General features: G+C 38.7%; 61 protein-coding genes and 1 tRNA gene. 54 read left to right on the top strand and 8 right to left on the bottom strand.

All coding sequences use genetic code 11. The features are described 5' to 3' along the window. From IGI49_RS25250 to IGI49_RS25215, 8 genes are all read left to right on the top strand, one after another. The coding region (locus tag IGI49_RS25250) for a hypothetical protein (protein WP_429969612.1) at positions 1-348 on the top strand (348 nt) is incomplete at its 5' end. Between the two features lie 5 nt (positions 349-353). After that, positions 354-911 (top strand): Gp15 family bacteriophage protein, encoded by a 558-nt coding sequence (locus IGI49_RS25245; RefSeq protein WP_429966156.1) that lies wholly within the window; start codon positions 354-356, stop codon positions 909-911. Beyond that, positions 904-3,939 carry a tape measure protein gene (locus IGI49_RS25240; protein ID WP_429966155.1) on the top strand — a complete coding sequence of 1,012 codons (3,036 nt, stop codon included), beginning with the start codon at positions 904-906 and terminating at the stop codon, positions 3,937-3,939. Before IGI49_RS25245 ends, IGI49_RS25240 begins: the two co-directional genes overlap by 8 nt. Beyond that, complete coding sequence (locus IGI49_RS25235; RefSeq protein WP_429966154.1) at positions 3,939-6,026, top strand: distal tail protein Dit; 2,088 nt, start codon at positions 3,939-3,941, stop codon at positions 6,024-6,026. Before IGI49_RS25240 ends, IGI49_RS25235 begins: the two co-directional genes overlap by 1 nt. A gap of 10 nt (positions 6,027-6,036) precedes the next feature. Continuing rightward, on the top strand, positions 6,037-8,931 hold the full coding sequence (locus tag IGI49_RS25230) for a phage tail spike protein (protein WP_429966153.1): 2,895 nt from the start codon (positions 6,037-6,039) through the stop codon (positions 8,929-8,931). Positions 8,932-8,990: 59 nt separating this feature from the next. Beyond that, positions 8,991-9,341 carry a hypothetical protein gene (locus IGI49_RS25225; RefSeq protein WP_429963695.1) on the top strand — a complete coding sequence of 117 codons (351 nt, stop codon included), beginning with the start codon at positions 8,991-8,993 and terminating at the stop codon, positions 9,339-9,341. Then, the gene (locus tag IGI49_RS25220) at positions 9,338-9,604 is read left to right on the top strand and encodes a phage holin family protein (RefSeq protein WP_429963694.1); all 267 of its coding nucleotides are present in this window, start codon (positions 9,338-9,340) and stop codon (positions 9,602-9,604) included. The genes IGI49_RS25225 and IGI49_RS25220 overlap by 4 nt, the downstream gene beginning before the upstream one ends. Next, a complete protein-coding gene (locus IGI49_RS25215) occupies positions 9,601-10,710 on the top strand; it encodes a GH25 family lysozyme (protein ID WP_429963693.1) in 1,110 nt (369 codons plus the stop codon). The genes IGI49_RS25220 and IGI49_RS25215 overlap by 4 nt, the downstream gene beginning before the upstream one ends. Positions 10,711-11,197: 487 nt before the next feature. Here the strand turns inward: IGI49_RS25215 and IGI49_RS25210 are convergent, their stop codons facing one another. From IGI49_RS25210 to IGI49_RS25185, 6 genes are all read right to left on the bottom strand, one after another. After that, the gene (locus tag IGI49_RS25210; protein WP_207703755.1) at positions 11,198-11,365 is read right to left on the bottom strand and encodes a hypothetical protein; all 168 of its coding nucleotides are present in this window, start codon (positions 11,363-11,365) and stop codon (positions 11,198-11,200) included. A gap of 11 nt (positions 11,366-11,376) precedes the next feature. After that, positions 11,377-12,432 carry a protein kinase family protein gene (locus IGI49_RS25205; protein ID WP_207703756.1) on the bottom strand — a complete coding sequence of 352 codons (1,056 nt, stop codon included), beginning with the start codon at positions 12,430-12,432 and terminating at the stop codon, positions 11,377-11,379. Then, the gene (locus IGI49_RS25200) at positions 12,422-12,901 is read right to left on the bottom strand and encodes a hypothetical protein (RefSeq protein WP_207703757.1); all 480 of its coding nucleotides are present in this window, start codon (positions 12,899-12,901) and stop codon (positions 12,422-12,424) included. The genes IGI49_RS25205 and IGI49_RS25200 overlap by 11 nt, the downstream gene beginning before the upstream one ends. A 524-nt stretch (positions 12,902-13,425) precedes the next feature. After that, positions 13,426-14,562 carry a tyrosine-type recombinase/integrase gene (locus tag IGI49_RS25195; RefSeq protein WP_429966198.1) on the bottom strand — a complete coding sequence of 379 codons (1,137 nt, stop codon included), beginning with the start codon at positions 14,560-14,562 and terminating at the stop codon, positions 13,426-13,428. A 102-nt stretch (positions 14,563-14,664) separates the two neighbouring features. Next, positions 14,665-15,255: a DUF4352 domain-containing protein gene (locus IGI49_RS25190; protein WP_429966197.1), complete on the bottom strand. Its 591-nt coding sequence runs from the start codon at positions 15,253-15,255 to the stop codon at positions 14,665-14,667. Between the two features lie 194 nt (positions 15,256-15,449). After that, positions 15,450-16,193 carry an XRE family transcriptional regulator gene (locus IGI49_RS25185; protein ID WP_429966196.1) on the bottom strand — a complete coding sequence of 248 codons (744 nt, stop codon included), beginning with the start codon at positions 16,191-16,193 and terminating at the stop codon, positions 15,450-15,452. Positions 16,194-16,385: 192 nt separating this feature from the next. Here IGI49_RS25185 and IGI49_RS25180 point away from each other — a divergent pair, with 192 nt between their 5' ends. From IGI49_RS25180 to IGI49_RS25170, 3 genes are read left to right on the top strand one after another with little or no spacing between them, the layout of a single operon-like run. Further along, on the top strand, positions 16,386-16,598 hold the full coding sequence (locus IGI49_RS25180; protein ID WP_429966195.1) for a helix-turn-helix domain-containing protein: 213 nt from the start codon (positions 16,386-16,388) through the stop codon (positions 16,596-16,598). A 49-nt stretch (positions 16,599-16,647) separates the two neighbouring features. Next, positions 16,648-17,409, top strand: a complete 762-nt coding sequence (locus IGI49_RS25175) for a phage antirepressor (protein WP_429966194.1) — start codon at positions 16,648-16,650, stop codon at positions 17,407-17,409. Between the two features lie 11 nt (positions 17,410-17,420). Next, positions 17,421-17,573 carry a hypothetical protein gene (locus tag IGI49_RS25170; protein WP_429966193.1) on the top strand — a complete coding sequence of 51 codons (153 nt, stop codon included), beginning with the start codon at positions 17,421-17,423 and terminating at the stop codon, positions 17,571-17,573. Here IGI49_RS25170 and IGI49_RS25165 read toward each other — a convergent pair. Further along, complete coding sequence (locus tag IGI49_RS25165) at positions 17,570-17,794, bottom strand: DUF2188 domain-containing protein (protein WP_429966192.1); 225 nt, start codon at positions 17,792-17,794, stop codon at positions 17,570-17,572. The genes IGI49_RS25170 and IGI49_RS25165 overlap by 4 nt on opposite strands. A 58-nt stretch (positions 17,795-17,852) precedes the next feature. Here IGI49_RS25165 and IGI49_RS25160 point away from each other — a divergent pair, with 58 nt between their 5' ends. Then, positions 17,853-18,188 (top strand): MarR family transcriptional regulator, encoded by a 336-nt coding sequence (locus IGI49_RS25160; RefSeq protein ID WP_429966191.1) that lies wholly within the window; start codon positions 17,853-17,855, stop codon positions 18,186-18,188. A gap of 136 nt (positions 18,189-18,324) precedes the next feature. Here the strand turns inward: IGI49_RS25160 and IGI49_RS25155 are convergent, their stop codons facing one another. Next, entirely contained in the window at positions 18,325-18,849 is a 525-nt protein-coding gene (locus IGI49_RS25155; RefSeq protein WP_429963738.1) for a hypothetical protein, read from the bottom strand. 154 nt (positions 18,850-19,003) lie between these two features. Between IGI49_RS25155 and IGI49_RS25150 the strand changes: the two genes are divergently transcribed. The 42 genes from IGI49_RS25150 (at position 19,004) to IGI49_RS24945 (ending at position 42,780) form a co-directional block, all read left to right on the top strand. Further along, on the top strand, positions 19,004-19,204 hold the full coding sequence (locus tag IGI49_RS25150) for a hypothetical protein (protein WP_429966190.1): 201 nt from the start codon (positions 19,004-19,006) through the stop codon (positions 19,202-19,204). A gap of 263 nt (positions 19,205-19,467) precedes the next feature. After that, positions 19,468-20,250, top strand: a complete 783-nt coding sequence (locus IGI49_RS25145) for a PD-(D/E)XK nuclease-like domain-containing protein (RefSeq protein WP_429966188.1) — start codon at positions 19,468-19,470, stop codon at positions 20,248-20,250. 11 nt (positions 20,251-20,261) lie between these two features. Beyond that, positions 20,262-21,242: an AAA family ATPase gene (locus IGI49_RS25140; protein ID WP_429966187.1), complete on the top strand. Its 981-nt coding sequence runs from the start codon at positions 20,262-20,264 to the stop codon at positions 21,240-21,242. A 47-nt stretch (positions 21,243-21,289) separates the two neighbouring features. Beyond that, complete coding sequence (locus IGI49_RS25135) at positions 21,290-21,988, top strand: putative HNHc nuclease (protein WP_429966186.1); 699 nt, start codon at positions 21,290-21,292, stop codon at positions 21,986-21,988. Between the two features lie 71 nt (positions 21,989-22,059). After that, positions 22,060-22,845 (top strand): helix-turn-helix domain-containing protein, encoded by a 786-nt coding sequence (locus tag IGI49_RS25130; protein ID WP_429966185.1) that lies wholly within the window; start codon positions 22,060-22,062, stop codon positions 22,843-22,845. Beyond that, positions 22,832-23,122, top strand: coding sequence for a hypothetical protein (locus IGI49_RS25125; RefSeq protein ID WP_429966184.1), 291 nt, complete (start codon positions 22,832-22,834; stop codon positions 23,120-23,122). The genes IGI49_RS25130 and IGI49_RS25125 overlap by 14 nt, the downstream gene beginning before the upstream one ends. Positions 23,123-23,182: 60 nt before the next feature. Then, a complete protein-coding gene (locus IGI49_RS25120; protein ID WP_429966183.1) occupies positions 23,183-23,704 on the top strand; it encodes an HNH endonuclease in 522 nt (173 codons plus the stop codon). Continuing rightward, positions 23,701-24,162: a single-stranded DNA-binding protein gene (gene ssb / locus IGI49_RS25115; RefSeq protein WP_429966182.1), complete on the top strand. Its 462-nt coding sequence runs from the start codon at positions 23,701-23,703 to the stop codon at positions 24,160-24,162. The genes IGI49_RS25120 and ssb overlap by 4 nt, the downstream gene beginning before the upstream one ends. Before the next feature lie 29 nt (positions 24,163-24,191). Continuing rightward, positions 24,192-24,485 (top strand): hypothetical protein, encoded by a 294-nt coding sequence (locus tag IGI49_RS25110; RefSeq protein WP_207702696.1) that lies wholly within the window; start codon positions 24,192-24,194, stop codon positions 24,483-24,485. After that, positions 24,482-24,763, top strand: a complete 282-nt coding sequence (locus tag IGI49_RS25105) for a LexA family protein (RefSeq protein WP_429966181.1) — start codon at positions 24,482-24,484, stop codon at positions 24,761-24,763. Before IGI49_RS25110 ends, IGI49_RS25105 begins: the two co-directional genes overlap by 4 nt. Before the next feature lie 53 nt (positions 24,764-24,816). Further along, complete coding sequence (locus IGI49_RS25100; RefSeq protein ID WP_429966180.1) at positions 24,817-25,149, top strand: hypothetical protein; 333 nt, start codon at positions 24,817-24,819, stop codon at positions 25,147-25,149. A gap of 45 nt (positions 25,150-25,194) precedes the next feature. Then, positions 25,195-25,359, top strand: a complete 165-nt coding sequence (locus tag IGI49_RS25095) for a hypothetical protein (RefSeq protein WP_429966179.1) — start codon at positions 25,195-25,197, stop codon at positions 25,357-25,359. A 45-nt stretch (positions 25,360-25,404) separates the two neighbouring features. Then, positions 25,405-25,623, top strand: coding sequence for a hypothetical protein (locus IGI49_RS25090; RefSeq protein ID WP_429966178.1), 219 nt, complete (start codon positions 25,405-25,407; stop codon positions 25,621-25,623). A 45-nt stretch (positions 25,624-25,668) separates the two neighbouring features. Then, positions 25,669-26,166: a hypothetical protein gene (locus tag IGI49_RS25085; RefSeq protein ID WP_429966177.1), complete on the top strand. Its 498-nt coding sequence runs from the start codon at positions 25,669-25,671 to the stop codon at positions 26,164-26,166. A 25-nt stretch (positions 26,167-26,191) separates the two neighbouring features. Beyond that, positions 26,192-26,455 carry a hypothetical protein gene (locus tag IGI49_RS25080; protein WP_429966176.1) on the top strand — a complete coding sequence of 88 codons (264 nt, stop codon included), beginning with the start codon at positions 26,192-26,194 and terminating at the stop codon, positions 26,453-26,455. 24 nt (positions 26,456-26,479) lie between these two features. Further along, positions 26,480-27,754, top strand: coding sequence for a DNA cytosine methyltransferase (locus IGI49_RS25075; protein ID WP_429966175.1), 1,275 nt, complete (start codon positions 26,480-26,482; stop codon positions 27,752-27,754). Positions 27,755-27,787: 33 nt separating this feature from the next. After that, positions 27,788-28,369: a hypothetical protein gene (locus IGI49_RS25070; protein WP_429966174.1), complete on the top strand. Its 582-nt coding sequence runs from the start codon at positions 27,788-27,790 to the stop codon at positions 28,367-28,369. After that, the gene (locus IGI49_RS25065) at positions 28,362-28,880 is read left to right on the top strand and encodes a DUF1642 domain-containing protein (RefSeq protein WP_429966173.1); all 519 of its coding nucleotides are present in this window, start codon (positions 28,362-28,364) and stop codon (positions 28,878-28,880) included. The genes IGI49_RS25070 and IGI49_RS25065 overlap by 8 nt, the downstream gene beginning before the upstream one ends. A gap of 171 nt (positions 28,881-29,051) precedes the next feature. Beyond that, entirely contained in the window at positions 29,052-29,381 is a 330-nt protein-coding gene (locus IGI49_RS25060; protein ID WP_429966172.1) for a hypothetical protein, read from the top strand. Further along, entirely contained in the window at positions 29,378-29,719 is a 342-nt protein-coding gene (locus IGI49_RS25055) for a hypothetical protein (protein ID WP_429966171.1), read from the top strand. The genes IGI49_RS25060 and IGI49_RS25055 overlap by 4 nt, the downstream gene beginning before the upstream one ends. Next, a complete protein-coding gene (locus IGI49_RS25050) occupies positions 29,703-30,125 on the top strand; it encodes a YopX family protein (protein WP_429966170.1) in 423 nt (140 codons plus the stop codon). Before IGI49_RS25055 ends, IGI49_RS25050 begins: the two co-directional genes overlap by 17 nt. Continuing rightward, a complete protein-coding gene (locus IGI49_RS25045; protein WP_429966169.1) occupies positions 30,122-30,313 on the top strand; it encodes a hypothetical protein in 192 nt (63 codons plus the stop codon). Before IGI49_RS25050 ends, IGI49_RS25045 begins: the two co-directional genes overlap by 4 nt. Next, the gene (locus IGI49_RS25040) at positions 30,310-30,438 is read left to right on the top strand and encodes a hypothetical protein (protein ID WP_429966168.1); all 129 of its coding nucleotides are present in this window, start codon (positions 30,310-30,312) and stop codon (positions 30,436-30,438) included. The genes IGI49_RS25045 and IGI49_RS25040 overlap by 4 nt, the downstream gene beginning before the upstream one ends. A gap of 23 nt (positions 30,439-30,461) precedes the next feature. After that, the gene (locus tag IGI49_RS25035; protein ID WP_429966167.1) at positions 30,462-30,638 is read left to right on the top strand and encodes a hypothetical protein; all 177 of its coding nucleotides are present in this window, start codon (positions 30,462-30,464) and stop codon (positions 30,636-30,638) included. 39 nt (positions 30,639-30,677) lie between these two features. Further along, positions 30,678-31,124 carry a hypothetical protein gene (locus tag IGI49_RS25030; protein WP_429963717.1) on the top strand — a complete coding sequence of 149 codons (447 nt, stop codon included), beginning with the start codon at positions 30,678-30,680 and terminating at the stop codon, positions 31,122-31,124. 11 nt (positions 31,125-31,135) lie between these two features. Beyond that, positions 31,136-31,438 (top strand): hypothetical protein, encoded by a 303-nt coding sequence (locus IGI49_RS25025; protein ID WP_429963716.1) that lies wholly within the window; start codon positions 31,136-31,138, stop codon positions 31,436-31,438. A 38-nt stretch (positions 31,439-31,476) separates the two neighbouring features. After that, complete coding sequence (locus IGI49_RS25020; RefSeq protein WP_429966166.1) at positions 31,477-32,052, top strand: hypothetical protein; 576 nt, start codon at positions 31,477-31,479, stop codon at positions 32,050-32,052. Between the two features lie 430 nt (positions 32,053-32,482). Then, positions 32,483-32,557: transfer RNA gene (locus tag IGI49_RS25015), tRNA-Ile, on the top strand. Between the two features lie 416 nt (positions 32,558-32,973). Continuing rightward, positions 32,974-33,795, top strand: a complete 822-nt coding sequence (locus tag IGI49_RS25010; protein WP_429966165.1) for a toll/interleukin-1 receptor domain-containing protein — start codon at positions 32,974-32,976, stop codon at positions 33,793-33,795. Between the two features lie 54 nt (positions 33,796-33,849). Continuing rightward, on the top strand, positions 33,850-34,593 hold the full coding sequence (locus IGI49_RS25005; protein WP_429966164.1) for a terminase small subunit: 744 nt from the start codon (positions 33,850-33,852) through the stop codon (positions 34,591-34,593). Further along, complete coding sequence (locus tag IGI49_RS25000; protein WP_429966163.1) at positions 34,586-35,929, top strand: PBSX family phage terminase large subunit; 1,344 nt, start codon at positions 34,586-34,588, stop codon at positions 35,927-35,929. Before IGI49_RS25005 ends, IGI49_RS25000 begins: the two co-directional genes overlap by 8 nt. Positions 35,930-35,989: 60 nt before the next feature. Continuing rightward, positions 35,990-37,474 (top strand): phage portal protein, encoded by a 1,485-nt coding sequence (locus IGI49_RS24995; protein WP_429966162.1) that lies wholly within the window; start codon positions 35,990-35,992, stop codon positions 37,472-37,474. Further along, positions 37,474-38,628, top strand: a complete 1,155-nt coding sequence (locus tag IGI49_RS24990; protein ID WP_207702677.1) for a phage minor capsid protein — start codon at positions 37,474-37,476, stop codon at positions 38,626-38,628. Before IGI49_RS24995 ends, IGI49_RS24990 begins: the two co-directional genes overlap by 1 nt. Before the next feature lie 11 nt (positions 38,629-38,639). Beyond that, a complete protein-coding gene (locus IGI49_RS24985; protein WP_207702676.1) occupies positions 38,640-38,900 on the top strand; it encodes a hypothetical protein in 261 nt (86 codons plus the stop codon). Between the two features lie 12 nt (positions 38,901-38,912). Then, positions 38,913-39,140, top strand: coding sequence for a hypothetical protein (locus IGI49_RS24980; RefSeq protein ID WP_207702675.1), 228 nt, complete (start codon positions 38,913-38,915; stop codon positions 39,138-39,140). Between the two features lie 95 nt (positions 39,141-39,235). Next, on the top strand, positions 39,236-39,829 hold the full coding sequence (locus IGI49_RS24975) for a phage scaffolding protein (RefSeq protein ID WP_429966161.1): 594 nt from the start codon (positions 39,236-39,238) through the stop codon (positions 39,827-39,829). 3 nt (positions 39,830-39,832) lie between these two features. Further along, positions 39,833-40,834: a major capsid protein gene (locus IGI49_RS24970; protein ID WP_207702673.1), complete on the top strand. Its 1,002-nt coding sequence runs from the start codon at positions 39,833-39,835 to the stop codon at positions 40,832-40,834. Between the two features lie 39 nt (positions 40,835-40,873). Next, positions 40,874-41,269, top strand: coding sequence for a hypothetical protein (locus tag IGI49_RS24965; RefSeq protein WP_429966160.1), 396 nt, complete (start codon positions 40,874-40,876; stop codon positions 41,267-41,269). Continuing rightward, the gene (locus IGI49_RS24960) at positions 41,263-41,604 is read left to right on the top strand and encodes a putative minor capsid protein (RefSeq protein WP_429966159.1); all 342 of its coding nucleotides are present in this window, start codon (positions 41,263-41,265) and stop codon (positions 41,602-41,604) included. Before IGI49_RS24965 ends, IGI49_RS24960 begins: the two co-directional genes overlap by 7 nt. Further along, a complete protein-coding gene (locus tag IGI49_RS24955; RefSeq protein WP_429966158.1) occupies positions 41,604-41,930 on the top strand; it encodes a minor capsid protein in 327 nt (108 codons plus the stop codon). The genes IGI49_RS24960 and IGI49_RS24955 overlap by 1 nt, the downstream gene beginning before the upstream one ends. Continuing rightward, on the top strand, positions 41,930-42,313 hold the full coding sequence (locus IGI49_RS24950) for a minor capsid protein (protein WP_207702669.1): 384 nt from the start codon (positions 41,930-41,932) through the stop codon (positions 42,311-42,313). The genes IGI49_RS24955 and IGI49_RS24950 overlap by 1 nt, the downstream gene beginning before the upstream one ends. 11 nt (positions 42,314-42,324) lie before the next feature. Further along, positions 42,325-42,780 (top strand): phage tail tube protein, encoded by a 456-nt coding sequence (locus tag IGI49_RS24945; protein WP_207702668.1) that lies wholly within the window; start codon positions 42,325-42,327, stop codon positions 42,778-42,780. Positions 42,781-42,932 lie beyond the last annotated feature (152 nt).

Raw genomic sequence — 42,932 nt, 5'->3', positions numbered from 1 at the left:
TTGGGAGGGCATGAATTCTTTTTCGATTGTTCAACGGAGCATATTAAGGAGTATGAGGAGAAGTTTGCTGCTGTTGGGCCTAAGTTGGAAAAGTTAAAGCAAGGCGACGATACAATCGAAGACTACAAGAAAGCTTTAACAATCGGATATGATGCAATGCTAGGAGAGGGCACGTTTGAAAAACTCTATGACGGTGTGCCTGATGTAGTAGCATGGATCAACGCGTTTTACACGTTGGCTGAAGGAATCGCTGAGAAGGTTTCTGAGTTCCAAAAAGAACAAAGTAGTAAATCCGACGAATTGAAAAAACAGTATTTGAAAAAGAAGAAAAAGAAAAGTAAGAGGTGATTGATATGCGGTTAAATGATCCGCTGGTCACTTCTATTTTCTTTCATGATCGAGAGTACGCTATTGATTTATCTTTTGACAATGTCTTGGACGTTTTCGATGTGTTATCTAGTGACATGTTGCTGGGAGACAAGATTGACACAGTAATTGCTTTACTATTTGGCGAAATAGCTTTAGAACCTTCCTTAAAAGCCGATTTATGGCTCTTCGTAAGAGATAAATACATTTTGCTAGGTAATAGTACCGAGCCCGAGGTAGATGAATTAGGTAATCCTATGCCAGTAGTACAAGGGAAGCAAAGCTTAGATATTCAACAAGACGCAAAGTACATATACGCGTCTTTCCGACAGATAGGGATCAATCTATTCGAAGAACAGGGGAAATTAACTTGGGCAGAGTTTCAAGCCCTTCTCGAAAGTCTACCTGAAGACACAATCATTCAGAGGATTATTCAAATTAGAAACTGGACTCCTCAAAAGGGTGATTCTGCAGAATACAGGAAAAAAATGAGAGATTTAAAACGAAAATTCGCTTTAGATGGAGAGGAGGAAACGGATGGCTGATGGAGTAGTATCTATTGATGTTAAGGTTGATGGGAAGAATGTTTCTTCTCTCAATAAGGACCTTGACGATTTAGAAGGAAAGTCAAGTAAAGCTAGTAGAGGGATAAAAGACATGGTAGCAGCAATGGGGCTTGTAAAAGTCGCCAGTGCTGCTTTTAATGTTTTAAAGAATTCTGTGAGTGGTGCTATTGATCGGTTTGATATATTACAAAAGTATCCTAAAGTTATGGAATCATTAGGCTTTAGTACTGATGATGTAAATAAATCGATGGATTCTTTAAAAGATGGTATCGATGGGCTCCCAACCAAACTACAGGATGTTGTATCCACAACTCAAAGAATGGCAGCAATAACAGGTGACTTAGACACCGCAACTGATGCAACGTTGGCTTTAAACAATGCCTTTTTGGCCAGTGGTGCGTCTACTGATGATGCTTCTAGAGGTATGCAACAGTATATTCAAATGCTCTCATCAGGTAAAGTTGATGGGGAAGCTTGGAATACCTTGATGGAAACAATGCCAACCTCTCTCACCAAAGTTGCGAATGCTATGGGTTTCATGGGCAAAAGTGCAATGCAAGACTTAAAAGCTGCTATTCAAGACGGGTCCGTTTCATTTGAGGATTTACAAAATAAATTTATCGAACTAGGTACTGGGTCTGGTGAACTTGCCAAGTTGGCCAAAGTTAATAGTGAAGGGATTAGGACTTCTTTTACTAACCTTAAAAACTCGGTCACAAATAATCTAGCTAACATTCTAGATAAAATAAACCAAATAACACAACAAGTCACTGGCGATACTATTGCCGGACACATAAATAAATTAAAAGGAATTATTAATAGTGCTGGAAAATCAATAGTCAACTCAATGGATAGTATTGTACCGATAGCAGAAAAGGTAATACAGGTATTTGGGATTTTAACAAAAAGCCTTGATTTTAACATTCTAAGCAAGAGTATTGAGATGTTAAAAAGCGGATTTGCAAGTCTAAGCAATAATGGAGATATCCAGAGAATTGGTCAAGATTTCCAGTTTCTGATTTTCAAGATGACCGATATAGTTAAAGATTTATATGGAAAAGTGAAGCCTTCCATATCTAGTATCATTGATACTTTCAAGACTATGATCGGTTATCTTATGCCTACAATTTCCAATCTTTCAGGCGTTATAACCACCGCAGCTGTCGGTATTGCTCAAGTATTCAGAGAAACATTGCCGATAGCTATAGATATTTTTAAAGGGGTATTCTCAGGGCTTGTAAGTTTTATTGGTCCCTTACTTGTTGATTTATCAGCTAAGTTGTTAGATTTTACCGTAACATTCACTCAAGCCTTTCTAGATAAGGTTATACCAGCTCTTCAAAAATTTGGCGAATGGATCAAGAATAATCAATCAACAGTAGAATCTTTGGGTGCGGTTGTAGTGGCACTGGCTGCAGGGTTTGCTGCTTTTAAAGTTGTTACAACTGTAATTGCTTTGTTCAACGGTCTGAAAAAAGCTGTTTTAGCAGTAAAAGCCGCTTTTGTCGCAATGAAAGTTGCTATGTTAGCTAATCCTATTGGATTAATAATTGCGGCAGTTACAGCCCTTGTAGCAGGGATTATATATCTTTGGAAAACTAATGAAGGCTTTAGAGACGCAGTTATCAACATTTGGAATAAGATCAAGGAAGCATTTCTCACTGCAAAAGAAGTCATAGTGACCGCATGGGAATCAATTGGAGATTTCTTCTCTGGTATTTGGGAAAGCATTGTCGGTGGAGTAGATGGAGCAGTAACAGGCATACAGGAAAAATGGACAGCCTTCAAAGAATGGTTCTCGTTATTCTGGGAAGGGGTCAAGACGTTTGTTAGTGAAACATGGCAACTCTTAGTGAATGCAATTCTAATGATCGTAGCACCGTTTATCGGTATTCTCATGATGAACTGGCAACTACTAAAATCTGGCATGGATGAAATCTGGGCAGGTATACAGATGGTTGCTCAGGGAGCTTGGGAACTGATCAAGAATATTATACTAGGTCCTGTCTTATTAGTATTGGACTTAGTGACAGGTAACTTTGATCAAATGGGTAGCCATTTATCCCAAATTTGGGAAAATATCAAAGGCGCAGCCTCTACAATTTGGGAAGGAATAAAATCGATTTTTTCTGGAATTGTCAGTGCGATAGTTGACTTTGCACAGGGGCATTTTGAGAATCTGAAAAATATTCTATCAAATATTTGGAATAGTATAAAGGCAACTGCAGGCTCTATATGGCAAAGCATAAAGAATACTGTAACTAACTTGATTAGTACATTGGTATCTACCGCTCAGAATATTTGGAATGGTTTTAAGAATACATTGTCGTCAATCATACGTGGTATTCAATCGACAATGACATCAGTATGGAACTCTATAAAGTCATCTGTCATTAGTATTATTAATGGATTGGTTTCTGGTGCGCAGCAAGCTTGGAATAATATGACTCAGGCGGTTTCGAATGCGGTAAATCGTGTTAAAAGCTTGTTTAATTCTTTACGCAATATTAACTTGCTTGATATTGGTAGAAATATTATTCAAGGTTTGATCAATGGTGTAACTGGTGGATTAAATAGTCTATGGAACACAATTTCGAATATAGGTAATGGGATCAGGAATACAATAGCAAATGTGTTAAGCATTCACTCTCCTTCTCGTGTGATGAGAGATGAGATCGGAAAGTATATCCCACAAGGAATTGCGGTTGGTATTGAAGCAGACGCAGATACTGCTTACAACGCTATTCGGAGCCTTGGCGATGGGATTTCTAAGTCAATTAGCCCTGAAATGGCTTTAGGTACTAGCAGAATGGGCTTAGCGACAACTGGTAGCCAGATAATCAATAATAGCTATATTACTAAAAAATCTAGTGCGAACCGTGTTTATGAGCTCCACACGACAGTAGATTTAGACGGCAGAGAAGTTGGCCGTAGTGTAGCTGTATACTCTGAGAAAGAACTTAACAGAAGAAACACAATCAAAAACGTTTTGGCAGGTGAAACATAATGGCAGAGTTTAACGTATATTTCAATGGTGAGAAGTTGCCTATCCGAGTGTTAGGCGGTTTCACACGCGGCCCGATGGTCGGAGAGTACGAAAACAAGACAATAGACATATCAGACATGGACGGAACCGAGGTAATCTCTTCACGTATTAAGGAGGGGGTTATTGAGGTTCCGTTTGTTATTCAAGGAGACTTGCACACAGCGCATGATGAAATGATGCGGATTCTGAACGTGGACGAACCCAAGAAGCTGCAATTTTCCGATCAGATGGATAGGTTCTACTTAGCCATTCCGCAAGGAAAGCCGGACGCCGAGGAACTCGTGCAGTGGTTTGAGAAAGGTTCTATCTCGTTCCTAGTGCCGTCTGGTGTCGCCTACGCCGAAGAGGAAACGATTGTGACTAATGACCGAGAGGTCGTGACTGAGACGTTAAATTTTGTCGGTAAAATTTCAGGAAGCCATGTTGAAAAACCACATTGGATGAGTGTTATGCATGCGGGTGATACTCCAGAACCAAATGCTTTCAGAAATGAATTTATTCAATCTAGGTATGATTCTGTTAGTAGATTGGATGGAAAAACAATGTCTTCTTTATCCTCAGTTGGTACGGCTAACCAATTTCCTGCAACGTTGATTAAATGGAATATAATTGAAGATTTTGATAGGCGATATTCGAATGTTTTTGATTACTATGATGCTACGGACCTGTCCAACAAAATAAGAGTAATGAAGAAAATTATCACGGGATGCAATTATAGTGTTTGGGGTCGAGGAGTTATTCCAGGAGGAAACAAACTGAATACCGCTTATTGGTTAGATGATAAGGCATACTCTATTCAGCGACCTTCAAACACAACGAATGAAATAAAAGAAATTTCATACCCACTAGATCAAGCAAATTCTGGCAGAGCAATAGATAATCAAGGGTTTGTTAATGTAATAGTTTATCCAGATCCTTCAAGTGAAGAAATAGGATCAGCATTGTATATTGATTTTGTAAATTTTGAGTATACCGTTGAACTTCCACGTAAGAATACGTTAATTATCAACAATGAGGGCACGCATAAAACAGCACCTGAATTTTCTTTCGAATTTGAAGAAGATAACGGCTATATTGGGGTTGTTCACCAGGATGGCATTATCCAATATGGATCACCTAGTGAAGTAGACGGTGTGACAAAGCAGAAATCAGTAGTGTTGCTACAAGATCGTTTTGACAATAATAAAGGCTGGGAAATCAACAGCACTAAAGCGGTGACTATGTTACCAATGACAGCAAATGGAACTGTGAAGTGGGACCCGATCCAAAGCTTTGTATATCCGACTGATTTTGGAACGGGAGATGGATGGCATGGCGTAACACTCACGCAAGCATTATCACAAGAGGCGGACAACTTCACATTAGAGTCCTTATCAAGGATACAGGATATTTGGGCCGAAAAAGCTGGACGCTTGGAGTTCACTATTTCCGCTGCTGATGGTACACCCTTGTTTTCAATGCAGTTTAGAGATGATTCAGTATCTTCTTCTCAGAATCAATTTTGGGCGTATGTAGGCAACCAGGAAGTTGATCGAGACACTTCGACTTGGCGATGGCGATGGTGGCTAGGTAGCCTAACAGTACGCAAAGCTGGCAACTTGTGGGAGTGGACCATTCAAAACGGCCAAAACAAATGGACTAGGCAATACTTAGATGGTGGGTACACAGTCTCTAACAAGAAGGCAGCACGTATTACAATCGCTTTTGCTGCCTTCGGAGACAAGAAACCAATTGCTTGGGAAGATGTTGCTAAAAATAAAAGCGGCATGGGATGGTCAGAATTACGCTTCGTCAAGGACAACGTTGATTTTTGGGTAGACTTGCCGAACAAGATGAAAGCAGGCGACACAGTGGAAATTAGGAACACTGAGGGTAAGATATACAAGTACTGGCAGAACCAGGAACCTATACAAGACATGTTAGACGCTGACATAGGCAATAACTATTTCTTGCTGCCTGTTGGTGAAAGTGAAGTTCAGTTCCACTTTTCGGATTACATGAGTGAGCCGCCGCTGATCACCGCAAAATATAGGAAGACATATAGATAGGAGGCAAAAGATGCAGTTAATTATAATTGATCGTCAAAGCAAACAAGTACTAGATGTTTTGAGCAATGAAGCGCCTTTTGCTACTCCATTCGATGATTCTTTCAGCGGTGGCGGACTAACAGACAGTTTAGAAACAGGTATGGCCACATACTCTTTTGAAGTGCTGAAGAAGTATGCAGCCGCTGATAATCTAGTTAAGGGGAATGAGATAGCCTTCCGTGACAAGAAGGGTCAAGATAGATTATTCCAGATCCTGATTGTTGAATCGGAGCATGATAAAAAAGTTATTCATTGTGTAGATACAAATCTAACTTTAAATAATACAATTGTACGACCTTATGAAGCTGAAAAAGATTACCGAATAGCCGACTACATTAACCGTTTCTTGCCTAGCAAGAGCGGTTTTTATATTGGGATTAATGAAATACCTCATCTATCAAGAAAATTAGTGTGGGAAGGACATGAGACGGTAACAAAGCGTTTGCGGTCTGTAGCTACACAGTTTGATAATGCTTATATCGGCTTTCGTGTTGTGATGCAAGGGTCACAGGTTGCTGCTCGTTTTATCGACATCTATAAGAGACGTGGGAAAAGTATTGGGACCACCTTAGAGTATTCTAAAGAAGTCAATAATATTTATAAAACGGAAGACTTATCAGAGCTTGCGACAGCTTTAATTGGTATCGGTGGTATGAAAGAAGGCTCAGAGGATCAGGAGAGCATAACTTTTAAAGACAGACATTATCAATCAGCTGATAATCGGTTTGTAAGCCCAGCGGGTGATGATCGAGTGTACGATCTAATCATGGGACCTTATTGGAAAGAAAACAAACCGGGGATGCAGACCTATGAGGGGTATATTGAACGAGTATTTGAGTATGATACTCAAAGCCCGCAGGAGCTTTTTAATCGCGCAGTAAATCGACTGGCTGAACTGTCGCAGGGAGCGAATACTTATGAGGTAGATGTAGCGTTACTTGATGATGATATAGCTTTAGGCGATACAGTCCGAATTGTCGATCATGACTATCAGCCGGAACTCTTTTTAGAAGCGGATGTTTTAGAACTCACGCAGCACTTGTCGAATAAGGGAAGAAACACAGCAGTATTTGGCAACTTCATTGAGAAAGAGTCTAAGATTGATGCAGCGCTGCGAATGGCTCAGGAAGCCATGAAACAAACGCAACTGCAGGCTCTTTACGAATGGCGGGCCTATGCCGATGATGATCAAGGGAACGGCTTTACTCACCGATACAGTGAAAATAAGGAATACATGGCGATTCTGTTCGTTAGAAACAAGCCTGTACCTTCAGACGATCCAGCGGATTATCTTGGTCATTGGACAAAAATCCGTGGTAGCAATGGAATTGATGGTGATGATGGCAAGACTTATTATCCTTGGGTAGTCTTTGCTGACGATGCAAATGGTAAAAATATTAGTTTAGACGGAAATGGGAAACCTTATGTTGGCATTGGAAATGGTACAAATCCAGTTCCTTCTATAAATCCAGCTGATTACAAATTTCAATTACGCTATGATCAAGAACTGTATAAGCAAGTTCAAGATCAGATTGATAGTGTACCTGTTGTAACAGTTGGAACGATCAGACCGAAGAATCCTAAACATGGGGATCAATTCTGGCAACAAGACTCAGAGGGGGCATTAACCGGATACTTCAAGTATGTGGTTAAGGATGGTATAGGAACCTGGGAACCCCAAATGGTTGATCAGGCCATGCTGAATATCTACGAGTTGAATGCTGTTAATATCAACGGTTCCGTGATAAACGGTTCAAAGTTTACAAGTGAGTTCACTGGTACAGATGATTACGGTCGTCCTATCAACGGAGTGTTATCAATTGATGGAGGAGTTATCAAGTCTGATTATCTTTATCCAAACGAGCCGGGGCGTACAGGATTAATGCGACTGTCTCATGAAGGGTTAGCGAGTGTTGTTTCCAGAGACGGACAAGGAACCGCAAACGCCGGTTTCAACCTAAACACTGTTGCGATGAGAATTTATTCCGATCAATACGACGTTAATTTGTCGAAAACTAATCTGTCTTTAGTAGATAGTATCGCTTTGCGTGAAGCTACGTTAGCGTACGACAAATTAACATTGTTAGATAAAGCTGGAAAAAAATACTTTAAAGGGGGCTTTGAAGGAATATCAGTTGAGCAACGGTTAGGTATAAGCCTTACAAAAATGACCGTTCCCAATGGTGGCGGTCTAGCAAGTATACAGGCGTGGGAAATCTTGTCCGCTGGATTCGATAATTACGATAACCCTAGTACAGCTTGGATGGATATTAAAGCGAAGGTAAATTTCCAAATGAACTGGTTAAACAACATCAATGTGCTGAATTTGGGGAATGGGAATTCTTCAGTATCCTCTACAGGTAGTCGCATCTATGTTACAAATGATAATCATTTGGTTGTTGGTGGGAACTGGGGAACATACTTATCAGCATTTAATAGCGGCAGCCCTGTAGCGGTTCTCCATGCAGCCTGGGACGGTATAAAGGCTTTTAAGGATTTAAACATGAATGGTTGGAAGATCACCAATCAATCGGATATTCGCCTAAAGACAAATATAACTAAATCAGAAATTGACCCAATCAAGGAGTTTGAACAGATTGAATTTTACGATTTTGAATGGGACCCTAAACACCCTAGAAATGAAGGGAAGGATAAAGATAGGCAATACGGGATTATTGCACAATATGTGCCTTTCTTAAGTCAACATTCCTCCATTGAGAAGGATAATTACTTAGTTATTGATCAAATGAAAATGCTGAATCTAACAGCGCATGCAGTTAAAGAATTGATTGAAAATAATAAATCCTTAGAATCACGAATTGTTGCTTTAGAAGAAAAAATGAAAAAGCTGCTAGGAACTGAATAGGGATAGAGCAACAGAGTAGGGATTTCGATCTCTACTCTATTTTTGAGAGTAGGTGAAGTATGGAGTTTTTTGACAAATTGCTAGAGATCAACAGCTTTCTTATGGCTCTTGGGTTGGGAGGTATTTATGCATGCATCCATAAAATCTACAAGGCTGTTAAGGGAAACAAGGATCAAACAGAACAACGTTTCAAGAGTCTTGAGTATGCGAATGTGGCGATACTGCATGACAAGATTTATAAGCAGTGTTCTGGTTATTTAGAAGAAGGGTGGGTATCAATTGATGATTTAGAAAACTTAGAATATTTATGGCGAGGTTACCACCAATTAGGCGGTAACGGCACAGGAGAAACATTGTACAAAAAGGTTCTTGATTTACCGAATATACCACCGAAGGAGGAAAGAAAATGAACTTTGCAGAATATTTAATGCCGCTAGCTATGGCAGGATGTCTAGTACTCGGATATTGTTTGAAACAATTTAAACGGATCAATATCAATGACTACATTCCAACAATTTTAGCTGTTGTTGGCGCGTTAATTGCTGGAGGTGTAAAAGGGTTCTCGATTGAGTCAATTATTATTGGTGCAATCAGTGGACTAGCTTCTACCGGATTACACCAAGCGTTTACACGATTTATTGAGGGATTAAGTGGAAAAGGAGGAAATGAATGAAAAAGAAAAGTATCGTATTGAGCCTATTATTGGCTCTTTTTTTGTTGCCAAATTTTCAAGTGGAAGTAAATGCTGCTAAAGGTGATCAAGGTGTTGATTGGGCTATTTATCAAGGAGCAAATGGCCAATTTGGCTATGCCCATGATAAATTTGCAATCTCTCAAATCGGTGGTTACAATGCCGGAGGGCTTTACAATCAATGGACTTACGAAAGCCAAGTAAATTCAGTGTTAGCACAAGGAAAACGAGCACATACTTATATCTGGTATGATACCTGGGGAAATATGAGTATTGCAAAAACTACAATGGATTACTTTTTACCCAAGGTAAAAACTCCACGGGGTAGCATCGTAGCTCTTGATTTTGAACATGGAGCTAGTTCGAACAAGCAAGCAAATACGGATACAATCCTCTATGGGATGCGGAGAATTCGAGACGCTGGTTATACTCCTATGTATTACAGTTACAAACCATTTACTTTAGCCAATGTATATTATCAACAAATTCTAGCAGAGTTCCCTGATTCATTATGGATGGCAGCATATCCAAGCTACAATGTAACTCCAAGCCCTGTATGGTCGGTATTTCCAAGCATGGACGGAGTAGCAATCTATCAATTTACATCCACATACGTTGGAGGTGGATTAGATGGAAATGTCGATTTGACAGGAATTACTGACAACGGGTATACGACTCTACCCGATCCCAACCCTTCTGAGGTTACGGATGTTTATCGAGCTGGGCAAAACTATTCAGTGATGGAGGTCGGAAACGATAAAGGTCATTTGGATGGGTTCGGTGCGGTAAATGGAAAGATCAAGGCGGAAGGATGGAGCACACGTACTAAGAAATATCAGTATGCATTCATTCTAGACCGAACGACTGGTAAAGAACTGAAGCGAATCAAATTGAAAGATTTGCCAAGAGCCGATGCAGCAAAAGTATACAACAGGAATGATGTTGCTGGATTTAGCGTGGAGCTGGATCAAAAAGATGTTGAAGGACATTCGATCATTGTAATGATTCGCAGCACCAACGATCCTGTAGGCGATGTTAAGGGCGGGTTCAATGATATTACTGAAACTCGCTGGTATTTAGACATTTAAATGAAGTGAAATCTCATCTAATCGGGTGGAAGGAACATATCATTTGAGTTAATTAATTGTATATTTTATAATGTTTTATAGGTATCACTCAATTAACATAAATGTGCCAAGATATTTATAGACAAAGCGGCTGAGATCAGACATTTGGGGAAGTGTGCTGATGGGAAAAGCCGCTCTGTTTGGATATCAAAAAAATCAATGTTTACTTTAAAATTAATTATATTATAATAGTTTAAAGACTATTTCAATAGAAGTAGTTTCTTTTCTATCTAGGGCAACTGTTTGGGAAGGCAGTTGTCTTTTTTGCTGTTACTTTTATTTAATTAGAGTTGAACAAAAAGTAACAACTATTCAGGTGAGGATGCAACTGATTTAGTAAAATGTAAAAAAACCCACCCAAATATGGGTGAGGTATACATAGTCTTACTTTATTAAAATAAGAAAAATCTCTTTTAAAAATCTTTATTGAATTTCATACTTATCAATACTATTTTCCTTTAACGACAATTGAATACTTATGGTTAACAGTCACGAGTTTAGTTTGCTTAAGAATAGCATCGATCTCTTTTTTACTGTAGTTTTTTGTCTTATGATCATCCATTGATTTGTTTGAAGATTGACCGCTTCGTGTTAAAGAAGGCATTGGTTTTAACATTTTAACCACTCCTATAAATATTTTTTAATGGCACCCAAAGCGTCTTTTTGGCTTTCAAAACTTTTGTTCAATGTAGAAATTTTTTGTGAATTTCCGCTTATCTTATTCTGTTTGAATGCAACTACTTCATTAGTAAACTCATCCATCTCTATATTTATTATAGCTGTTTCAGTAACTTTTTTCCACTCAAGATGGTTATTGTTCTTATTTTTTCTAAAGCCCACATCTAACATCTGGTCTAATTTAGCAATATCGTTCATCACTTCTATGATTGAACTGTAGAGTACGGTATCTCTCATTAAACACTTATTTATTATACGTTGAAGTTGTTTAGGAATATGAGGTAAAAATTGATTCTTAGGAAAAGTTTTATTCAAGATTTTCGTTTGCAAATCGTACTGGCTCGATATACTATTAATACTTTCTTCATAATAGAAATTATTGAACATGCGATATAAAGTTAGCCCGACTTGATAAATATCATCTTGAAAAGATACCAATCCTGTCTCTAATAATGTCGGAGAAATATTAGCAGAATAAATTGATTTTTCTTGAGGCACACAATCATCATCTGGCAATTTACAACTTTGACCAAAGTCGGTAAGAATTGCTCTATCTGAATCATCGATAATTATGTTGCTTGGTTTAATATCTAGATGGAGTATTTTTAGTACATGAGCATGAGCAAGTCCGCTCAAAAAGTCTAGACAATAACCTATTAATTGAATGTTACTTTCATAATCGTTAGCCATTTTGTTTAATGATCCCCGTTGGTAATATGGTAAAGCCATATAAATATATTCTTCATCCTGAGTAGCATATTGGATTGGCATAATATTTCTATGTCCCGACATCGTTAATACCTTTGTTTCTTCAAAAATATCTTTAGTTGACATTCTTAAATTAGTTTTACTGATTTTCTTAATAAGAAAATCTTTGTCCATTTGGGGGTCGCGACCAAGAAAGACAGTCGAATTCTTTCCTTCTGTATCCGAAGAAAGATCCTTTATCTTTTCAATTTGTAGCTTTGTGTCAATTAAATTCCTAATCTCAAACCTATTTTCCATTATTATCACCTCTAATGCACATAGCTACTAATATGCTTTCTTTTTGGTTGACAGAAAGACTATTCCAGTATTCTAAGTGTATATCATCAGGTGATGATACTGAAACATTAGCGCATAAATCTTTCAATTGTTTGAAATCATCTAAATGTAGAGCACTTTTGATTTGCGATTTAATAAACGTTTTGTACCCCTCGATTTTGCAATCACACATCAATTCTTGTATTACGCCTTCGATGTTAACTCTATCTAAGTTTATATTGTTAGCTTGAGGCTCTATAACTCTTAAACCTATATACGAGATACCATTTTCTTTGATTATCGATAACAAATTAGATCTTATATAAGACAACCTTCTAGGCATGTCTAAATATACTGGAACCATAAGTTTATCAGGAAAGAAATCTCCGTTATCTTTAATTATCGTATAATTAATAATTCTGGGTTCAACTCTTAAACCAACTACATTCACACTTAATACCCTCTTTTTTTGAATATATTTTACCACAAATACATTTCAATAAAAAAGGTTTATTCTAAAAAATTGTTTGAAAATAGGTCAAGAAACTTTGAAATTACTCCTTTGACATTTACACAATATGCATCAAGGTGTATAATTAATTCACCTTTCAATATCTTACGTATCACTTTCCAACAGCCCACTTCTAACGAGGTGGGCATTTTTGTGCTATACTACCAGTGGAGAGTATTCACAACTCCGTTGTTATCTACGTGGCCACTTCCTAACTTGGCGGGGAGTGGCCTATTTTGCTTGTTTTTGAATACCATTTGAATACCCTTTTTAGCATATCAATGTGTTTTAAGTTCCATTATAAAATATAAAAAACGCTGATACAAAGCGGTTTTTCTCAAGTATTCTTTAGAGGTAAGTGGCTGGTGTGGATAAGAACTATCCATATTATTTGTTGGAAAACATTGGTATACCAGTATTTTTATAGAGCAGTTAACAAAATGAATACCCCTTTGAATACCCGATTAAGATTCCAAGTATTTTTGGAAATTTATTGCAACATCTTTTTCTGCTGCTTTAGTGACGTGGGTGTAAATATTTAAAGTGGTGGAAATGTCACTATGACCTAAGCGTTCCTGAACTTGTTTCAGCGTAGCACCGGATTCGAATAACAAAGATGCATGAGTATGTCTAAAGCCATGTGGTGTAATAGAATAATCAGGGTACTTATTCAACTTCTTTGATAAATAGTAGTGATATAAAATTTCATTTTTCTCTGAACTAAAGATTAATTGCTGAGTGTCCGACTTCACAGGTATACCTCGCGTTAGTAACATTTTTCTTTGTTCGAGTTTCCATTTTCTGAGTAAACTTATCGTGTTTTTATCCAATGACAATATTCGTTCGGAGTTAGTTGTTTTGGTCGTACTTATATATCTTTCTTTGCTCAAATTCGCAACGCTCTTATTTATTGATAACGAATCTGAAGTAAAGTCTAGATCGCTCCAAGATAATGCGAACAACTCGCTTTTCCTTAAACCTGTATATGCTAAAACGTGAAACATAGTATATACTTGAGAGGATTCATTTTCTTTGATCAACGTAAGAAAATCTTTCAATTGCTGCTTGTCTAAAAAATTCTGTTCTTCTTTTGTTTTCACAGTTCGTTGTTTTTTTGGCATGATAATTCGGCTCATTGGATCATCAAGTAGCAAACCATGGTTAATGGCAAACTTGAATACCTTAGAAGTATAAGACTTTAGGTGGGCGGGATTGGCATAGTTTTCATTCCATTGGTTAACAACTTTTTGACAATGAGCAGGAGATATTTTACCGATCTTCATTGAACCAAACGCAGGAAGAATTTGAAAATCGAAATACCGCGCCACTCTTTCTGAGGAAGTAGATTTAACCGTATTTACATATTGCGCAAACCATAGTTCATACACATCCTTATAGGTGCTAAAGTCTTGCTTTGTAAATCCAACATCTTCAATTTCTAGTTGTAATTTTGCAAGCGCTAGTTTTGCTTCTTTTTGCGTTCTGAATCCACGCCTGGTTGTCCGTTTCTTTTTACCCGTCAACGGATCAACGCCTAAATATGCGTTAAACTGGTAGGCGATCGATCCGTCTTTTTTTGTGTATTTTTTTATTGTAGCCATATCCATAATCTCCTTTCTGTGTTAAACTAAGGCACGTCAAATAAACACTTATTTGCTGTGCAACCACTCAAACTTTGGTCGGGGAGGGTGGTTGTTTTTGGTTTATTTCAAGTTAATGTCGACAGTTTCATCATTCCAGAAATTGGATTTGTATTGGAGTTTAAGACTTGTAGCCTCTGTCGGTGCGCTGCCTACCAAGTTTCCAGATACTGAGGCGCCTGGGTCAAGTTCACCACTGTTTAATGTGTCAACACCTTCCATATAAGAAGTTAATGATGTAGAATTGCCATCAGCGTTTAAACTATAATCAAAAGGGTTGTATGACTGCTTGTTGTCAGTATTATTCGTTATAGTAATATTTACCACCACAAATTGCTTGCCATCATCAGGTTTGATGTACTCAGAACCTTGGCTGTAATCAACTTTATTAACTTTGATTTCATACCCTTTATAGCTAACAACGTCTCCTACACTAAATGTTTGGTCTAATGTATTATCGTCATTAGAAGAAGTTGAATCAGCTTCAGGCACTTTCTTTGTCGAAGGTTCATCACTACCACCACCTAAAGCACCACCGATAATCGCCACGAAAAGTACTACTACTATCCAAAACCATATTTTTTTGTAAAAAGGCTTCTTCTCCTTCATAATATACGTTTTACCATCATTGTCTGTAATCTTTTTCTTTGACATACAATTCACTCCTGTTTTTTGATATAATTATTTTAAGATCCTTGGGGGAAAGGATTGAAGCCCATGTTTGACAGCATGGGCGTTTTTACTTTTTCTTTTGGAGTTTACGAAAGAAATCTATAATAGGATTTTTCTTTACAATTAAAACGGTACCCATTAAAGCAACTATTAGAACTTTCAAGATTGATTTCAAATTACTTCACCACCTCTCCAACAACCTTCACAGTGTCATCCTCTGTAACAAGCATATCTTCGTACTTGTTGTTCAAGGAAACTAAATACATTCCGTTTTCAGTCACTCGAATTTTTTTGAGATAAGATAACCCATTTACCCGGATCACGTATATCTTGTCTGTAGAAAGGTTAGAACGCTCTCCTTCAGGGATTTCTTTACAATAAACTATATCTCCGTCCTTGTATTCAGGTTCCATTGAATCTCCAGAAGCTATATATACCCAATCGAAATTGATTGGAGCGTCAGAAGGGATGTCTATAATATCCCATTCATGAGTGCTCTCGTCAGAAATGTCTTCGTAATAGTTCGATACCCCTAACCCAGCACCCAACACGCCTCTTTTTTCTGCGGTTCTCTGTGTTCTATATTTCCGTTTTTGTTCCAAGTCAATGATTTTGTTTTGCTCCCTTAATTGAGTTTCAGCAAAGTTGTATACTTTTTTCTGTCTAAGTGGCTCTAGTTTGTTGTAGATAGCGGAAATAGAAGAGAAAGAGATATTTTGATTTAATCCTAGTAAATAATCAGAGCTAACGCCAAATAGTTCTGCCAACTTTTTCAGGTCTTTACCTTTAGGGAAATTGTCATCACTTTCCCATTTTGAGACTGTTGTATAAGTTTTCATGCCTAAATATTCAGATAGTTCTGTTTGCGTCATATTTTTCTTTTCTCTTAATCCGCGTATACGAGCACCAATAGTTTTCATGTCACACCTCCTTTGATAAGAATATTATATCATGATATGATTTTAAATCAAGTGCATTTAAGAAGTTTCTTTGCTCATTTACCTAAATATCTAGTGATAAAAAAATATGTGACTATAAATCATATATTTTTGTTGACTATGATTTTAAATCATGTTATAGTTTGGTTAAACAAAAGGGGAGGAGGTATTTGCATGGTGGGAATTGCTGAGCTAAGAGCTAGAAAAGGAAAAATGTCACAACGTGAATTAGCTGAGAAACTTGGAACTACTCAAACGTCTATTAGCAATTGGGAAAAAGATCCCTTATCCATGAACGCTAGCAATATCGTTAAAATGGCTATGTTTTTTGGTGTATCAAGCGATGATATTTTAGGTATTGAGAAAAAAGAAAAGACACCTGTCTAATTTTTTTTGAGTTTAATATGATTATAAATCATAGTAAGAGGAGGAAAAAATGAACACGCAGAAGTTCGAAAACAATCTATTCAAATTAGAGGTCAAAACAGAAAACGGCGAATCGTTGTTTGATGTTGAGACGGTAGCAAGAAGTTTAGGCTTGACTGAAACCAAAAACGGTAAAGAATATGTAATCTGGAAAAGAGTCAATAAGTACCTTGAAAAATATCTTTCGACACAAGTGTCGAAAAACGACTTCATCAGCGAACCAATGGTTTACAAACTAGCATTCAAAGCAAACAACGCTTTAGCTGAAAAATTCCAGGATTGGTTAGCAACAGAAGTCTTGCCACAAATCAGAAAGCATGGAATGTACGCTGCAGATGAACTGCTAGATAATCCAGATTTACTGATTGAAGTAGCCACCAAGCTGAAAGAAGAAAAAACACTACGTTTGATTGCTGAGCAGCGAGTAAATGAATTGCAGCCAAAGGCGGATTACTACGACCGAATTCTAAACAACAAAGGATTGGTAACCGTTAGTACGATTGCCAAGAACTACGGCATGAGCGCTGTAACGTTTAATAGGTTGCTACATGAATTAGGAATCCAATTCAATCAAAGTGGCACATGGCTGTTGTATAGCAAGTTCCAGGACAAAGGATACACGCATATCGAACCATTCGATTATGAAGATAAAAACGGCAATTCGCAAGTGAAGACGCGCATGAAATGGACGCAAAAAGGGCACATCTTCTTATATGAAACATTGAAGAAAAACAATTACTTGCCAATGATTGAACAGGAACGAGTTAGCTAGGAGGTGGCGACATGAAAGAAGAAAAAATTGAAATTCTCAACGAAGAGCAGTACACGAAATTAATTGTAGAAACGAATGATGGAAAAAAAGTAGCAGAAGTCACATTGACAGATGCAACTCCTGCTGACGGGTACAGAATTAGGCTAACACCTCAATATGATTAACCCTTTGGTGGATGCGGATCGTTTCCATGACTATCACGACTTTGAATTTTTCCATCTCGTCCGTGAATAAATAATTCTGAACCCTGATTTTTAGAAATCTCTCTAGCAATTTTTGTTGCTTTGGCTTTTGTATCAGTATGTGCAGTTGCTTTAGAGTTTCCGGCGCCTTTAACATTCCAACCACCTTTGGAATTAGGCACGACATGTTGATTTTTACCCATATTATTATCACCTCACTTTCTATAGTGAGTGTACCAAAAAACTTAGGAGGTGGCACTAATGCCAATGATGGAAGTGACAGAGCACGAAGAAATGATTTTATACGGTCTGCGATCAATGATCGCTAAAAACAATGACGAACAACTAAAAGCAGTTGAAAACACCTATTTCGCTAAGTCTAAACAATCAATCTTTACTACTAGCGAACTTGCTGCTAAGTGGGGATGCTCTAAAAAGCATGTTCAAACAGTACTAAAAGATGGCGGCGTAAAACCTGTAGGCAAACGTGGTCATGAGCATGAATACGACGGATCAGCAACTCAGTTAGCAAAAGAAGAATACGACGCTAAAGTACTATACAATCGCCGAATCTCAGGCAAGCTGAGGGCTATGTAAAGGAGGGATAAGATGTCACTTAAAGATTGGATACTTTTATTTGGAACAGTAATTGTTTTAATGATTTCCATTCCAGTTATAGTAAATAACCATAAAAGACTTAAAAAAATGGAAAAGAAAAAGTAGCTCAAATGAACTACTTCATTGCTTTAATAATAGCTTGTGCAGACTGCTTTATAGCAGTTGCCTCTTTCGTATCGGTGCTTTTTTTTGATGTGTTCCACAATAAATGTGAATGCATATCAGTCTTAATTGAAGATGTTTCTTTGTATATTTTACCCTGTAGATCTGAGTATGTGATGGTTACATCAACCGTTTCTTTGTACTTAGGATCCATAAACGATGTTAATTTTTGTCCTGGAGCTAATGTTCCATTTATTAATGAGTTCATGTTGAATTTCTTATTACTAGAATCTAGTTCTCTACTAAAAGATAAATCAAGTATTTTAGCCGACGTTACTCCGAAATTCTTGATTACAAAGTACTTTGAAAAAGAAGAGATCTCTATTGTTTCAACATAAATTGACAAGTAAGGTCTGTTAGCATCTCTAATACTCTCTTCAGTCATTTTAATGGACTTCCGCGTTTGAAGAATTGCAACTACAGAAACGATTAGAGAAGTGATGATTGCGAATAATTGAATTAGGTCAGTAATTTCCATAAAGCACCCCTATCTTTTAATTCAAAAAGTTTGTTTCTGATATCAGTATTATACCAAAAATTGAGAGTAAATGATAAATCGAAAAATAGTATTTCGTCTTATGCATATCGAACAATAGATGAAATAATCCAAGACTTAGTAAGGAGTATGGAAAATGCGCAGTGATTTCTACTATGTAATAAAGGTGCCTGCATCAGTTGCAAATGATATAGCTAGGCGTAGATCGAAAAAAACGATGCTGACAGGAGCAATGACAGCGACCTTTCTATTAGGGCAATGGCAAGCAGGAGCAGCCTTGTTTGCTATGTTAATTGTGGCGAATTTAGTTCAGAAAAATAAAGCAGATAGGAGGTAGTTGTTTGTTGACCAGAAAAGAAGCGTTGCGCTACGGGAAAATATGTGCGGATCGTTGGTGGAGACACAACAAGTCCACAATCTTAGCCAAGCAACATATAGAAGTAATGAAAAAAGCGACTTCCACCGCCAAGTAGTAAGTCGCACGTACAAAAATATTTGAGGTGATTATACCATGTTTGACTATGATGCTGCAATGGCTGATCCAGAGAACCCTGTCTTCATTAATGTGAGCATGCCAGAGGAAATAGAGGAGAAAAATAAATGATTTTAACAGAAGAGAATTATTACTTAAAGCGCTGGGAATATCTATCAGCGTCACAATACAAAGCTTTCACATCATGTGAAGCAAAAGCAATGGCAGAACTTACAGGAGAAGTTCCACCAGAAAATACAGAAGCCTTTCTTGTTGGGAATTATGTCCATACTGCATTCGAAAGTGAAGAAGCGCATGAAGAGTTTAAAAAAGAGAATGAAGCAGCAATGTTAACCAAACAAGGGAAGCTACGAGCTAACTTTATTGTTGCGGAGAATATGGTTCAACGTTTAAAAGAAGATGCTTTCTTTAATGATTTATACCAAGGAGAAAAAGAAGTGATCGTTACCGGAGAACTGTTTGGCGAAGAATGGAAAGGAAAAATAGATTGTTTAAATGTGGAGCAAGGTTATTTCGTGGATATAAAAACGACTGCTGATATCCATAAAAAGTTTTGGTCGGAATCGCGTCGAGTGTGGACACCATTTGTTGAATGCTTTGGATATTACGAGCAAATGGCAGTATATAAATTTTTACTGGAACAGAAATATCAGAAAGCTTTTACTCCATACATTATCGCTGTCAGCAAACAAACTCCTTGTGATATTGAGGCGATAGAGATTAGGGAAGAACTGCTGATTGTTGCTCTTAATGGAGTTAAGGAAAAGATTAAACGTGTCATGGCAGTAAAAAATGGTGAGGAACGACCTTTTATGTGTGGCAAATGCGATTACTGTCGCGGGCACAAAGCTTTAAGTGGGTTTGTGTCATCTGAAGAACTCATTGATTAGGAGGATGACAAATGGAAGTTAAAAAGGCTAAGCGGGAAAAATTAAAAGTCCCGATTATGATAACAGGCGCTAGTGGTAGTGGCAAAACAATTTCTGCGCTTCTTATTGCAAAAGGAATCGTTGAAAAAATGTTTCCTGATATGTCAGATGAGGAACAGTGGGGAAAAGTTGGTGTGATCGATACGGAACACAAGCGAGCTTTACTTTATGCGGGAGCAACAGTGGCAGATGTATTTATCGGTGAATTTCTTCATCTCGATTTCGAATCCCCGTTTACTGTCAGCAATTATATAAAAGCCTTCAACTTAATGAAAGAGTCGGGTGTTGAAGTAATCGTTGTTGACTCAATCTCCCACGCATGGAGCGGTGAAGGTGGGATTTTAGAGCAGGTAGAAAGTATTACAGAAGGTAATTCTGCTAAAAGCATGGGAGCATGGAACAAAGTAAAGCCTTTGGAAAAGGAATTTTTGAAACTGGTAACCGGCAACAGTGTGTATGTAATTGCTACCTCTCGAAGCAAGCAAGCCTATGATTTCGATAAGGGAGAAAATGGCAAAACAAAAATTGTGAAGATGGGATTAAAGCCAGATCAAAAGGATGCACTTGAATATGAATTTGCTATTGCCTTAAGAATGGACCAAGATCACATAGCCGAATCAACAAAAGACAATTCCAATATGTTTGATGCTCCTTTCAGAGTCACTACCGAGGTTGGACATAAGATTTTTGATTGGTCTGATCAAGGAATTGACCTAGAAAAACAAAGAAGAGATTTGATACTGGAAATTGTGGGAATATCTGAAGAATCCCCTAGCAAAAAACAAGTATACGAAGCCATGATGAGCAAAACGAATGGTCGCAAACTTGATGATCTACCTATTAAGAGCCTTAAAAACTTGAAAGCTATGCTTGAAAAGGTAGAAGATGCTGAGCCTTCTGAAACAGAACAAGGAGAACTATTTGACTCCAAGAAGCCGCCAGAGAAGAAGTGATGTAGATGTTTCATTTATGCAAAATTGTAAGCCATGAAGGTAATCGAATGACTATCGAGTTTGAGGAAGAAATCAACGCGGAGTACCTGAAAATGTTAGCCAGAGGCAAGGATAATCTAGTCAAAGTAAAGCCTATAGATAACGAACCCCTCTCAGCTAAACAAAATGCTCTCTCTCACGTTTTAATCAGGGACATAGCAAATTGGTGGGTAGACGATCCAGAACATGTAGAAAACATCCTGAAGTATGATTACGAGTACGATCAAGATGAAGCTTTTAGTCACGAGCTTGCGACGATGGACGAGGGGAACATTTGGATAACAAAACTAATTCAGTTTGTTCTTAAAGAAGGCGTAGAGCTGAATAAAAGGTATTCATATTTACTAGAACAAAATAGTTTTTTCTATTATTGCTGCAAGTACAGAAAGTGTGCTGTTTGCGGGCGGCCACACGCACAAATACACCATGTAACAGCAGTAGGAAATAGACACCGTAAAAATGTTGATCACCGCCTATTTCCTTTCGCAAGTTTATGTTGGGTTCACCACAATATAGCTCACGATTTAGGGCAAACGGAATTTCTAAACAAGTATCAGATTACTGCTGTGTATTTAGATAAAGATGCCTTGATAAAAATCGGCATCATGACGAATGCTCAAATCATGAAGTTTGATGAAAAGTATGAAACGGAACAGTTATTTAATCAAGCTGTTGAAGGGGATAATCCGGACAGCAAAGATGGATAAGCGAGACTCTGATCCAAATTATGAAATAAAAGATTGGCAGTTGCCTAATAAGCCTGCCTGAGAATGGAGGGGTGCAGTTGAAAAAAGGATATTACGCCATCATTCCAGCAATTATCAGATATGATTCTGAGCTGCCAGGTAATGCGAAGTTGCTGTATGGAGAATTAACGGCATTAGCGAATGAAATGGGCTATTGCTGGGCGACAAACCAATACTTTGCTGAATTGTATAACGTTAGTAAGAGAACAGTAAGTAACTGGTTGTCGAAACTTGAATCAAGAGAGTATATCAGAATTCAGCTGCAGTACAAAGAAAACTCCTTAGAAGTAGCAAAAAGATTAATCTTTATTTGCCCATTTCCAACCACTGGTGATTTCTATGGGGGTGGAAATAAATTTCATGAGGGTAGTGAAGAAAACTTCCAGCCCCCCATGAAAAAAACTTCTAAGAGAATAATACAGTCTAATAATACAACTAATAAATATATATATAGCTCGAATTTCGAGGGGTATTGGAAAAACTATCCAAAGAAAACTCAAAAAAAGAAAGCTCTTGAACAGTTTAAGAAAAAGGTCACAGATGAAAATAGTTTATCTGACTTTGATAAAGGGTTCAATGACTACTTGAAATATATTCAATTGAACGAATGGTATTCACCTGCAGAACTATTCAGATGGATCAGAGATGAACGATACAAAGATGAGTATGACCTTACTCCGAAAAAATCGAATGGAAAAAGATTCGAAAAGGTACCAGCACATATCAAAGAACCGCCCAAAGGCAGAAAGACTGATTCAGATGTGCTCTTAGAGGCGGATAAAATCATAGAGGAGCGCAGGAAACATGGAAGACTATGATTTACTCAAATTAGTGCACAATAAGCTACCAGACGATTACAGGGACGTTTTAACACCATTTCTAAATAACTATGCTTCTCACATAGTAAATGGCGGTACTGAACAAGACGAAAGAGCTAAACGGCTATTTTGCCAGTATTGGGTAGGATACCTTATTTATCACAATCAACAAAAGAAGAAATCTTTCGACTTTTGGGAACTTATGGAAAAGGGCTATCAGCAGCAAAGGCAATTCGCTTTAAAATTCTATGAACGAATACGGGAGGACAATAAATGATTAACAACGTTGTTTTAGTCGGACGATTTACAAAAGATCCAGATTTTCGGAGGTGATTACGTGGGAGCGTCGACAGAAAAAGAAGTCAGATACTCGATAAAAATTGGGTTAGATATTCACAATGTTTTAGGCAAAAAACAAACCAACGAAGGATACGTGCTGCTAAAAATCCCAACACATCCAAATGCTTATGAAAATGGGTACGTATTGGAACACAGAGTGATTTTTGAGAGTGTCGTTGGTTTTTACTTAGACCCCAACATTATAGTTCATCACAAAAACGAAAATAAGAAAGACAACAGATTCGCAAATCTTCAAATAATGGACAGGGGTATGCATACAAGGTTACACCACAAAGGTGTTGAGAGAAGCAAGGAAACTAGAAAGAAAAACTCTATAGCAACAATAAAGTTGGGGTGGGTAGGAAGTAGCCACCCTAATTACAAAAATGTAGATGAAGACGTTAAAAGCTTGTACTTGCAAGGAGTCCCTGTATTGAAGATTGCAGAGTTAACGGGAGTCACAAGAAGAACTATATACAATCGATTAGAAAAACTAGGTTTAAAGGAGAAGAAAATATGATAAACAATGTTGTTTTGGTGGGAAGAATTACAGCAGATCCAGAATTAAGATATAGCGCATCAGGAGTTGCCGTATCTACGTTTAGATTAGCAGTCAATCGCAACTTCACAAGCGCAGATGGGACTCGTGAAGCAGATTTCATCGACTGTGTGATTTGGCGTAAGTCAGCAGAAACATTAGCAAACTATGCCCGTAAAGGGACGCTGTTAGGTGTTACGGGGCGCATTCAAACTCGAAACTATGAGAATCAGCAAGGACAGCGTGTCTATGTGACCGAAGTAGTCGCGGATAACTTTCAACTACTTGAGTCTCGTGCTGCAAATGAGCAACGCCAGAATGGGAACCCGTCTGGAAACAATGCACAACCACAGGGTAACACTACTCCTGATTTTGGGAACAGCCCTGATCCGTTTAGCAGCGGTTCAATCGATATTGCCGATGACGATCTGCCGTTTTAACAAGCATGCAATAGAAAAGAGGAAATTAAATGATTACAGAACCTTTTATTGGCCGAGAGGGAGCAATTAAGAATGTACCGATTAGACGAAAGCGAGCTAAAAAGCCGAATGTTCAAATAGGTGGGATTTATCTATGTTACCCGCGTGAAGGCGAATCATGGAAATTTCCATTCATTGGTGAAGTCGAAAACATTCTGACGAATACGGCCGTTGTAAAAATAATCGCTACTCAGAAAGAAGATGATCACCTGATTGATAAATTAAACAATCGCACGGTGGTTGTTTTGACCAGGATGGTGCCAAGAAAGAAGGCAGATCGATGAAGACAGCAGATAGAATTCTTCTTTGCATATTTAACTACCGTCAGGAGCATGACTATTCGCCAGCAGTTCGTGAGATTTGTGGGATTGTAGGGCTAAGTTCTTCTTCAACAGTTCATAAATACATCAATAGGTTGAGAGAACAAAAATTAATCAAATATATTGATGGAAAGCCAAGAACTACAACCGTTACGGTAAAAGGACACAAATTAGTTCACGAGTTGCTCAATCAGCAGGTAGAAGAACAAGACAAATCAGTATCAATTCAAGATCACGATTAAGCCAAGTGCGTTAGTGCCGGATATTGATGTTCGGTAAAGGAAGGAGAAAAGGCATGCAGATTTCAAACGGGGAAATCACTAGTACATTTTTAGGATTCGATGACCACGGAATTTTAACGTTTGCTCTAGTCGTTGAAGGGGACGGATGGGGGGTTAGCATTGGTTCTTATGCTTTGGACGAATACGATAAAAAGATTGGTGGACGTATACCACACCCTAAATCAATGAGTGTAATCGCTGAAATACTGAACGTGGTAGGTGTAAAAAAATGGGAAGATCTAAAGGGCGAGTTTATTCGCATAGAAGACTATGGTCCTGGTAGGCAAGTATTTAAGATAGGCAACTTGATAGAAAATAGATGGTTGGATTTCAGTGAGTTTTTTTAAGAATGGGTCCACTAACGGAAGATTTAACGGAATGGAGATGATCAGATGGAAACAAGAAAAATTGACATCATTGTAGAAGTGAGCGGCATGCAATTAGTACTAGATCAATACGAAGTGCATGCAGACGCAACGCATGACGAGATTAACGAAGAGATAGAAGCTCATATGAAGAATCATTTAGAAGTTAGTTACGAGGACTCAGATTTCTAACTGAATTAACGACCGATGAAGCAGAGAAAAAGGAGTTGATAAGTGGTGGATGAAAAAGAACAAGTCAGCTGGTTGATGAATAGCTATGTCACTAAACTGATTGCTGGGGAGACCGAAAAGACTGCCTTAGCAGTAACGATAAGTCAGTATTGTGATTCTGAACTATTCTCTAAAGATGTCGTTAAGGAATTTATGAGAATAGCAATGGATCATGATATAGAGTCGTTTTGGAATGAGTATGACCAAGCTACCGCTGAAGGATAGTCTGATCAAGACCGAAAGTACCGAAAAAAGAAAAGAGGAAAATAAATGAGCACAACAGAAATTTATGCAGTAATTAAAAATGGTGATGTGACTCCTTATGGAGAAGCCCAGAACAGCTGGTTAGGTGGCATGCACGTTTGGAACAGTCTAAATGAAAAATATGATCTTAATGATGGCATGATGTTCGGCTTTAAGAAAACTTGGGGGCACTTCAATAAAGGTTTCTATGAAGGCTATGAGGATATTCTCTTAGGGAGCACCTTCGATAAAGTCTATGTTAGTAAAAGAAATTTTGATCGATTGATTGAAGGCTTTCAAAAGTACTGGGAAACTCATCCCGCCTCAAATTTTGATGAACAAATCGAAGTGATTAAATCCATGCAGGAAGTTGATGAAGTGATTGGAGTTGCATGGTGTCAAACTTCTGTAGCAGATGACTTGTGGGATTTTGGTTATGACGAAGAAGCAGATGAAACCATTCCTTATAACATTAATTTGGGTGATAAGCACTGGGAATTATTCGAAGAGTTGGATAGACAGTAACCAAGGAAAGCAAGGAGTGGAAAAAATGGAAGTCGATATTTTTAAATCGGTGTCTGATGAACGTAAGAGACAAGAGAAAAAATGGGGAACACAAAACCATAGCCCTCTTCTTTGGCATAGTATTCTTTCGGAGGAAGTTGGCGAAGTTGCAAAAGAGATAAACGAGTATGGGTTTTTATCAGAGGTTCATCGATTAGAACAAGCACGTACTGAACTTATTCAAGTGGCAGCTGTTGCTATAGCATTCGCTGACAGTTTAGACAGAAATGAATTAAGACAGTTCTATTAACCACCAGTAGTAAGGAGATGGAAAATGAAGTTTTTAGATGTGTGTGCCGGGATCGGCGGTTTCCGTCTCGCATTAGAAGCGGCCGGTCATGAATGTGTCGGCTTCATAGAAATAGATAAACATGCCCGGGCGAGTTATAAAGCAATTCATGGTTTGACCGGGGAGAAAGAATATAGTGAATGGGAGTGGCATAATGTCAAAAGCTTATCAAATAAGTCTCTTCGAAAATTGCAAAGAAGAATTGGACAACTTGGAATTCTCTCCGCAGGATTTCCGTGCCAAGCTTTCAGTATTGCTGGAAAGCGGAAAGGTTTCGCTGATACTAGGGGAACTATCTTCTTTGAAATTGCAAGGATCTCATCTATTCTCAGACCACGCTATCTACTCCTTGAGAACGTCAAGGGACTCCTCAATCACGAAGGAGGGGCTACGTTCGAGACAATCCTCAGAACCTTGGATGAACTTGGGTACGATGCAGAATGGAGTGTGCTTAACTCTAAAGAGTACGTTGCCCAAAACAGGGAGCGAGTATTCATTGTTGGACATCTTAGAGGAGCAGGTACCAGAAAAGTATTTCCTCTCGAACGAGAAAGTAAAAGCTCTGATACACAACGCAACGAAATAAATATTGTTGGTTCTACGAAACCAATAGGTTCCACTAGATGGGGAGACAAAGACGTTGTTTATGGTGCGGACGGCATTTCAGGAACACTATTAGCTACCGACTACAAAAATGTTAGACAAGTTGCAATTCCAGTCTTGACGCCTGATCGTTTAGACAAAAGACAGAATGGTAGGCGCTTTAAGTCGGATGGGGAAGAAATGTTTACACTAACAGCACAAGACAGACATGGGATAATGATAGCCGGGAAATTGCCTGGAAGCCATGACCAAAATTCAAGAATATATGATCCAGAGGGAGTGGCTCCCACATTGTCTACTATGCAAGGTGGTGGGCAAGAACCAAAAATACTCGTAAAAGAAGCGACAAAAAGAGGGTATTCAGAAGCTTCACCCGGAGATTCCATAAACATTTCACATGTAAACTCAAAAACTAGACGTGGACGAATAGGTAAGCAAACTGCGCATACATTGCTTGCTGATGAAAAACAAGCTGTGATTACAGAAACCCATCGAATCAGAAAACTTACACCCCGAGAATGTTGGAGACTTCAGACATTCCCTGACTGGGCATTTGATAGAGCAGCGCAAGTAAGTTCAGATAGTCAACTATATAAACATGCAGGAAATAGTGTAACTGTTGCAGTTGTATTTGACATAGTTAGATGGTTTGTTTGATTCCACTAACTCAGGCTAGAAAGGAATGATTGAATGAATAAACAAGAACTACTAAACTGGATTGAATCCAGCAGAGCTATGATAAAAAAACTTGATTTTACTGATGTCAGTGATGATGACCGGGCTGATTATCTTCAGACTGTCACTATTAAACTTTTTAAAGAAGCCGAGGATTTGGTTAGTGAGCTAAGGGAACCACAACAAATTAAGGTTCCGAAAGCAGCTGCGGAATGGCTCTCTGAGAATAATACCACATATGACTTGATCGAATTATATTCTGATGTTCAATATGCAACTGATTCGGAAGGATTGGTAGAAGCAAAATGGAAGTATTCCGTATCATTTTATGACTGGTTATCAGATGACACAGATAAAATATTTTTACTAGCTGATGCAATGCGTTATGGCTACGAAGTTATACCGGGATGGATCGTCAGAGTAGGAGAAATGCTTATCTACAAATCTTTCGAAGATGGGGAACGAGCAATTTTCATTATCGATGATGGTCCTGGATTTATACTAGAGGCTACTGTCTTCGCCGATAAAGAGAAGGCGGAAAGAATTGCCAATGAAGTCGGTGGCAAAGTCGAACCAGCGGAGGTGCCAAATGAATAAACAAGAATTGATTATGCAGTTAGAATCATTCCAAGAATCAGAAAATCCGAATACTTGGAAGAGTGGATATAACGCTGGTATTAGCGAGTCTATCGGCTTAGTCGAACAACTAGACGAACCGCAGAAAGTCAAAGTGCCTGCGATCATGGCAGAATATATTAACTACTGTATCGCTAACGAACGGACATTAGCCGAAGCATTGAGCGGGTTGGATAGAGATTTTAAAATCCCTGACTATTTATATCCAGCGATAAAATGGTTAGAAGATAGCATTAACCAAAATATCTTTGCTCAAGCTTGGCTATTCGGCTACGAGGTCGAGGAAGAGCCGAAGTGGGTTGTGAAGCGAAAGGATAATGGTAAGTATGTTGAATCACTCGCTTTAGGAAAAGGAATTGGCTTTATTGCTGAAACAACCGCGCTAGTTCAAGAAGATGCTTATAAGTTCAGTGACAAAGTAAAAGCTGATGCAGTAGCAAACCTGATTGACGGCACAGTCGAAAAAGTATAGTCTGACGCGAAAAAAGGCTACCGAACCTGCAGGGAAGGTAGCCAATTGTTGGTAGATACAGGAATGTAAAAACCTACCAACAGATTAACTATAACATAATTTGGAGAGGTGAAACATGAATAAATTAATCATTAATGGAGATACCTGGGGATTGTCCCAGGAGGTGGCGGAATGAGTAGGCTTGAAAAAATTAACAACTTAGCATTTGACCTCATGCATAAAGAAATGAACTTCACCGAGCAATTTGTGTATGCTGACAAGATATACCAGCTTTCTTTAGAGACTAAGCTCAACAAAAACCAGCAGATTGTGTTTGAGTGGTTGATCACAGCGGTTGGAAATCGGTCAAAAGATCCGATTCAGATGCTCTATTTGCTCCATAAAAATGTAAACGTGCCTGGTTATTATTCTAAGTCACCATATAGGGAATACTACCAGCTAAATCAAATGGAAGAGTTTCAAATCCTAGCAGCATTTGCTGAGTGGGGAATGATTGAATGAACCAAAAAGAAGAACTTAAAAATTACGTTGTAAATTGCGTTGTGCGAAATGATTTTGAACCGAATGAAATATTGAGACGGATAAGCCTCTTGCCAGATGATCCAAAACTTAATGACCACCAGCAAGCAGTTTTTGGGTGGCTTATAGATTGTTATAAGGAAAGTGAAGACCCTGTAACAGCAGTCAGTGATCTTTACGATGAAACTAGACCTTGCGATTTTTGGAAGTCATGCTTAGAGGCTGCATTCAATACATTAGATAATAAGCAGCAATTTGAAGTCCTAGCTGTGTTCGCATCTTGGGGATTGTCGGAGGTGCAAGATGATACCGAAGTTTAGAGGGTGGGATAGGCTAACGGATACAGTTCAAGACGTATTAGATATTAATTTTTTAGAAAAGACTGCGACAGTTAGTCAGAATGATATTCTTTGGTACAAGCATGATAATAATAGGGACTTATCAGATGTCGTTCTCATGCAATCAACAGGCCTGAAAGACAAGAACGGTGTGGAGATATTCGATGGGGATATTGTAATTGGAAGTCAAAATTTGATAACTGGTGTACTAACTCCAGCAGAAGTAAAAGGCATCGTGAAGTATTCAAGCGATAATACGATGTTTTACCTAGAAGAAAAAAATTCAGGACACGATAAATTCATGCACTCGCTAGGTAGTTCAATTTATATATATGAAGTCGTAGGAAACATCCACGAAAATCCAGAATTGTTGGAGGTAGAGGAATGACATTAGGAATTAAATACAAAACACTTGCAGGTAACATCGTTTCAGTGACGGCAGCATCAGTAGCGAATTATTTCATGAAAGACATATTTGAACCAGATTCTCCCACAGTGATCTTGTGCGCTTGTTTGAATGGAAATGGAGAGACGGAATACTGGCTCAGCAACCAATTAAAAGAGGTGGCGGAATGAAAAAGTATTTACAAGAGCTTTCTGTTGCGATGACGAAATTCTTCAAAGAAGTGATTGAGTTTATAAAGTATTGCAGCAAAGACTTGGAATCTGAGGGGAAAACCTGGAAAGATTATTTCCACTAACCGACGCTTGAAAGGAGAAGTTTATGAATAAAATTAAGATTGCAGCAGAGGATATCGCATTTATTATTGATGGGGTCATCTATGGTGAGGGAGAAGGATTCGAAGATATGACACAAGAAGAGTGTGACGCTTTAGAATCTTTTGCAGGCAAACTGCGAGAATCGAAAAAAGATTTCATGATTATGATTAACAATAATTAAGTAACGCGACGTTAAAAGAAACATAGGAAGTGACGACTCATGCAGGCGATATTTAAATTATACAGAGAAGGGTTTAGCCAGTCAGTTGAAGTGGGAGAACTCTTTGACTATAAAGATGAAGGCTATGTGTTGACCCACATTCTTGAGATGAAAAGATTGTATAGCAAGTCCTCACGAATCGAAGTTGAAGGTATTGCTCAAAAGATCGGCAGCCAGTCAGACTATTCAAAATATGAACCAGTTAGTGTTTTTGAACGTAAATACATTAAGTGCGAATTTACAAATGAAAATCCACTGTACAGAATCGGTGATCCTTTTGTATATAAGGGTGTCTGCGGACAAGTTGAGTGTATTGAATCAATCCGCTATGAGTTCGTGGACATGGTGATTAAATACCGCGCAAGATTATTTCGACCATGGAGCAAAGCTGAGATGGATCAAGCTGTTAAGAATTATAGGATGTCTAAGTTCAAGGTAATAGGTTAGGAGATGCAATTATGGCAAACAAGATAAAGGTGGTCACTAAGGATCAAGATGTGATCGTCTTTAATAACCAACAAGAGGTAGCTGACCATTTAGGTGTTACGAAACAGGCTGTCGCGAAAGCGATGAAGTTAAACAATTATTGTCAAGGAGCTCAGTTAACACTTATCTACAAAAGTCATAGACACTCTGGAGATAAAGCCAAGAACCTGATAGTTGATGGCAGACTGATAGGAACTTATGGAAGTAGAGAAATCAAATACGGCAATATTTTTGTCAAAGGATTTAAGCCGATTGATAAAGAAGAAAACAAATAGGATAAGTCCACTAACGTCGGCTTGAAAGGAGATCAGAGGTGAACAAACAGCAACTCTTAATTAAATGGCAGAAACCAAATATTATACCGTTACCTTATAAGCATCCGAATAATTATGATTCTTATGGTCAGGGATATGTAATGGCGGTTCTAGATTTGCTAGAGGATGTCAAAAAATTATGTGAGGTAGGGGATGAAACATTGGCAAGAAATGATTATTTAATGAATGAGCTAGATCGTAAATTCGCTCATTATTATGAATACAACAAAGAGATCGCAATACGAAAAGAAGAAATGAAGATGCGGGAAGCCGATGAGAACATCGGTGGAGGCAAAAGCAACATAATGAGTAACCCGATTGAAAGCCAGGTTATAAAGGAACTGTCAGACCCGTATATCGCTAACAGGGAGCTTTGGAAAGTATCAATTAAGGATACTTTGGAGGAGCAGAGTAAAGATATCCAAAATTTGATGTATTCAAAGTACTGGGGCGAAGATAGCTGGATGGATTGGGTTAGCTTCGGGAAAAAACATGGATACTCAAGAAATACGATTTATCGTATTAGACAAAAGGTATTATTGGACTTTGGCCGAAGAATCGGAGAAGTAAATTAATTTGGGAAAGAAACGTGTGGTTTTCCCACTTGTCAATAGCCTAAAATAGTACTATCGGAAGTTTTAAATTAACCCACTTCGCAATTCGACCAACTAAAAAATCTGTCTGTTTTGACTACACTTAACAAACAACCGAATTAGCATAGTGGGTTTATAGGCAGCACAAAATAAATTAAAGGAGATGAGACACTCCCTTTTTCTTATTTCGACACGTGCTGCCTGTTTTGTCGCTGTGGCGGAAGTAGAAGACGCGAGGGTGTATCAATGTGTTTAGGAGCTACCCAAGAGAGCTGGTATAAGCAACTGGTTACCATATTGATACGTGAGTGGGGCGGTGCCACTCCAGTGACATTGGCGAAGACGTACCTAGCGCAAGGGTAAATCGCAAGTAGCCAAATTTAGCAATTGCTAGGAGGTAGCTCCTCCAAGTTGACGTGTAGCTCAGCAGGCAGAGCGCTTGGGGTCGATACCCAAAAATGCGCCGGTTCGAGTCCGGTCACGTCAATAGCAACTGAGACCTATATTTCATGAATAGGAGCGGCATTTGCTGGTAGATTGCAATTAACATTAAGTTGGACTTGCTAGGAACACGTCAAGTTGCCTTACGCAGGCTTTGTACGCGGTCTATGTGCAGAGGTTGAATTGATGGACACATAGTTCAATGAGTAAGCCACGGTCAGGGGATAGCCTGATCCAGTGTTCCGGTGTTTCGCCACCGTTAAGTGCGACTGAATGATGCGGGTGTCTCTCTACCCTGGAACGGGAACATATCGGGACATAAGCGCCCACAAATAGCAACCGAGGGCGAGATGTTGGCTAACAGCGGACGAAGGAAGACTCAGCTAGTGTCGTCGTGTAGGTTGCACAATACATACAAGATCGCTTAGGCGGTCTTTTTTGGTTTACAAGGAGGTAATAAAGATGGGATTTGACAAATATTTCCTACAAACATACGATAAAACCTATAAAGGAGGAAATCGTATGAAAAAAGTAGTTGTATTTATCAGTCATATCAGCGAAGAATCAGAACTAGCGGTTATGTTAAAAGAAGAAATAGAGAAAAAATTTGTAGGCTTTGTTGAAGTCTTTGTGTCTTCAGACGGGGTAAGTATTAGCGCTGGGGCTGAGTGGTTAAACCAAATAACTAATGCTTTAAACAATGCATCAATAATGATTGCATTGTGTAGTAAAGATTCGGTAAAAAGACCTTGGATTAATTTTGAAATGGGAGCTGGATGGATGAAGGGCATAAAAGTAATTCCTGCCTGCCATACTAACCTATTGATTGATCAGTTGCCAAGTCCTACTGATATGCTACAAAGTTTATCTTTGAGCAACCCAGATCATGTAAAACGTATTTTTCGAGCGATAGCAGAAAGTGCGGGAGCAGACCCAACAAATGTAGGATTATATGAACTAGATGATCTTTGTGATAAAATTTCTGATTTTGAATATGAATATGGGTTCCTCAATAAAGCAAAAAGTTTAGTCGAGCAACTTGAGAAAAAGGTGGATTATTTCAAAGTTTTCTTCTCAGAGGCAAGAGTTGGAAACACTTATCAAATTATGCTGAGTGAATCCGATTATGTTTTTAACAAAGATCTTTTGGGAGAATTAGAAAGAATGGATATACTAAGAGTTATACCTGAACCTGGACAAGAGTCAGCATTAATATTTACAAACACAGGATCTGGAAAATCTTACCATGCAACTTTGCTTAGCAATTACTTGAAAATCATCTAACAGTCTCCTCGTGAGGCTGTTTTATTTTGCGTTGAAAGAGAGGTGCCGTGTGATGTGGAAAAATGGGAGTTAGCATATAAAGATTACCAAGAAGGTATGAAGTATAAAGAGATTGCCGCAAAGCACGGTGTCTCTATCAACACAGTAAAGTCATGGAAGACCCGAAAGTGGAAAGAGCAGGAACAGAATAAGGGCGCACCTAGAAAGAAAAAGAGTGTGCACACAAAACAGGAAAAGGGTGCACACAAGGAACAAGCGCAACTCGTAATAGAGAATGATGGCACTGAAGATATAACCGATGTGTTGGAATACTATGGTATTAACGAACAACAAAGAAGGTTTGCTGATAATTATATCGAATCAGTGAATATTTACCAATCAGCTATTAAAGCCGGTTACAGTGAAAGTTATTCGAACTCACTAGGATATAAACTATTGGGAAATATTGGTATTAAGAATTACATTGATGATCGCATGCGCGTGTTATCTCACGGAAAGGTTGCCACTCAGCAAGAAATATTGCAGGGATTGACTAGGATATTTAATAGGCAAGAGAGTGAGCATCAAGTTGTCACTCTTAGGTCTAAAGAAGAAAAGTGGGTTCCTGTTGGAGATGATAAGCAGCTTAAAAAACAAACTGTAGAGACTGAAGAGCCTAAGATTGTAGCTTACCCTACTAAAGTTAGTGATGTGATCAAAGCAGGTGAATCACTACTGAAACGATTAGATTTATTAGGTAATGATGAGGGTAGCGCAGGTATTACCATTATTGACGAGTGGAGTGGTAGTGATGAGTAAGACTATCCACATTCAGAAGGAAGTAAATCCGCACTTCAAATCAGTTTGGACGAACCAGAAGCCTTATGTGGTGTTAAAAGGCGGGCGTAACTCTTTCAAGTCCTCAGTAATTGCCTTATTGTTAGTTTTCAAAATGTTAGCCTATTTGCTTAAAGGAGAGAAGGCAAACGTTGTAGTAATTCGTAAGGTAGCTAATACAATACGAGATAGCGTTTATCTAAAAATACAGTGGGCTTTGAGCAAATTCTTTATCTCAAGTCAATTTAGTTTCACTGTATCACCGTTTAAGATCACTCATAAGAAGACAGGCTCAACCTTCTACTTCTACGGGCAAGATGACTTTCAAAAGCTTAAATCAAACGATATCGGCAATATAATCGCAGTCTGGTACGAGGAAGCGGCTGAGTTCAAAGATGCTGAAGATTTTGACCAATCAAATGTTACGTTCATGCGGCAAAAGCATCCGTTAGCTAAGCAGGTTCAATTCTTTTGGTCGTATAACCCACCTAGAAATCCGTACAGTTGGATTAATGAATGGGTAGAGACGTTAAAAGGACATCCAGATTACTTAATACATGAGTCTAGTTATTTGGATGACAAACTAGGGTTTGTTACAGATCAAATGCTAAGTGATATAGAGCGGATAAAAGAGAATGACTTTGATTATTACCGCTATTTGTATTTAGGTGAGCCTGTAGGACTTGGAACGAATGTTTACAATATCAATTTATTCCAACCGTTAAATGAACTGCCGGATGATGATAGGATTGTCAGCTTGTACTATGCTACTGATGTTGGGCATCAAACATCCGCAACCGTTTCGCTTTGTTTCGGACTAACAGCAAAAGGCAATGTCATTCTGTTGAATATGTATTACTATTCGCCACAAGGCAAGGCTGTTAAAAAAGCGCCTAGTGACTTATCAAGCGAATTGCATGAGTTCGTTACTAAGACGGCTAATCATTACTCAATAGGCAATGCAAAGATTATGCAGCGAACGATTGATTCTGCTGAAGGAGGTCTAAGAAATCAGTATTTCAAAGATTTTGGGCAGCGCTGGCATCCAGTAGCAAAGAAAAAGAATATAGATATGATTGATTACGTCCATGACTTACTTGCTCAGGGGCGTTTTTACTATTTAGTGCCAACAATAAAAACCGGGTTATCAAATTGCGATGACCTGACTCTTTTTATTGAAGAACACAAGCGATATCAGTTTGATGAACGCTATTTAAATAGTGACGATCCTAAAGTATTGAAGGAGTTTGATCACAGCGTAGATGCCTTCAAATATGCTTGTTTAGATAATGCTCGGGCTTGGAAGCTGAAAAGGTAGGTGAAGTGTATGGGAGTAATTCAAAATATTAAAAACTTATTCAAGAGAGGGGGCTATGCTGTGACAGGACAAACACTAAATTCAATCAATGACCATCCTAAAGTAAACATCGATCCTATCGAGTTGCAGCGGATTGAGCGTGACTTTCGAGAATATCGCAACGAGTATGACAAGATCGTTTATATCAATTCGAACAACGAGATAAAACGTCGTGATTACATGACTATCAATATGCGAAAACTTACCGCTGAAATGCTGGCAAGTCTAGTGTTTAATGAACAAGTTGAAATATCTGTTGATATAGACGAAGCGAATGACTATATCAAGCATGTTTTCGAACACAACGACTTCAAAAAAAATCTTTCTAAGTATCTAGAACCGATGTTTGTAGCTGGTGGTTTAGCAGTTAGGCCATACGTTGACACCGCTACTGGTGAAGTGGAATTCTCTTGGGCACTAGCGAATGCTTTTTATCCTCTACGCTCGACTTCTAACGGTATTGCTGAGGGTGTACTTGTCTTCAAAACATTGGAGGTAGAACAAGATAAGACAATTTACTACACTTTGCTAGAGTTCCATGAATGGGAGGATGAGAAGGTAGTTATTACTAATGAGCTATACCGCTCAGAAGATGTTAACAGTTACGGTTCGAGAGTACCTTTAGGTCATAAAGGGCAATATGAAGGTTTGGAAGAAACAGCTACGTTAGAATTCATGAAAAAGCCACTATTCAATTACTTAAAACCTGCCGGGTTCAATAACTTTAGTCTGTATAGTCCTCTTGGGATTGGCATCTGTGACAATGCGGTAAACACTCTGAAGCAGATTAATGATACCTATGACCAATTCAACTGGGAAATTAGAATGGGGCAGCGCACAGTAGTTGTCAGTGATCATGTATTGAATTATGTACCTGATGAACAAGGCAATTCGTTACAACCTGTATTTGATCCAGATGTAAATATCTATCGCCCTATGAGGATGGATGATGATAAGGAATTAATCAAGGATATCACTAACGATATTCGTGCGGATCAATATATCACAGCTATTAATCAGTTCATGAAGACATTAGAAATGCAGATGCAACTATCTGTAGGCACTTTTAGTTTTGACGGCCAGTCAGTAAAGACAGCAACCGAAATTGTTAGTGAGAACTCATTAACGTATCGAACTCGTAACATGCACTGTAACGAAGTAGAGAAGTTTATCAAAGGATTAGTCGTATCAGTTCTTGAACTAGCCTCAGGGACTATCTTAGAAGGTGGAATCAAACTTTATACCGGTGAAATACCTAGCTTTGAACAAATCAGTGTAGATTTTGATGACGGAATCTTTGAGAGTTTGGATCAGAAGTTAGACTTCTTCAGTAAAGCCAAAACAGCTGGGCTGGTTCCGATCACTAAAGCACTAGAAGGAATCTTCAAAATCACTGAGGAAGAATCATATGAGTGGTATCAGCTGATTCAAATGCAAGAAACAGGATTGAATCAAAGTGAGATACAAGCTTTTATGGAACAACAGGAGCTAGGGGATGATGAGTAATGATTACACCTCACCAACTCGACTTATGGTCGAGCAACTTTGCTGAGCTTTACAATTCACTAGAAGGTGAAATACTCCGCATTATGATTAAGCGGCTATCAAGTGGTCATACAGACATTTTGGAGTGGCAAACAGAAGCTTTGAAGGATTTACACCTATTCAACAATGAGGTCGTAAAGGAACTATCCAAGGTTACAGGGATTGCCGAGTCAGAGATTAACAAGATGTTTGAAGCTGCAGGTAAGCAAACAGTGACCGATATTGACAAGGTCATGCCGTATGAAACTATGCCAATGCCTAGCAATTTGGACAATATCATTAAGAGCTATGCGGATCAATCATGGTCCGGCATTGATAACTTAATCAATCAGACACTCGTTACTACGAATTACGGCTTGGGTGCTGCAACACAGGCTTATCAAGGAGTATTGCAACGGACGCAAGCATTGTTTAATGCAGGACTATTGAACTTCGACCAATCATTAGAAAAAGCGATCCAAGAATTGGCACAAAAAGGAATTCGCAGTGCTTTTATTGATAAAGGAGGGCATTCTTGGAGCCTAGAGCGGTATGTTAGAACGGTTTTAAAGTCTACATTAGCAAATACCTATGATACTTTACGAAAAGACCGTATGGCTGAATATGGCGTTCACACGGTTGTTGTAACAAGTCACATGGGAGCACGCCCAGCTTGTTCACTTATTCAAGGTCATGTTGTCGATTTAAGAGATAGTGTGCCACCTGGTAGTGAGTATAAAAGCATTTACGATCCGTATTGGAAAGCTGAATATGGAACTCCTGGCGGTCATAGAGGAGTCAATTGCAACCATTTGCACATTCCATTTATACCTGGCGTTAATACTAACAACCAGCCTTCCTATGATGCAAGGGAGAATGCGGAAGTCTCTAAGCTTATGAAGAAACAGCGAGAACTAGAACGCGCCATTGTTAAGCTTAAAAAGAATCAGATGGTAGCTGAGGCTATGGGACACACTGACAACGCGGCTGAGTGGGGTCGTAAGGTTAGAGCGATGCAGAAACGAACTAGAGAGCTAGTAGCTTCAAACGAGTACCTAAGCAGGAATTATAAGCGTGAGAAAGTCTATACGCCGCTTAATACTTTGCTGAAGGATTTCAGGTATGACGACTTTTAGGAGGAACAAGGATGGCAGAACAACTATTTCAATGCGGCTTTTGCAGCGAATTAACACCTCTAATTATGAAACAGGACAAGTTGAGCGATGGCATTCAACACAATTACGCTGAATGTAAGCAGTGTAAGGGGAAAGTGACTCACAGCTACACCAATAAACGGATAAGCGGCTTGATGGTTAAGCAGCAGCACACTAAGCCGGGGAAAAAGAAGGCAGAGCTTGCTGAATTGATTCTTAGTGAAATGGATGAACTGAAAAAGAATTACGAATAGGGAGTGAAGTTGATGGAAACCCACAAACAAGTAAAACAACGCAACTCACAAGATGCTTTCATGGAGTTTTTCAAAGGACTTGATGAAAATTATCAGAAATACCTTATCAATGAAATGCAGAAGAAACCACCGGACAAACTCTATCAAAAATCAATCGACTTTATGAGCGATGACATTGCCGAATTTGAACAAAGAAAGTTCAATATGGCGGGAAGTGATGGTGATCCTAAATCTCGTTAGCCGCGATAAGGCTTTTTATTTTGCCCTGAACATGGCGTTAAACTGCTCAATCCATCGTGGTCGTAGCCACGTCAAAACTCGAAAGGATGAATTAAATGAAAAGAGAACAGTTGAAGGAATTAGGGTTATCAGATGAACAAATCGGCTCAATCATGGCTTTACATGGTCAAACAGTGAATGAATTGAATAAAAGCGTAGCTACTGCAGAGCAAGAGCGTGACCAATTCAAGGAACAGCTGACGACTAATCAAACTGAGCTAGATTCACTAAAAGAGTCCGCAAAAGGGAATGAGGAACTGACCCAGCAACTAACTGACTTACAAGAAAAGTTCAATTCTGCTAAAACTGAATCTGAAACGAAACTCGCAGAGCAACAAAAGGACTTTGCTATCAAACTAGCGCTTAAAGAAGCACAGGCGTTAGACGAAGACATTGTGTTAGGTCAGTTAGACAAAGATACAATCAAGGTCGTAGATGGCAAGCTACAAGGGTTTGATGAACAGTTGAAAGGGTTGCAGGAAAGTAAGACATTTTTGTTTCAGCAAGAAGAAAATACACCAGCAACACCCAAAATCGTTGTCGGCGGTAATCCTCAGGGGGCTCAAGAACCTTCTGGGACGATGAAACAACAAATGAAGTCAGAAGCTTTCAATTTAACACAGTTTTTACAAAAAGAAGGAGAGAAATAATACATGGCAAATGAAATTACTAAATTACTAGATGTTGTTACACCAGAAGTGTTCAATGCGTATATGGATAACTTCACAGAAGAAAAATCAGCAATCATCCAGTCAGGGGTTGCGGTTGCAGATGCAGAAGTTTCCAAAAATATTACTGCAGGCGGGTTATTAGTCAATATGCCATTTTGGAATGATCTAGATGGTGAAGATGAAACGCTTGGAGACGGAGAAAAGGAATTAGAAACAGGAAAAATTACAGCCGGAGCAGATATTGCAGCGGTTATGTACCGTGGGCGTGGATGGTCAGTTAATGAACTGGCAGCAGTAATTTCCGGTGATGATCCTTTAGGGGCATTGCTAGGAAAAATTGCTTCTTGGTGGTTACGGCGGGAACAACACGTTCTTATTAACGTTTTAAATGGCTTGTTTGCAGATGCGGATACAGGAGCTTCCGTTCCTGCTGGTCCCTTAAATGGAACACATTTGTTGTCGAAAAAAACAACCTCTATTACAGGTGAATTAGTTTTGGACGCTAAACAACTGCTTGGAGATTCTGCAGACCGCTTAAGTATGATCGTTATGCATTCAGCGGTTTACACAGCATTACAAAAGCAAAATTTGATTGCGTTTATTCCTAATGCTCGTGGAGAAGTAAACATTCCTACCTATTTAGGCTATCAAGTCGTGATTGACGATGGTGTACCAGCAAGCGGCACAGGTGCGTCTAAAGTTTACACTTCTTACTTATTTGCTTCAGGAGCAATTGGCCGGAACACAGGTACTCCTGCAAAGCTTACAAGCTTTGAGAAAGCTCGTAATGCTAAAAAAGGGAATGATGAAGTCTATACACGTCGTGCGTTCACAATGCACCCATACGGTGTTAAGTTTACAAATGCCGATCGAGAATCTGGTGAAATCACACCGACAAACAAAGATTTATCTAATCCTAAAAACTGGGAAAAAGTTTACGAAGACAAACAAATCGGCTTAGTTGCTATTCAACATAAATTATAAGGGAGCTTTTGGCTCTCTTTCTTTCTGAGGAGGGAGATCATGAGCTATCTTAGTTTTGAAGAGTATAAAAATCTATATGGTAGAGCTTCAGAAGAAAAGTTCAAGTATTTCTATATGAAGGCTGAGGCTCTACTGGAAAACATTACCAATAATTTTTATATTAGGAATGATATCACCGCAGATGTAGAGTTTCGTTCGAGTCGTTTCAAGAAGGCTCTGGTAGCTCAGATTAACTACTTTACCGAAATGGATGCCGATACATTTGAATCGCTAAATAAGATGCCTCAAAGCTTTCAGATTGGCTCTACGTCAATCTCGAATGGTAGTCGTTACAATTCTAGTGGTGCGAATGAAAGTAAGTCGCTAGTTCCTGATGATGTCTTTGTATTCTTAGAAGGAACTGGCTTATTGTATCGAGGTGTTCGCTCATGTTGATACCTAAGCCACCAAAAGAAACGCTTGTTGATTCGATGGTATATAGATCATATAAAGGCCAAGGTGATTACAACAAACCTGAGTTTGAAGATGATCAACTAGTAAACTATGTCCGTATTGATCGTAATCCGTCATACACCTTTAGCACACAAGGGAAGCAGTTGCTGTTTAATGCTACTGTATTTTGCTACAACGGGCTAACCGATCCGCTACCAGCATTTAAAGAGCAAGATGTGCTTGTTTTTGATGGTGTAGAGCATACGGTTACCAGTGCTGCAGTATTTAAGGAGCCATTCGTTGACCAAGTTTATTCATATGAGTTAGGGGTGGTGTAATGAGTGGAGTAACAGTTAATCTGTCGGGTGTCCGTGGAAAGCTAAGTAAACAAGCTTTCGAAAGAGGTCGTTACGCGTTTGGTAACCAAGCACTGGCTGATATGAATACTTTTGTTCCCAAAAAGGATAATCATTTGCGACAGTCAGGACATCTTTCCCATGATGGCAGTAAAATACTTTATGAAATGCCTTATGCTAGAAAACGGTTCTATGTCCCAGCAAGAAAATACAGTACTCCTGGTACTGGTCCACGTTGGGACAAGAAAGCAAGATCATTGAATCTGCCAGCTTGGAAGCGCGCGTTCTTGAAGGGAGCTGGGTTGTAATGGATTTTATCGACCGATTGAAAGACTCGATCAACTCTATACCTGATTTGCCAATTAAACTTAAGAAAGGATATCTATTAGATGACTCACTAGTTATATATCCTTTACCTGGTGGCAGCGTAATTACTGAATATTACGACAATGTAAAAGACCAACAACTGAATTATGAAATAGCTATGAAGTCTAAAGATGGCAACTTGATCGAAAAGACTTTATGGACTATTTCTGATTATGTAGAGAAACTAGAAGAAGTAAAAAGTAAGGATGAATCGTTTGATTTCGATTCGATCTCAATAGCGAACAAGCCATTTATCAGCGCTGCTGATGAACAAGGCTGGTTCGTTTTTTTGTTTGATGTTCAAGCAAATCTAACAACTTATTAGGAGGAAAACTAATGGCACGACAAAAGAATGCGAAACGAGAACACTGGCTTGCGCCTTATGTAGATGGACAAGACACAGCACCAGAAGTAGCAAGTAAAGATTGGGTTCGTTTAGCAAAGTGGATTAATACAATCGGTGATGATTCGAATGAAGAGACCGAAGAAGAAGGATTCTACGATGGCGATGGCACGCCAGAAACAACAGTAATGTCAGTAGCTGGAGCTTATACACCAGAAGGTTATTACGATGCTGAGGATAAAGCGCATAAAATGATTGCTGACATGAAGTATCTTACCGGAAACGGGCGTAAAGTCTGGCACAAAGTAGTTCAGACTAACGGGGATACATTTGTTGGCAAGGCTACTGTGACCGATATCATTGCCGGGGCAGGCGACGCTGTTACTTACGAAGAGTTCAGCTGCACAATTACATTTGACCAAGCACCGACTAAAACCCCAAAGTCGTAGCCCCTGAAACTCGAAATGCAAAAGTATCAACGAGCAAAGGGGTACCAAAAGAAACAGATGAAACTAAGGGAGAGTAGTCTCTCCCTTTTCTAGGAGGATATTCTATGCAAGGTTTAAAGATTAATGTCGAGAGAACTGGTTTTCCAATTGAA

The sequence above is a fragment of the Enterococcus sp. AZ071 genome, from assembly GCF_050499065.1.
Classification (GTDB): domain Bacteria; phylum Bacillota; class Bacilli; order Lactobacillales; family Enterococcaceae; genus Enterococcus_A; species Enterococcus_A ferrettii.
The sequence above is the reverse complement of the archived record's forward strand: the minus strand, read 5'-3'. Positions and strand labels throughout refer to the sequence as shown.

What these genes read in the sequence shown, in the direction of transcription:
- IGI49_RS25245 (WP_429966156.1), top strand. Translation starts at nt 354, where the DNA reads ATGCGGTTAAATGATCCGCTGGTCACTTCTATTTTCTTTCATGATCGA.
- IGI49_RS25240 (WP_429966155.1), top strand. Translation starts at nt 904, where the DNA reads ATGGCTGATGGAGTAGTATCTATTGATGTTAAGGTTGATGGGAAGAAT.
- IGI49_RS25235 (WP_429966154.1), top strand. Translation starts at nt 3,939, where the DNA reads ATGGCAGAGTTTAACGTATATTTCAATGGTGAGAAGTTGCCTATCCGA.
- IGI49_RS25230 (WP_429966153.1), top strand. Translation starts at nt 6,037, where the DNA reads ATGCAGTTAATTATAATTGATCGTCAAAGCAAACAAGTACTAGATGTT.
- IGI49_RS25225 (WP_429963695.1), top strand. Translation starts at nt 8,991, where the DNA reads ATGGAGTTTTTTGACAAATTGCTAGAGATCAACAGCTTTCTTATGGCT.
- IGI49_RS25220 (WP_429963694.1), top strand. Translation starts at nt 9,338, where the DNA reads ATGAACTTTGCAGAATATTTAATGCCGCTAGCTATGGCAGGATGTCTA.
- IGI49_RS25215 (WP_429963693.1), top strand. Translation starts at nt 9,601, where the DNA reads ATGAAAAAGAAAAGTATCGTATTGAGCCTATTATTGGCTCTTTTTTTG.
- IGI49_RS25210 (WP_207703755.1), bottom strand. Translation starts at nt 11,365, where the DNA reads ATGTTAAAACCAATGCCTTCTTTAACACGAAGCGGTCAATCTTCAAAC.
- IGI49_RS25205 (WP_207703756.1), bottom strand. Translation starts at nt 12,432, where the DNA reads ATGGAAAATAGGTTTGAGATTAGGAATTTAATTGACACAAAGCTACAA.
- IGI49_RS25195 (WP_429966198.1), bottom strand. Translation starts at nt 14,562, where the DNA reads ATGGCTACAATAAAAAAATACACAAAAAAAGACGGATCGATCGCCTAC.
- IGI49_RS25190 (WP_429966197.1), bottom strand. Translation starts at nt 15,255, where the DNA reads ATGTCAAAGAAAAAGATTACAGACAATGATGGTAAAACGTATATTATG.
- IGI49_RS25185 (WP_429966196.1), bottom strand. Translation starts at nt 16,193, where the DNA reads ATGAAAACTATTGGTGCTCGTATACGCGGATTAAGAGAAAAGAAAAAT.
- IGI49_RS25180 (WP_429966195.1), top strand. Translation starts at nt 16,386, where the DNA reads ATGGTGGGAATTGCTGAGCTAAGAGCTAGAAAAGGAAAAATGTCACAA.
- IGI49_RS25175 (WP_429966194.1), top strand. Translation starts at nt 16,648, where the DNA reads ATGAACACGCAGAAGTTCGAAAACAATCTATTCAAATTAGAGGTCAAA.
- IGI49_RS25170 (WP_429966193.1), top strand. Translation starts at nt 17,421, where the DNA reads ATGAAAGAAGAAAAAATTGAAATTCTCAACGAAGAGCAGTACACGAAA.
- IGI49_RS25165 (WP_429966192.1), bottom strand. Translation starts at nt 17,794, where the DNA reads ATGGGTAAAAATCAACATGTCGTGCCTAATTCCAAAGGTGGTTGGAAT.
- IGI49_RS25160 (WP_429966191.1), top strand. Translation starts at nt 17,853, where the DNA reads ATGCCAATGATGGAAGTGACAGAGCACGAAGAAATGATTTTATACGGT.
- IGI49_RS25155 (WP_429963738.1), bottom strand. Translation starts at nt 18,849, where the DNA reads ATGGAAATTACTGACCTAATTCAATTATTCGCAATCATCACTTCTCTA.
- IGI49_RS25150 (WP_429966190.1), top strand. Translation starts at nt 19,004, where the DNA reads ATGCGCAGTGATTTCTACTATGTAATAAAGGTGCCTGCATCAGTTGCA.
- IGI49_RS25145 (WP_429966188.1), top strand. Translation starts at nt 19,468, where the DNA reads ATGATTTTAACAGAAGAGAATTATTACTTAAAGCGCTGGGAATATCTA.
- IGI49_RS25140 (WP_429966187.1), top strand. Translation starts at nt 20,262, where the DNA reads ATGGAAGTTAAAAAGGCTAAGCGGGAAAAATTAAAAGTCCCGATTATG.
- IGI49_RS25135 (WP_429966186.1), top strand. Translation starts at nt 21,290, where the DNA reads ATGACTATCGAGTTTGAGGAAGAAATCAACGCGGAGTACCTGAAAATG.
- IGI49_RS25125 (WP_429966184.1), top strand. Translation starts at nt 22,832, where the DNA reads ATGGAAGACTATGATTTACTCAAATTAGTGCACAATAAGCTACCAGAC.
- ssb (WP_429966182.1), top strand. Translation starts at nt 23,701, where the DNA reads ATGATAAACAATGTTGTTTTGGTGGGAAGAATTACAGCAGATCCAGAA.
- IGI49_RS25110 (WP_207702696.1), top strand. Translation starts at nt 24,192, where the DNA reads ATGATTACAGAACCTTTTATTGGCCGAGAGGGAGCAATTAAGAATGTA.
- IGI49_RS25105 (WP_429966181.1), top strand. Translation starts at nt 24,482, where the DNA reads ATGAAGACAGCAGATAGAATTCTTCTTTGCATATTTAACTACCGTCAG.
- IGI49_RS25100 (WP_429966180.1), top strand. Translation starts at nt 24,817, where the DNA reads ATGCAGATTTCAAACGGGGAAATCACTAGTACATTTTTAGGATTCGAT.
- IGI49_RS25095 (WP_429966179.1), top strand. Translation starts at nt 25,195, where the DNA reads ATGGAAACAAGAAAAATTGACATCATTGTAGAAGTGAGCGGCATGCAA.
- IGI49_RS25085 (WP_429966177.1), top strand. Translation starts at nt 25,669, where the DNA reads ATGAGCACAACAGAAATTTATGCAGTAATTAAAAATGGTGATGTGACT.
- IGI49_RS25080 (WP_429966176.1), top strand. Translation starts at nt 26,192, where the DNA reads ATGGAAGTCGATATTTTTAAATCGGTGTCTGATGAACGTAAGAGACAA.
- IGI49_RS25075 (WP_429966175.1), top strand. Translation starts at nt 26,480, where the DNA reads ATGAAGTTTTTAGATGTGTGTGCCGGGATCGGCGGTTTCCGTCTCGCA.
- IGI49_RS25070 (WP_429966174.1), top strand. Translation starts at nt 27,788, where the DNA reads ATGAATAAACAAGAACTACTAAACTGGATTGAATCCAGCAGAGCTATG.
- IGI49_RS25065 (WP_429966173.1), top strand. Translation starts at nt 28,362, where the DNA reads ATGAATAAACAAGAATTGATTATGCAGTTAGAATCATTCCAAGAATCA.
- IGI49_RS25060 (WP_429966172.1), top strand. Translation starts at nt 29,052, where the DNA reads ATGAGTAGGCTTGAAAAAATTAACAACTTAGCATTTGACCTCATGCAT.
- IGI49_RS25055 (WP_429966171.1), top strand. Translation starts at nt 29,378, where the DNA reads ATGAACCAAAAAGAAGAACTTAAAAATTACGTTGTAAATTGCGTTGTG.
- IGI49_RS25050 (WP_429966170.1), top strand. Translation starts at nt 29,703, where the DNA reads ATGATACCGAAGTTTAGAGGGTGGGATAGGCTAACGGATACAGTTCAA.
- IGI49_RS25045 (WP_429966169.1), top strand. Translation starts at nt 30,122, where the DNA reads ATGACATTAGGAATTAAATACAAAACACTTGCAGGTAACATCGTTTCA.
- IGI49_RS25040 (WP_429966168.1), top strand. Translation starts at nt 30,310, where the DNA reads ATGAAAAAGTATTTACAAGAGCTTTCTGTTGCGATGACGAAATTCTTC.
- IGI49_RS25035 (WP_429966167.1), top strand. Translation starts at nt 30,462, where the DNA reads ATGAATAAAATTAAGATTGCAGCAGAGGATATCGCATTTATTATTGAT.
- IGI49_RS25030 (WP_429963717.1), top strand. Translation starts at nt 30,678, where the DNA reads ATGCAGGCGATATTTAAATTATACAGAGAAGGGTTTAGCCAGTCAGTT.
- IGI49_RS25025 (WP_429963716.1), top strand. Translation starts at nt 31,136, where the DNA reads ATGGCAAACAAGATAAAGGTGGTCACTAAGGATCAAGATGTGATCGTC.
- IGI49_RS25010 (WP_429966165.1), top strand. Translation starts at nt 32,974, where the DNA reads ATGGGATTTGACAAATATTTCCTACAAACATACGATAAAACCTATAAA.
- IGI49_RS25000 (WP_429966163.1), top strand. Translation starts at nt 34,586, where the DNA reads ATGAGTAAGACTATCCACATTCAGAAGGAAGTAAATCCGCACTTCAAA.
- IGI49_RS24990 (WP_207702677.1), top strand. Translation starts at nt 37,474, where the DNA reads ATGATTACACCTCACCAACTCGACTTATGGTCGAGCAACTTTGCTGAG.
- IGI49_RS24985 (WP_207702676.1), top strand. Translation starts at nt 38,640, where the DNA reads ATGGCAGAACAACTATTTCAATGCGGCTTTTGCAGCGAATTAACACCT.
- IGI49_RS24980 (WP_207702675.1), top strand. Translation starts at nt 38,913, where the DNA reads ATGGAAACCCACAAACAAGTAAAACAACGCAACTCACAAGATGCTTTC.
- IGI49_RS24975 (WP_429966161.1), top strand. Translation starts at nt 39,236, where the DNA reads ATGAAAAGAGAACAGTTGAAGGAATTAGGGTTATCAGATGAACAAATC.
- IGI49_RS24970 (WP_207702673.1), top strand. Translation starts at nt 39,833, where the DNA reads ATGGCAAATGAAATTACTAAATTACTAGATGTTGTTACACCAGAAGTG.
- IGI49_RS24965 (WP_429966160.1), top strand. Translation starts at nt 40,874, where the DNA reads ATGAGCTATCTTAGTTTTGAAGAGTATAAAAATCTATATGGTAGAGCT.
- IGI49_RS24960 (WP_429966159.1), top strand. Translation starts at nt 41,263, where the DNA reads ATGTTGATACCTAAGCCACCAAAAGAAACGCTTGTTGATTCGATGGTA.
- IGI49_RS24955 (WP_429966158.1), top strand. Translation starts at nt 41,604, where the DNA reads ATGAGTGGAGTAACAGTTAATCTGTCGGGTGTCCGTGGAAAGCTAAGT.
- IGI49_RS24950 (WP_207702669.1), top strand. Translation starts at nt 41,930, where the DNA reads ATGGATTTTATCGACCGATTGAAAGACTCGATCAACTCTATACCTGAT.
- IGI49_RS24945 (WP_207702668.1), top strand. Translation starts at nt 42,325, where the DNA reads ATGGCACGACAAAAGAATGCGAAACGAGAACACTGGCTTGCGCCTTAT.